Annotated in this window: 68 protein-coding genes (2 of these 68 only partly in view); 2 read left to right on the top strand and 66 right to left on the bottom strand. The window is 30.9% G+C overall.

What is annotated here, in order from left to right:
* From HMPREF1630_RS08915 to HMPREF1630_RS08830, 18 genes are all read right to left on the bottom strand, one after another.
* Window positions 1-758, bottom strand: the start of a protein-coding gene (locus HMPREF1630_RS08915) for a ribonuclease J (protein WP_004827489.1). 919 nt of this gene lie to the left of the window's left edge; the window shows 758 of its 1,677 coding nt (coding positions 1-758); the start codon lies at window positions 756-758; its stop codon lies off the left edge, out of view.
* Complete coding sequence (locus tag HMPREF1630_RS08910; protein WP_004827488.1) at window positions 758-1,198, bottom strand: Fur family transcriptional regulator; 441 nt, start codon at window positions 1,196-1,198, stop codon at window positions 758-760. Before HMPREF1630_RS08910 ends, HMPREF1630_RS08915 begins: the two co-directional genes overlap by 1 nt.
* Window positions 1,188-1,430 carry a DUF1292 domain-containing protein gene (locus HMPREF1630_RS08905; protein WP_004827487.1) on the bottom strand — a complete coding sequence of 81 codons (243 nt, stop codon included), beginning with the start codon at window positions 1,428-1,430 and terminating at the stop codon, window positions 1,188-1,190. The genes HMPREF1630_RS08910 and HMPREF1630_RS08905 overlap by 11 nt, the downstream gene beginning before the upstream one ends.
* A complete protein-coding gene (ruvX, locus tag HMPREF1630_RS08900; RefSeq protein ID WP_004827486.1) occupies window positions 1,423-1,842 on the bottom strand; it encodes a Holliday junction resolvase RuvX in 420 nt (139 codons plus the stop codon). The genes HMPREF1630_RS08905 and ruvX overlap by 8 nt, the downstream gene beginning before the upstream one ends.
* Window positions 1,835-2,095 (bottom strand): IreB family regulatory phosphoprotein, encoded by a 261-nt coding sequence (locus tag HMPREF1630_RS08895; protein ID WP_004827485.1) that lies wholly within the window; start codon window positions 2,093-2,095, stop codon window positions 1,835-1,837. Before HMPREF1630_RS08895 ends, ruvX begins: the two co-directional genes overlap by 8 nt.
* A gap of 3 nt (window positions 2,096-2,098) precedes the next feature.
* On the bottom strand, window positions 2,099-4,717 hold the full coding sequence (gene alaS / locus HMPREF1630_RS08890) for an alanine--tRNA ligase (RefSeq protein WP_037328828.1): 2,619 nt from the start codon (window positions 4,715-4,717) through the stop codon (window positions 2,099-2,101).
* 9 nt (window positions 4,718-4,726) lie between these two features.
* Window positions 4,727-5,128: an RrF2 family transcriptional regulator gene (locus tag HMPREF1630_RS08885; RefSeq protein WP_004827483.1), complete on the bottom strand. Its 402-nt coding sequence runs from the start codon at window positions 5,126-5,128 to the stop codon at window positions 4,727-4,729.
* 8 nt (window positions 5,129-5,136) lie between these two features.
* Window positions 5,137-5,781 carry a DUF655 domain-containing protein gene (locus HMPREF1630_RS08880; protein ID WP_004827482.1) on the bottom strand — a complete coding sequence of 215 codons (645 nt, stop codon included), beginning with the start codon at window positions 5,779-5,781 and terminating at the stop codon, window positions 5,137-5,139.
* A gap of 27 nt (window positions 5,782-5,808) precedes the next feature.
* The gene (rsfS, locus tag HMPREF1630_RS08875) at window positions 5,809-6,117 is read right to left on the bottom strand and encodes a ribosome silencing factor (protein WP_004827481.1); all 309 of its coding nucleotides are present in this window, start codon (window positions 6,115-6,117) and stop codon (window positions 5,809-5,811) included.
* Window positions 6,092-6,676, bottom strand: a complete 585-nt coding sequence (gene yqeK / locus HMPREF1630_RS08870) for a bis(5'-nucleosyl)-tetraphosphatase (symmetrical) YqeK (RefSeq protein ID WP_037328826.1) — start codon at window positions 6,674-6,676, stop codon at window positions 6,092-6,094. Before yqeK ends, rsfS begins: the two co-directional genes overlap by 26 nt.
* Entirely contained in the window at window positions 6,669-7,265 is a 597-nt protein-coding gene (gene nadD, locus HMPREF1630_RS08865; RefSeq protein ID WP_037328825.1) for a nicotinate (nicotinamide) nucleotide adenylyltransferase, read from the bottom strand. Before nadD ends, yqeK begins: the two co-directional genes overlap by 8 nt.
* Window positions 7,265-7,549 carry a YhbY family RNA-binding protein gene (locus HMPREF1630_RS08860; RefSeq protein WP_037328823.1) on the bottom strand — a complete coding sequence of 95 codons (285 nt, stop codon included), beginning with the start codon at window positions 7,547-7,549 and terminating at the stop codon, window positions 7,265-7,267. The genes nadD and HMPREF1630_RS08860 overlap by 1 nt, the downstream gene beginning before the upstream one ends.
* A gap of 8 nt (window positions 7,550-7,557) precedes the next feature.
* Complete coding sequence (gene obgE, locus HMPREF1630_RS08855; protein WP_037328821.1) at window positions 7,558-8,838, bottom strand: GTPase ObgE; 1,281 nt, start codon at window positions 8,836-8,838, stop codon at window positions 7,558-7,560.
* Between the two features lie 54 nt (window positions 8,839-8,892).
* Window positions 8,893-9,174 (bottom strand): 50S ribosomal protein L27, encoded by a 282-nt coding sequence (gene rpmA, locus HMPREF1630_RS08850; RefSeq protein WP_004827476.1) that lies wholly within the window; start codon window positions 9,172-9,174, stop codon window positions 8,893-8,895.
* A complete protein-coding gene (locus HMPREF1630_RS08845) occupies window positions 9,171-9,488 on the bottom strand; it encodes a ribosomal-processing cysteine protease Prp (RefSeq protein WP_004827475.1) in 318 nt (105 codons plus the stop codon). Before HMPREF1630_RS08845 ends, rpmA begins: the two co-directional genes overlap by 4 nt.
* Window positions 9,488-9,799, bottom strand: a complete 312-nt coding sequence (gene rplU / locus HMPREF1630_RS08840; RefSeq protein ID WP_037328818.1) for a 50S ribosomal protein L21 — start codon at window positions 9,797-9,799, stop codon at window positions 9,488-9,490. Before rplU ends, HMPREF1630_RS08845 begins: the two co-directional genes overlap by 1 nt.
* A 98-nt stretch (window positions 9,800-9,897) precedes the next feature.
* Window positions 9,898-11,061 (bottom strand): tRNA uracil 4-sulfurtransferase ThiI, encoded by a 1,164-nt coding sequence (gene thiI, locus HMPREF1630_RS08835; protein ID WP_037328865.1) that lies wholly within the window; start codon window positions 11,059-11,061, stop codon window positions 9,898-9,900.
* On the bottom strand, window positions 11,061-12,170 hold the full coding sequence (locus HMPREF1630_RS08830) for a cysteine desulfurase family protein (RefSeq protein ID WP_037328816.1): 1,110 nt from the start codon (window positions 12,168-12,170) through the stop codon (window positions 11,061-11,063). The genes thiI and HMPREF1630_RS08830 overlap by 1 nt, the downstream gene beginning before the upstream one ends.
* A 100-nt stretch (window positions 12,171-12,270) precedes the next feature.
* Between HMPREF1630_RS08830 and HMPREF1630_RS08825 the strand changes: the two genes are divergently transcribed.
* A complete protein-coding gene (locus HMPREF1630_RS08825) occupies window positions 12,271-13,179 on the top strand; it encodes a ribonuclease H-like domain-containing protein (protein ID WP_037328814.1) in 909 nt (302 codons plus the stop codon).
* On the opposite strand, the gene HMPREF1630_RS08820 is transcribed toward HMPREF1630_RS08825, so the two are convergent.
* The 44 genes from HMPREF1630_RS08820 to HMPREF1630_RS08605 form a co-directional block, all read right to left on the bottom strand.
* The gene (locus HMPREF1630_RS08820) at window positions 13,176-13,844 is read right to left on the bottom strand and encodes a uracil-DNA glycosylase (protein ID WP_004827470.1); all 669 of its coding nucleotides are present in this window, start codon (window positions 13,842-13,844) and stop codon (window positions 13,176-13,178) included. The two genes, HMPREF1630_RS08825 and HMPREF1630_RS08820, sit on opposite strands and share 4 nt — an antisense overlap.
* Window positions 13,831-14,271 carry a signal peptidase II gene (gene lspA / locus HMPREF1630_RS08815; protein WP_004827469.1) on the bottom strand — a complete coding sequence of 147 codons (441 nt, stop codon included), beginning with the start codon at window positions 14,269-14,271 and terminating at the stop codon, window positions 13,831-13,833. The genes HMPREF1630_RS08820 and lspA overlap by 14 nt, the downstream gene beginning before the upstream one ends.
* Window positions 14,268-15,035, bottom strand: a complete 768-nt coding sequence (locus HMPREF1630_RS08810) for a YlmH/Sll1252 family protein (protein ID WP_037328813.1) — start codon at window positions 15,033-15,035, stop codon at window positions 14,268-14,270. Before HMPREF1630_RS08810 ends, lspA begins: the two co-directional genes overlap by 4 nt.
* A 27-nt stretch (window positions 15,036-15,062) precedes the next feature.
* Window positions 15,063-15,626 carry a cell division protein SepF gene (locus HMPREF1630_RS08805; protein WP_037328812.1) on the bottom strand — a complete coding sequence of 188 codons (564 nt, stop codon included), beginning with the start codon at window positions 15,624-15,626 and terminating at the stop codon, window positions 15,063-15,065.
* A 63-nt stretch (window positions 15,627-15,689) separates the two neighbouring features.
* Window positions 15,690-16,673 (bottom strand): NAD(P)H-dependent glycerol-3-phosphate dehydrogenase, encoded by a 984-nt coding sequence (locus HMPREF1630_RS08800; protein WP_037328811.1) that lies wholly within the window; start codon window positions 16,671-16,673, stop codon window positions 15,690-15,692.
* Window positions 16,674-16,681: 8 nt separating this feature from the next.
* On the bottom strand, window positions 16,682-17,260 hold the full coding sequence (plsY, locus tag HMPREF1630_RS08795; protein ID WP_037328810.1) for a glycerol-3-phosphate 1-O-acyltransferase PlsY: 579 nt from the start codon (window positions 17,258-17,260) through the stop codon (window positions 16,682-16,684).
* Window positions 17,257-18,576: a ribosome biogenesis GTPase Der gene (der, locus tag HMPREF1630_RS08790; RefSeq protein ID WP_037328809.1), complete on the bottom strand. Its 1,320-nt coding sequence runs from the start codon at window positions 18,574-18,576 to the stop codon at window positions 17,257-17,259. Before der ends, plsY begins: the two co-directional genes overlap by 4 nt.
* 33 nt (window positions 18,577-18,609) lie before the next feature.
* Window positions 18,610-19,026, bottom strand: coding sequence for a SoxR reducing system RseC family protein (locus tag HMPREF1630_RS08785; RefSeq protein ID WP_037328808.1), 417 nt, complete (start codon window positions 19,024-19,026; stop codon window positions 18,610-18,612).
* A gap of 8 nt (window positions 19,027-19,034) precedes the next feature.
* Window positions 19,035-20,783 carry an aspartate--tRNA ligase gene (gene aspS, locus HMPREF1630_RS08780; RefSeq protein WP_037328805.1) on the bottom strand — a complete coding sequence of 583 codons (1,749 nt, stop codon included), beginning with the start codon at window positions 20,781-20,783 and terminating at the stop codon, window positions 19,035-19,037.
* A gap of 11 nt (window positions 20,784-20,794) precedes the next feature.
* Window positions 20,795-21,397 carry an MBL fold metallo-hydrolase gene (locus tag HMPREF1630_RS08775; RefSeq protein WP_037328804.1) on the bottom strand — a complete coding sequence of 201 codons (603 nt, stop codon included), beginning with the start codon at window positions 21,395-21,397 and terminating at the stop codon, window positions 20,795-20,797.
* Window positions 21,397-21,846, bottom strand: a complete 450-nt coding sequence (gene dtd, locus HMPREF1630_RS08770) for a D-aminoacyl-tRNA deacylase (protein WP_037328802.1) — start codon at window positions 21,844-21,846, stop codon at window positions 21,397-21,399. The genes HMPREF1630_RS08775 and dtd overlap by 1 nt, the downstream gene beginning before the upstream one ends.
* Complete coding sequence (locus HMPREF1630_RS08765; RefSeq protein ID WP_037328800.1) at window positions 21,846-24,026, bottom strand: RelA/SpoT family protein; 2,181 nt, start codon at window positions 24,024-24,026, stop codon at window positions 21,846-21,848. Before HMPREF1630_RS08765 ends, dtd begins: the two co-directional genes overlap by 1 nt.
* 4 nt (window positions 24,027-24,030) lie before the next feature.
* Window positions 24,031-25,761: a single-stranded-DNA-specific exonuclease RecJ gene (gene recJ / locus HMPREF1630_RS08760; RefSeq protein ID WP_037328798.1), complete on the bottom strand. Its 1,731-nt coding sequence runs from the start codon at window positions 25,759-25,761 to the stop codon at window positions 24,031-24,033.
* Window positions 25,762-25,826: 65 nt separating this feature from the next.
* A complete protein-coding gene (yajC, locus tag HMPREF1630_RS08755; RefSeq protein WP_052039422.1) occupies window positions 25,827-26,087 on the bottom strand; it encodes a preprotein translocase subunit YajC in 261 nt (86 codons plus the stop codon).
* Window positions 26,087-27,205, bottom strand: a complete 1,119-nt coding sequence (gene tgt / locus HMPREF1630_RS08750) for a tRNA guanosine(34) transglycosylase Tgt (RefSeq protein WP_004827456.1) — start codon at window positions 27,203-27,205, stop codon at window positions 26,087-26,089. Before tgt ends, yajC begins: the two co-directional genes overlap by 1 nt.
* 8 nt (window positions 27,206-27,213) lie before the next feature.
* A complete protein-coding gene (queA, locus tag HMPREF1630_RS08745; protein WP_004827455.1) occupies window positions 27,214-28,236 on the bottom strand; it encodes a tRNA preQ1(34) S-adenosylmethionine ribosyltransferase-isomerase QueA in 1,023 nt (340 codons plus the stop codon).
* Window positions 28,237-29,244 (bottom strand): Holliday junction branch migration DNA helicase RuvB, encoded by a 1,008-nt coding sequence (ruvB, locus tag HMPREF1630_RS08740; protein WP_004827454.1) that lies wholly within the window; start codon window positions 29,242-29,244, stop codon window positions 28,237-28,239.
* Window positions 29,245-29,252: 8 nt separating this feature from the next.
* Entirely contained in the window at window positions 29,253-29,843 is a 591-nt protein-coding gene (gene ruvA / locus HMPREF1630_RS08735; RefSeq protein ID WP_004827453.1) for a Holliday junction branch migration protein RuvA, read from the bottom strand.
* Window positions 29,843-30,337 (bottom strand): crossover junction endodeoxyribonuclease RuvC, encoded by a 495-nt coding sequence (gene ruvC / locus HMPREF1630_RS08730; protein WP_004827452.1) that lies wholly within the window; start codon window positions 30,335-30,337, stop codon window positions 29,843-29,845. Before ruvC ends, ruvA begins: the two co-directional genes overlap by 1 nt.
* 28 nt (window positions 30,338-30,365) lie before the next feature.
* On the bottom strand, window positions 30,366-31,079 hold the full coding sequence (locus tag HMPREF1630_RS08725; RefSeq protein WP_004827451.1) for a hypothetical protein: 714 nt from the start codon (window positions 31,077-31,079) through the stop codon (window positions 30,366-30,368).
* A gap of 184 nt (window positions 31,080-31,263) precedes the next feature.
* Window positions 31,264-32,001 (bottom strand): HAD family hydrolase, encoded by a 738-nt coding sequence (locus HMPREF1630_RS08720; RefSeq protein WP_037328795.1) that lies wholly within the window; start codon window positions 31,999-32,001, stop codon window positions 31,264-31,266.
* Window positions 31,994-32,404 (bottom strand): hypothetical protein, encoded by a 411-nt coding sequence (locus HMPREF1630_RS08715; protein WP_004827449.1) that lies wholly within the window; start codon window positions 32,402-32,404, stop codon window positions 31,994-31,996. Before HMPREF1630_RS08715 ends, HMPREF1630_RS08720 begins: the two co-directional genes overlap by 8 nt.
* A 9-nt stretch (window positions 32,405-32,413) precedes the next feature.
* A complete protein-coding gene (locus HMPREF1630_RS08710) occupies window positions 32,414-32,884 on the bottom strand; it encodes a YfcE family phosphodiesterase (protein WP_037328793.1) in 471 nt (156 codons plus the stop codon).
* Window positions 32,865-33,461: an RdgB/HAM1 family non-canonical purine NTP pyrophosphatase gene (gene rdgB, locus HMPREF1630_RS08705; RefSeq protein WP_037328792.1), complete on the bottom strand. Its 597-nt coding sequence runs from the start codon at window positions 33,459-33,461 to the stop codon at window positions 32,865-32,867. The genes HMPREF1630_RS08710 and rdgB overlap by 20 nt, the downstream gene beginning before the upstream one ends.
* A 48-nt stretch (window positions 33,462-33,509) precedes the next feature.
* Window positions 33,510-34,994 carry a hypothetical protein gene (locus HMPREF1630_RS08700; protein ID WP_004827446.1) on the bottom strand — a complete coding sequence of 495 codons (1,485 nt, stop codon included), beginning with the start codon at window positions 34,992-34,994 and terminating at the stop codon, window positions 33,510-33,512.
* Window positions 34,978-36,444, bottom strand: a complete 1,467-nt coding sequence (locus HMPREF1630_RS08695) for a HAMP domain-containing sensor histidine kinase (protein ID WP_037328790.1) — start codon at window positions 36,442-36,444, stop codon at window positions 34,978-34,980. Before HMPREF1630_RS08695 ends, HMPREF1630_RS08700 begins: the two co-directional genes overlap by 17 nt.
* A complete protein-coding gene (locus HMPREF1630_RS08690) occupies window positions 36,435-37,130 on the bottom strand; it encodes a response regulator transcription factor (protein ID WP_037328789.1) in 696 nt (231 codons plus the stop codon). The genes HMPREF1630_RS08695 and HMPREF1630_RS08690 overlap by 10 nt, the downstream gene beginning before the upstream one ends.
* The gene (locus HMPREF1630_RS08685) at window positions 37,123-38,022 is read right to left on the bottom strand and encodes an ROK family protein (RefSeq protein ID WP_004827443.1); all 900 of its coding nucleotides are present in this window, start codon (window positions 38,020-38,022) and stop codon (window positions 37,123-37,125) included. The genes HMPREF1630_RS08690 and HMPREF1630_RS08685 overlap by 8 nt, the downstream gene beginning before the upstream one ends.
* Window positions 38,000-38,986, bottom strand: coding sequence for an RluA family pseudouridine synthase (locus HMPREF1630_RS08680; RefSeq protein WP_037328787.1), 987 nt, complete (start codon window positions 38,984-38,986; stop codon window positions 38,000-38,002). Before HMPREF1630_RS08680 ends, HMPREF1630_RS08685 begins: the two co-directional genes overlap by 23 nt.
* A 1-nt stretch (window position 38,987) precedes the next feature.
* Window positions 38,988-39,533, bottom strand: a complete 546-nt coding sequence (locus HMPREF1630_RS08675) for a DUF6648 family protein (RefSeq protein ID WP_004827441.1) — start codon at window positions 39,531-39,533, stop codon at window positions 38,988-38,990.
* A 32-nt stretch (window positions 39,534-39,565) separates the two neighbouring features.
* Window positions 39,566-39,994, bottom strand: coding sequence for a hypothetical protein (locus HMPREF1630_RS08670; RefSeq protein ID WP_004827440.1), 429 nt, complete (start codon window positions 39,992-39,994; stop codon window positions 39,566-39,568).
* Window positions 39,991-40,941 (bottom strand): TIGR01212 family radical SAM protein, encoded by a 951-nt coding sequence (locus HMPREF1630_RS08665; protein ID WP_037328785.1) that lies wholly within the window; start codon window positions 40,939-40,941, stop codon window positions 39,991-39,993. Before HMPREF1630_RS08665 ends, HMPREF1630_RS08670 begins: the two co-directional genes overlap by 4 nt.
* A gap of 3 nt (window positions 40,942-40,944) precedes the next feature.
* Window positions 40,945-41,289 carry a DUF1292 domain-containing protein gene (locus HMPREF1630_RS08660; RefSeq protein ID WP_004827438.1) on the bottom strand — a complete coding sequence of 115 codons (345 nt, stop codon included), beginning with the start codon at window positions 41,287-41,289 and terminating at the stop codon, window positions 40,945-40,947.
* Window positions 41,286-42,674 (bottom strand): zinc-binding metallopeptidase family protein, encoded by a 1,389-nt coding sequence (locus HMPREF1630_RS08655; RefSeq protein WP_037328784.1) that lies wholly within the window; start codon window positions 42,672-42,674, stop codon window positions 41,286-41,288. Before HMPREF1630_RS08655 ends, HMPREF1630_RS08660 begins: the two co-directional genes overlap by 4 nt.
* Before the next feature lie 9 nt (window positions 42,675-42,683).
* Window positions 42,684-43,430, bottom strand: coding sequence for a peptidylprolyl isomerase (locus HMPREF1630_RS08650; RefSeq protein WP_037328783.1), 747 nt, complete (start codon window positions 43,428-43,430; stop codon window positions 42,684-42,686).
* Window positions 43,431-43,432: 2 nt separating this feature from the next.
* Window positions 43,433-43,933, bottom strand: a complete 501-nt coding sequence (locus tag HMPREF1630_RS08645; RefSeq protein WP_052039421.1) for a S1 RNA-binding domain-containing protein — start codon at window positions 43,931-43,933, stop codon at window positions 43,433-43,435.
* A 310-nt stretch (window positions 43,934-44,243) separates the two neighbouring features.
* Window positions 44,244-45,083, bottom strand: coding sequence for a YitT family protein (locus HMPREF1630_RS08640; RefSeq protein ID WP_004827434.1), 840 nt, complete (start codon window positions 45,081-45,083; stop codon window positions 44,244-44,246).
* Window positions 45,084-45,250: 167 nt separating this feature from the next.
* Window positions 45,251-46,144, bottom strand: a complete 894-nt coding sequence (locus HMPREF1630_RS08635; protein ID WP_004827433.1) for a hypothetical protein — start codon at window positions 46,142-46,144, stop codon at window positions 45,251-45,253.
* A 10-nt stretch (window positions 46,145-46,154) separates the two neighbouring features.
* Window positions 46,155-47,861, bottom strand: a complete 1,707-nt coding sequence (gene ptsP / locus HMPREF1630_RS08630) for a phosphoenolpyruvate--protein phosphotransferase (RefSeq protein ID WP_037328781.1) — start codon at window positions 47,859-47,861, stop codon at window positions 46,155-46,157.
* Window positions 47,862-47,936: 75 nt separating this feature from the next.
* The gene (locus tag HMPREF1630_RS08625; protein ID WP_004827431.1) at window positions 47,937-48,197 is read right to left on the bottom strand and encodes an HPr family phosphocarrier protein; all 261 of its coding nucleotides are present in this window, start codon (window positions 48,195-48,197) and stop codon (window positions 47,937-47,939) included.
* Window positions 48,198-48,261: 64 nt separating this feature from the next.
* Window positions 48,262-49,266, bottom strand: a complete 1,005-nt coding sequence (locus HMPREF1630_RS08620) for a LacI family DNA-binding transcriptional regulator (RefSeq protein ID WP_037328780.1) — start codon at window positions 49,264-49,266, stop codon at window positions 48,262-48,264.
* A 44-nt stretch (window positions 49,267-49,310) separates the two neighbouring features.
* Window positions 49,311-49,754, bottom strand: a complete 444-nt coding sequence (locus tag HMPREF1630_RS08615) for a hypothetical protein (RefSeq protein WP_004827429.1) — start codon at window positions 49,752-49,754, stop codon at window positions 49,311-49,313.
* A gap of 14 nt (window positions 49,755-49,768) precedes the next feature.
* The gene (locus HMPREF1630_RS08610) at window positions 49,769-50,377 is read right to left on the bottom strand and encodes a YtxH domain-containing protein (protein WP_004827428.1); all 609 of its coding nucleotides are present in this window, start codon (window positions 50,375-50,377) and stop codon (window positions 49,769-49,771) included.
* 273 nt (window positions 50,378-50,650) lie between these two features.
* Entirely contained in the window at window positions 50,651-51,493 is an 843-nt protein-coding gene (locus tag HMPREF1630_RS08605) for an RluA family pseudouridine synthase (protein ID WP_037328779.1), read from the bottom strand.
* Between the two features lie 39 nt (window positions 51,494-51,532).
* Here HMPREF1630_RS08605 and HMPREF1630_RS08600 point away from each other — a divergent pair, with 39 nt between their 5' ends.
* Window positions 51,533-52,318 (top strand): NAD(+)/NADH kinase, encoded by a 786-nt coding sequence (locus HMPREF1630_RS08600; protein WP_037328777.1) that lies wholly within the window; start codon window positions 51,533-51,535, stop codon window positions 52,316-52,318.
* Here the strand turns inward: HMPREF1630_RS08600 and HMPREF1630_RS08595 are convergent, their stop codons facing one another.
* The 4 genes from HMPREF1630_RS08595 to HMPREF1630_RS08580 all read right to left on the bottom strand — a co-directional run.
* A complete protein-coding gene (locus HMPREF1630_RS08595) occupies window positions 52,319-53,839 on the bottom strand; it encodes a peptidoglycan D,D-transpeptidase FtsI family protein (RefSeq protein WP_004827425.1) in 1,521 nt (506 codons plus the stop codon).
* Window positions 53,829-55,097: an FtsW/RodA/SpoVE family cell cycle protein gene (locus HMPREF1630_RS08590; protein WP_081931897.1), complete on the bottom strand. Its 1,269-nt coding sequence runs from the start codon at window positions 55,095-55,097 to the stop codon at window positions 53,829-53,831. Before HMPREF1630_RS08590 ends, HMPREF1630_RS08595 begins: the two co-directional genes overlap by 11 nt.
* Complete coding sequence (locus HMPREF1630_RS08585; protein ID WP_037328773.1) at window positions 55,087-55,590, bottom strand: FHA domain-containing protein; 504 nt, start codon at window positions 55,588-55,590, stop codon at window positions 55,087-55,089. Before HMPREF1630_RS08585 ends, HMPREF1630_RS08590 begins: the two co-directional genes overlap by 11 nt.
* A gap of 100 nt (window positions 55,591-55,690) precedes the next feature.
* A protein-coding gene (locus HMPREF1630_RS08580; protein ID WP_037328771.1) for a phospho-sugar mutase crosses the window boundary here: on the bottom strand, window positions 55,691-56,601 show its 3' portion. 784 nt of this gene lie beyond the right edge of the window; 911 of the gene's 1,695 nt are visible here — the last part of the coding sequence; its start codon lies off the right edge, out of view; it ends in the stop codon at window positions 55,691-55,693.

The following is a 56,601-nucleotide window of genomic DNA, read 5'->3' as shown; positions in this document are numbered from 1 at the left end:
GAAAGCGCTACTTTTCTATTATATTTTTCAGCCGCTGTAATAATTTGTTGAACCCTATGGAGATTGGATGCAAAAGTTGCAACTATTATCCTAGACTTAGCTTGTCCAAATATCTCAACAAATGTTTCGCCAACGACTTTTTCGCTTAGAGAAAATCCTTCTCTTTCTACGTTAGTAGAATCTGCAAATAATGCTAAGACACCTTTCTTGCCTAATTCTGCAAGTCTTTGAATGTCTGTTGGATCATTATCAATTGGTGTAAAGTCCATTTTGAAATCTCCAGTGAAAATTATTGTTCCAACAGGAGACTTAACAGCTATAGCACATGAATCTGGAATTGAGTGGCTTACTCTGATAAATTCAGCGCTTAAGCTACCAGCTTTTACTGTATTATTAACATTGACCATCTTAATCTTATTTGGATTTAGGCCATGTTCTTTAAATTTGTTTTCAATAAGACCCTTGGTTAATTTTGAGCAATAAACATTTGTATCCACATTCTTTAAAAAATATGGTATGGCACCAACGTGGTCCTCGTGACCATGGGTTACAAATATGCCCTTTAGTTTTTGTTTATTCTCTTCTACATAGGTAAAATCAGGTATAACAATATCAACCCCTAGCATTTCTTCATTTGGAAATGTTAGACCGCAGTCTATCATTATCATGTCATTTCCATATTCCACTAGTGCACAGTTTTTACCTACTTCATGTAATCCACCTATTGGGATTATTCTTAATTTTTTTTCATTTGTCATTATTTCTCCTCATTATTCTGACAATCGGAACAGATTCCATAAATTCTTAAAGAATAATAGGATAAATCAAAATTATAATTTTCCTTTAGGGATTTTTTTACATCATCATACGACAAAAATTCATCTTCCAGAATTTTCCCACAAGAAGTACATATAATGTGATCGTGGTGATCACTTTCAGGATCAATAATTTCATAAGTATAAGCTTGATCTGTAAACTCTTGCTTATTAACTATCCCTAACTCATCAAAAATATTTAAAGTTCTATAGATAGTAGCAATACCAACTTGTTTATGGTCCTGGTGGACTATAGAAAAAAGTTGTTCTGGTGTCAGATGTTTTTTTGAAGAGCTTTTTAAAACATTAAAAATCAATTCTCTTTGTTTGGTGAATTTTTGGTTATTTTTTTCAAAAATTTTTCTTACTTCATCAATGTTCATCTTTTTCCCTTTTCATCTCTTCATAAAATTCAATAATTTCATTTAGTTCGTTTGAATCTTCAATAGTTTTGAAGTTTATAAGGTCATTTGTATTATAAACTTCTAAAATCATTATCATATCGTCGCCAATTTTCTTAAGCGCGGCATAATTTTTATCATCTATTCCGAATGTATCCACTATATTAAATTCGACTTCATTATTATTTTCATCCAGTAAAAAGATACTATTCATTATTTCTCCTGTCTAAATAAGTTTGCAATATAAAACTTGCAGCAATTTTGTCAATATGAGCTTTTCGATTTTCTCGTCTAACACTCATATCGATTAGTACTGATTCAGATTGGATTGTGGTAAGTCTTTCATCTTGATAGACAATTTCTGTATCAATTCTTTTTTTAATCAGGTCAACAAAACTAATAATCCTCATAGATTGTGGACCCATAGTATTGTTCATATTTTTAGGTAGCCCTACAACTATTAATGAAATATCATTTTCAACAAATATTTTTTCAATCCTATCTATATCAAATTTTGCTTTAGTTCTTTTTATTGTTTCATAGGGTTGGGCAGTTATAAACAAAGGGTCGCTAAGAGCGACACCTATTGTTTTATCCCCTACATCAAGCCCCATTATCCTACTCATTGATATAATTATTTAATAATTCTTCTAATATCTTATCTCTGTCTACTGCTCTAATAAGCTTTCTGGCATTATTATGAGCGGTTATATAGGTTGGATCTCCAGATAGTAGATAACCTACTATTTGAGAATTTGGCTTATAACCCTTATCCTCTAAAGCCTTGTAAACTGTTGTAAGGATTTCTCTAATATTGTTCTTCTCAATGTCTTCTCTCTTGAAAAGCATAGTTTCATTAAGCTTATTAATATCAGTCATTTATTACTCCTTTATTATTTCGTAGGCCCTCTTAAGTGCCTTATCTAAGGCTGAAATATCACTTCCACCAGCTTGGGCGAAGTTCTTTTTACCGCCTCCATTACCTCCAGTGATTTGAGCAATTTCTCTTACGATTTTGCCTGCATTATATTTATCAGTTAGGTTATCATCAACTGACACAGTAAATATAATCTTATCGCTTACTGTAGCAAAAATAATAACTAAATTATCGTATTCATTCTTAAATTTATTTTCTAATTCTCTTAATTCATCGACACTTGCGTTATCAAATTTTGCTATTAGTAGATTTACACCGTTTACTTTTTCGATTTTGGATTTAAGTTCACTGTATACATCTTTATTTGATTGAGATTTCAATCTTTTGATTTCACTATCTTTGGATGCTATTTCTGATTTTAATGAATTAATTTTTGATTTAATGTTATTTATATTAGCATCTAAGTCATTAGCTATTTCTTTAATGGTGTTTTCCTTAGAAATTAATTCTTCGAAAACAGCCCTACCTGTTATAGCTTCGATTCTTCTAACACCTGCAGCTGCAGATGATTCTGATTTTATCCTAAACATCAATACTTCGGCTGTATTATTTACATGGCAACCACCACATAATTCTATAGAATAATCACCCATAGAAACAACCCTAACAATATCTTTATATTTATCTTCGAATAGGGCAACTGCACCCAATTCTTCTGATTTTTTATAATCCATGTATTCCTTTTTTACAGGAAGCTGTTCTCTGATTTTAGCATTGATTTCTTCTTCGATTTTTCTAAGCTCTTCATTACTTAGAGCCTTGTTATAAGTAAAATCAAATCTTAATTTATCTTCGTCTACTAAAGAACCAGCCTGGTTTATATTTTGACCAAGTACATTCTTTAGGGCCTTATCTAATAAGTGAGTCGCAGAGTGATTTCTTTGTATGTCTAATCTTCTTTCTAGATCAATTACAAAACGAGCAACACTACCCTTGACAAATTCACCCTCTGTCACTTCCACATAGTGGAATATAATATCATTCTTCTTTTGAACATCAACTACTTTTGCACAAGCATTTGAAGTTTTAATAAAGCCTGTATCAGCGACTTCTCCACCACCTTCTGGATAAAATGAAGTCTTATCACTAACTATTATACCTTTATTTGGTGCTTTTATCGAAGAATTTTCTTCTCCATCAACAAAAATAGCAAGTAATTTTCCTTCAAGATCAAAGTTTTCATAACCTTGGAAGTCAGTTTTTTCTAGATGATCAGCTAAAAGATTGTCGTGTTTATGCTTGTTGTCAGTTTTTCTTGCGTTTCTTGCAAGATTTCTCTGATTTTCCATTTCTTCTTCAAATTTTTCATCATCAACATCTAAATTCTTTTCTTCTAAAATTTCTTTTGTTAAATCAAGTGGGAATCCATAGGTATCATATAATTTAAAGGCTTCACTACCGTCTAGAATTTTAATATTATTTTTTTCCATATCAGCAATTAGGCTGTCTAATTTTTCTAAACCTTGGTTGATTGTTTTTTGGAACCTATCTTCTTCATCACTGATAACTTTATGGATGTTATCCATGTTATCAACAAGTTCATCATATTCAACCTTATAAGTTTCTATTACCTTATCTACAATTTTATTTAAGAATGGGCCTTCAATACCTAATAATTTACCATGTCTATAAGCTCTTCTTATAAGTCTTCTTAAAACGTAACCACGTTTTTCATTTGATGGAATAACGCCGTCAGACACTAAAAATGTCATGGCTTTTGCATGGTCAGCGATTACCCTTATAGATACATCATCCACCTTGTTAGCCTTATATGTTTTTCCAGATAATTTTTCAATTTCAGATATAATTTCTTTCATTACATCTATTTCAAAAATATTATCTTTACCTTGAAGAATCATGGCGATTCTTTCAAGACCCATACCTGTATCTATATTTGGATGGCTTAAATTAGTATAGTTACCTTGATTATCCTTGTTAAATTGAGTAAATACCAAGTTCCATACTTCCATAAACCTATCAGAATTATCATTACCTGGTTGGTTGTCATTTTCATCAACAGCTCTTTCAGGACCCCTATCAACATAAATTTCTGAACATGGACCACAAGGACCTACTTCTAGTTCCCATAAGTTATCTTCTTTGCCTTGTCTTAAAATTCTTTCTGCTGGCATACCAATTTCATCATGCCAAATATTATATGCTTCATCATCATCGTAATAAACTGTTACCCATAAATCGTCTTTATTAATTTCAAGTTTTTTTGTTAGGAATTCAAAAGCCCAGTTAATAGCTTCTCTTTTAAAGTAATCTCCAAATGAAAAGTTTCCAAGCATTTCAAAAAATGTACCGTGGCGTTCAGTTTTACCAACCCTTTCAATATCGCCTGTTCTTACACATCTTTGTGAAGAGGTGGCCCTATTATTTTTCATCTTTAATTCACCGGTGAAATATTTTTTAAGAGGCGCCATACCTGCGTTAATTAATAATAGTGTGTCATCATCAATTGGTGTTAGAGGAAATGATTTTAAAAGTGTGTGATTTTTCTCATTTCCAAAAAATTCTAGATAGCTTTTTCTAAGCTCGTTCATTCCTAAGTTTTTCATTAATTCTCCTTAAATTTCGTGTTTAACAATATTTTCTAAAGTAATAGAGTCAATGGCTGCGTTTATTAAGTAATCAAGCTTACTGAAGAGATCATAGGCATCGCATTTTTCACTACAATCAAACTTTCCGCTTACGCATTCGCTTGTTGTCATATCACCTTCTAAACTCCTTAGAATTTGACCAATGGTTATGCTAGATAAATCGCTTTTTATCTTATAACCTCCCTTTGGGCCTCTGCTTGATTTAATAAGACCATCTTTTTTTAAGACTCTAACTAACTGTTCTAAATAATTTTCTGATAAATTTAATTTTTCGCTTATTTCAGAGACAGGTATAAAACCCTTATCTTGGTTTTCTGCTATATAGCATATCGCTCTTAATCCATACCTACCTCTCGTAGATAATTTCATATATACCCCTATACTGTAATCAAATCTTTCATAGCTTCAAAAAACTTCTCACCTATGCCCTTGACATTTTTAATATCTTCGATTTTTTCAAATCTTTTTTCTTTTCTATAGTCTAGGATAGCCTGAGCTCTTTTCTCACCGACATTTGGTAATGTCATTAGCTCTTCCTTGCTTGCCAAGTTAAGATTAATCTTTTGACTTGAAGATGTAGCAGCATTAGATGTGGTATCACCAGTTGTCAGATTTGTATTATTAGTATTTATGTTTTGATTTTCATCAACATTAGGTATGTATATTTTCATTTGATCTTCTAACCTTAAGGCAAGGTTAATAGAGTTTTTGTCGGCTTTATCAGTAAAACCACCCGCTCTTTTTACAAGATCATCTAACCTATCTCCATCCTTTATATCATATACTCCAGAGTTTTTAACTTCTCCTGAAATATAAACTTTCTTATCTTGACTAGATAAATCATCTCTAACTTCTTCTTTATCTTTCTCGGTGTTTTCATCAACCGAACTTGTCATTTCGATTTCATCTTCATTTTTATTAAGAAGATTTTTGAAACCACCGTTAGCAAATAAATTTGCTAGAAGAAAAGCAAGAAATATAATTCCTGCAAAAATGATTTTATCTTTCCTATCCTTAGGCATATCATCTCCTATAAAAGGTATGAGAAATTAATTTTCCCACAGATTATCTAAATCATAAAATTCTCTTTGTTTTTGAGTAAAGATATGGACAATGATGTCTCCTGCATCAATTAAAATCCATTCTCCCTCTCTAAAGCCTTCTTTAGATTTAATATCATAACCTTCTTTGTGCAAATCATCTTCTATATAGTCAGCTAAGGCTCGTGTTTGATTAATAGAATTACCTGTGGCAACAATGAAATAATCTGCTACAGATGAATCTTCAAGTTTAATGACATTTATATCATCCGCTAATTTATCTTCTAATGTTTTAACTATTACATCTAATTTTTCCATTTTTCTCCTCAATCAAGTAGTTTCTAGCTTCAAAGCTAAGAGGATTTATCAAAGCTTTTTTATTTATTAAAAAAACAATATTGCTATCTAATAATAAAAGTAAAGCATCGTCAAGGTTGTTATAAGCAACCTCTCTAATATTTTCAATACCTTCAAATTCACGTCCCGGTTCTATTGCATCAGCTATAAAAATAATCTTTTCTAAATCACTCATAGCTTTCCTACCAGTTGTGTGGTATTTAATAGCATTTAATATATCCTCATCATATATATTATACACTTTTTTTGCTACTTCTGCTCCTAAAAATGCATGGAGGACAGAATCTTTTATTGAACTTACTGGATAAGCAGCCCGGTCGATATTGAATTTTTTTATATAAGATTCTTCATTGTATTTAGCGCAGTCATGGACAAGACCAGACATAAATGCTTTTTTAGGGTCTACATCGAACTTAACTGCCATTTTTTCTGCAGTTTTAGCTACTCTTAAACTGTGTTCAAATCTTTTTTCTCCAATATCGTGTTTTAATTTTTCATATATTTTTGTTAAATCATTCATATAAATGCCTATTTTTAACTATATAATCAACTTCATCTCTTACTAAATATTTTATACTTTTATCTTCTTTTACTAAGGTCCTAATTAAGGTTGAAGAAATATTAACATTTAGAATATTTATTAGGTATATGTTTGGATTAGCTTTACGAATTTTATTTACTTTTTTTACTAGCTTACCATCCTCTTCTATTCCTTCCCTTGCGAATACAATAATGTTATAGCCTAATATTTTTTCATAATTTCTCCAAGAATCTATAGTCATGAAGGAATCTTCACCCATGATATAAAAAATTTCATGATTACTTAAATGACTCGTAAAGTAGTCTAGTGTTTCATGGGTGTATCTAACTTCATCGTTTGATGACTCATAAGTGGATAGGATTATTTTTGGATTATCCTTGATAGCCTCATAGACCATTTCTACCCTCAAGTCAGCTTTTGTCTTGTTTATATTTTTTTTATGAGGTGGGTTCGAGCTTGGTAAAATTATTACCCTGTCTAAATCCATCTGATTAATCGCATTTTCTATCACAATTAAATGACCAAGATGAATTGGATCAAAAGTCCCACCATAAAGACCTATTCTCATTATAAATTATAAATATTTGTGTCGTTTTTTCTATATATAGTGAAAATTGAACCGATGTGCGAAATAAATTCACAGTTTAATTTTTCAACTATAGTATCAATGATATAATCAGCATCATCAAGGTTGTTGTTTAAAATTTTAATCTTAATCAATTCTCTCGCTTCAAGAGCTTCATCAATTGCTTCTAGTAATTGATCAGATATTGAAAATTTTCCAATATTTATTATTGGCTTAAAATCATGAGCTTCTTGTTTTAACATAGCTCGTTGTTTACCTGTTAACATAATTCCTCCTATTCATAATATTCAAAGACAATATCGCCCACAGCAACACTATCTCCGTCTTGTATTCCCATTTCTTTTAATTTATCAAATACGTCCATTTCTCTAAGAGTTGATTCAAAGTAAATCATTGAGTCGTAATCGTCAATATTTACTTTCTTTAAGAGGTTGTCTACCCTCTTACCGTAAACTAAGTATATATCATTTTCTTTCTTGATATTTAAGTCAAAATCAATTTCTTTATTGTAGAAATCTTCTAAGAATTTTTCATCAACTTCTTCATATAGAGCGAATTCTTCTTCACTTGATTTTTCAAGTTCTTCTGTGACATAATCAATCATTTCCTTTATACCAGCTGTAGTCGCTGCAGAAATTTTAAATATCTTATAAGCATCATCATATTGTTCAATAAATTTTGCTGCATTATCATTATAATCAAGCTCACACTTATTTAAAGCAACAATCATTGGCTTCTCAGAAAGTTTTTTATTGTAAAGTTTTAATTCCTTATTGATAAGCTTGAAGTCTTCAATTGGGTCTCTGCCCTCAAGACCAGAGATATCAACAAGATGAATCAAAATCCTACATCTTTCTATGTGCCTTAAAAAGTCATGGCCTAGTCCTGAACCTTCACTAGCACCCTCAATCAAACCAGCTATATCTGCAACAATAAAGCTTCTTTCATTATCTACCTTAACAACACCTAAATTTGGATCGATAGTTGTAAAATGATAATTTGCAATCTTTGGTCTAGCTTTTGTAATTACAGATAATAGTGTTGATTTTCCTACATTAGGAAGGCCTACAAGTCCTACATCTGCAAGGACTTTTAATTCAAAAATTAGATCTATTTCCTGACCTTTTTTACCAGATTCGGCAAATCTAGGAGCCTGCCTTATAGAATTTTTGAAGTGGACATTTCCACGACCACCCCTACCACCTTTTGCTATCAAAAATTCTTCACCATCATTTTTCATATCTTTGATAATGGTATTAGATTCTGCTTCTCTAATTAATGTACCAACAGGAACAGGAATATAAAGGTCTTCGCCTTTTTTACCAAACTTCTTGCTCTTTCCACCCTGTTCACCATTTTCTGCTTCAAAATTCTTCTTATATCTAAACTCATCAAGTGTGGATAGGTTTCTAGTTGCTTTGATAATTATTGAACCACCGTCACCACCATCACCACCAGCGGGACCACCTGTTGGCTCATACTTTTCTCTTCTCCAAGCAACAGCACCATTGCCTCCATCTCCTGCTTTTATGCTAATTTTTGCAATATCAATCATAACTTTCCTTTCATAAAAAAAGGCTTGCCAAAGGCAAGCTTAATTTTTTATCAATTATTGTGCATAAACAGAGACTTGTTTTCTGCTTTTGCCTTTTCTTTCAAATTTTACAACGCCTTCGCAAGAAGCATAAAGAGTATCATCAGAACCTCTTTTTACATTGTTACCTGGGTGAATTTTTGTTCCTCTTTGTCTAACAATGATTGTTCCAGCATTTACAAATTGACCATCAGCTCTTTTTACACCAAGTCTTTTAGCTCTTGAGTCTCTACCGTTCTTAGATGAAGAAACTCCCTTTTTACTTGAAAATCTTTGTAAATTAATATTTAATATCATATTTTCTCCTTATAATTTAATTTAACGTAGCTGCCATAATTACCCAAAAGTGTTTCAATACCTGTCTTAAAATAATCAAAAATGACATCTGTATCCCTATTAGGACTACTAATAGAAACAGTCATTATTATTTCATTATCTGAAAAATTAACGTCATCAGCATATTTGTCAAGACTATTAACACAGCTATAGGCAAGTATAGTGACAGCTGAACATACAAGGTCTTTACCATACTCATCGTAATTGGCGTGACCTTCAATTTCAAAACCTACTATTTCGTCTTTTTTATTGATTAATAAATTAATATTAATCATTAAAGACTTATGCTATTAATTTTTACTAAAGTATAAGGTTGTCTGTGGCCGTGTTTTTTTCTATATTGTTTTTTAGGTTTATATTTATAAACCACAATCTTCTTATCTTTATTTTGATCTTCTACTGTTGCTGTTACCTTTGCACCTTCAACTAATGGAGCACCAACTTTAAGGTCTCCGTCATTAGATACTAATAGTACTTGATCAAAATCTACAGTCTCACCAACTTCGTAAGCAAGTTTTTCAACTCTTACTAAGTCACCTTCTGATACTTTGTATTGTTTTCCACCTGTCTTAATAATTGCGTACATGGAAAGCCTCCTATTTATAATATTCTCGCCAGCATTCGGGGATCAGAACCCTAACTGAGCGGTCTACTGATATATATTACTTCTGTATTATTATTTTGTCAAGCAATATCAATAATTTCCATATTCTTTATTGCTTCATCTTCTAAGGCATCAATATCTAGATTTTCTTCACTCATTTTTATAAAATTTAATTTTGGTTTTGTCACTGGACTATCAGGTGCAAAAATTGAACAACAGTCATCATAAGGTTCTATAGATTTATCATATGAACCTATCTTCAATGAAATATCGATGATATCTTTTTTATCCATCGCTATAAGTGGTCTTAAGATTGGTAAATCTGACGAATCATTTATAACTGCAACTGATTCTATAGTTTGACTTGCAACTTGACCTAGTGATTCTCCTGTTATTAATGCTTGATAGGCATTAGCTTCTGAAATTTTATTAGCTATTCTCATCATAAATCGACGAGATAAAATTGTTGTTTCTCTTCTTTCACAATTTTGATTTATTGCTTTATATATATTAGCAAGATTGACTGAGTAAACTCTCATTTTTCCTGTATAGGCAGACATAATTTCAGCAAGGTCTATCGCTTTTTGTAAGGCTCTTTTGGATGTAAAAGGGTATGAATGAAAGTGTAGGCAATCTATTTTCATTCCTCTTTTTGCAACCATAAATCCCGCTACAGGTGAATCAATACCACCAGATAAAAGTAGAAGTCCCTTTCCAGATGATCCGATTGGAAGGCCTCCTAATCCTTTAAATCTCTTAGAATAGACATAAACATTATCTTTAACATCAATAAACACTCTAAAATCTGGATTATGAACATCTACCTTAAGGTTAGGGAAATCTCTAAGAATAAATCCACCAATCTTGGCAGAAAGCTCAGGTGACTTAAATTCGAATGCCTTGTCAGTCCTCTTACAATCAACTTTAAACGTATAGTTCTTTCCAGTAAAATATTCCTCGAGATCAAGTTTACATGCCTTGTAAATATCATCGAGGTTTTTGCTTGTTTTTATTACATAAGAAACATATGAGATTCCAAAGACTTTAAGAATATTGTTTTTTAATTTGTCAAAATCTTTTTTATCAGCCTTAATATAAAGCTTTGAAGATTCTGAATACATATCCTCGTAAGGGATATCTCTTATGTTTCTTTTTATATTATCAATGGCAGTTTTATAAAAAATATGCCTATTTTTACCCTTTAGAAAAATCTCTCCAAAGCTAACCGATAACATCCATTCCATTACATAACCATCCTTATCATATCTATACTTGATTTCAAAACTTTTAAAGTACAATCTAAATCTTCCTTAGTTATTTCACTAGAAAAAGAAAACCTAATTGCACCATCCATATATTTCTTTTCAATACCTAAGGCACTTAAAATCCTGCTATAATCACCCTTGGAACAAGCGGAGCCACTTGATACATAAATTTCTTCTTCTTCGAGCATATGTAGAAGAACTTCTGACTTAATATTAGCAAATGCCACATCTAAGATATAAGGTGATGAATTATTTAAAGGTGATATTATATAGGTATCATAAATATTATCCTCGATTAATGTTCTTAGATAATGGTTAAGCTCTTTAATATATTCATACTCATTAGATTCGACCTGTTTTTTTAAGGCGATGCCGCAAGCATATATAGCTGGTGGATTATTGGTCCCTGAAGAAATTATCTCTTGATAACCCCCATCTAAGAGTGGTCTTATTTTCCCTTGGGCATTTTTTCTTATATAAAGTCCACCAAGCTGTTTAGGTCCATGAAATTTGTGAGCAGAAAAACTCATTATATCTATACCTAACTCTTTAACATCACAAGGAATTTTCCCCATAGCCTGAGTCGCGTCAATATGAATCACTATATCTTTATTATAATCTTTAATGATTTTTGAAATATTTTTTATATCTTGGATTGTACCAATTTCATTATTTACATATATAAAAGAAACAAAAGTGACTTTATCATCTAATTTATTTTTCAAATCCTCTTCGTTTAAAAACCCATACTTATCATTATTTACATACCTTATCTCATCGAAATTTGCATGTTTAAAAGCATTAAAAACCGAAGAATGCTCAATTTTACTTGTGAGAGCAACTCCTTCAAAGGATTTTATAGCTATATTATTCGACTCAGTCGCTGATTTTGTGAAAAATATTTCAGATTCGTTAGAAGATATCAATTTACCAATGTATTTTTTTGTATCCTTTATCAAATTTTCTGCTTCCATCCCAAAGCTATGAAGAGCACTAGGGTTTGCAAAATAATTTTTACAAACATCCACATAGGCTTTAAGTGCTTCATCATACATTTTTGTTGTCGCAGCATTATCTAAATATATCATATGTACACCTCAATTATATCATTATATTAGAGCTTAAAGATATTACAAGAAAGCTCAACCAATAATGATTATTTAAAGTTAATAACAGTATAATGAGTATATGATTAGTAAAAAAATAAGAATTAATGGCAAAAAATTAAATAAAGATGAACTTGTCTTAGATATAGAAACTACAGGACTTGATTTTAGAAATGACAAGTTAGTTCTTTTAGGACTTGTAAAAATAGAAAATGATAGCGCTTATATTTTTCAACACTTTGCGCAAGATGATTCTGAAGAAATTAAGTTGTTAAATATATATCTTAGGGAGATAAAAAATAAAAAAATAATCACTTTTAATGGTGATACCTTTGACATACCATTCTTAAATTCTAGGCTCATCTCACATAAACTCTTTCCGGTATTTCCAGAATCCAGCCAAGATATTTATAAAATTATAAAATGGCATTCAAAATTTTTTTCATATGACTCTATGAAGCTTGTAGCTATAGAAAAATTTATTGGAATTGAGCGAAATGATCCTAGTAGATATAAAGCAATTAGCAAGCTGTCAGAAGATATACTCACAAGAGATAAGCCTTATCCTATTCTTAAACACAATGAAAATGACTTAATAGCAACAGAAGCGCTTTCTGATATCGAAAATTTCTATATAAATAAATTAAGTATCGATAGCAAAATCGGTAAGTTTTGGATATGCAAGGCTAACATTAATAAGGATATAGGAAACTTTGAATTTGAGTCAGAAAAAAAATTAGAGGACTTATTTGTTGCAGAAAATAATTATCAAATAAGCATCAAAGATACCACCATCAAGCTTAATATACACGTTTTATATGGTAGTTTTAATAGAGATATAAATGGATTTGTAACTATAAATCATTTTGATTTAAAAAATGAATCTAACATCGAGGTTAACGATAAATTATTAATAATTAGAGAAGATAGAATTTATAACTATAAGAACTTATTAAATCTATGCAAAAAAATAATAGAGAATCATTACTAATCCTCTATTTCCCAATCTATTACTTTTAAATTGTTTTTCTTTAAAAATTCATTCGTTTTAGAAAAAGGTTTAGAACCCAAAAATCCATTTCGTGCTGAAAGTGGAGATGGATGTGCAGATTCTAGAATCAAATGCCTTGAATTTGTAATCAAGGCTTTTTTTGACCTTGCAAAATTACCCCACAGTATAAAAACTAAGGGTCTCTCTCTTTCATTCAATAGAGATATTATCTTATCAGTAAAAATCTGCCAACCTATCGATTTATGAGAGTTTGGTTTCTTCTCCTCAACAGTAAGACTTGCATTTAATAAAAGTACGCCTTGGCGTGCCCAAGAAATTAGCGTACCATTTTTCGCTGGTTCTAACCCAAGGTCATTGTTCATTTCCTTATAAATATTTCTTAAAGAAGGTGGGAGTTTGACTCCCTTCTTTACAGAGAATGAAAGACCTTCTGCCTGACCAGGATTATAGTATGGATCTTGCCCAAGTATAACAACATTTGTATCTTCAAATGATGAAAGTTCTAAAGATTTAAAAATTTCATCCCTTGGAGGATATATATTTTTTTCTTCATATGCCTTATCTAAAAAACTTTCGATTTTTTTAAAATATTCTTTCTCGAATTCCTCTTTTAGAATAAGATCCCAGTCATTATTTATCTTCATGAATAAAAACAATATACAATATCATTAAGCCACACCCCAAAGTCACAAAAATGTCTGCGATATTAAAAACAGGGAAAGTGAAAAATGAAAATTCAATAAAATCTACTACAAAACCATTAAAAAATCTATCATAAAAATTACCTAAAGCGCCTGAAATAATCATAGCTATACTTACATTTAATATTACAGGATTGCTCTTATATGACTTATAAAAATAATATATCAAATAAAGAACTATAGCTAGTGTTATTATCAAAAAGAAAATTCTTTTATCTTGTAAAATTCCAAATGCCGCTCCCCTATTTTCTAAATAAGTAAGATTTATAAAGGGTGTATTAATTGGCTTTTCTATAAAATTATTAATAGCATATAACTTACTCAGTCTGTCTAAAACAATCCCTAAAACAATTATTAAAATATATATCATTTTACTTTCCTATAACTTATGTGATAATTTCCCTTTTTGCTCAAACCATCAATTTTATCAAAAATAAACCTGCCAAACCTTCTTACAGATATAAGACTATTTTCATCAACTTGAATAGAAGGATCTTCAATAATTTGATAATCTACCTTAACCAATCTCGCCTTTACAATATCCTTAGCCTTGGTTCTTGAAGTTGAAAGAATTAAACCAAGTAAATTATCAAGTCTTAAACTCGATACAAAACCATCATGTAATTCATAGCTCGGTTTAATTAAATCGAGTTTGGCATCTTCTTTTTTAATCAAAGTTATTCTTTCGTTTTTAATTTTACTTAAGTTAAATTCAACAAAATCAGCTTGGTCCAAACTAATAGCAAATACGACTTTTCCATCTAAAATTGAAATATCCCCTATATCATTCCTATCAATACCAAGACTTAAAAGCGCGCCTAAGACGTCTGGATGACTTATATCTTGTGATTCAAATTCCATTACACTTATGTAGTTAGGCTCATATAGAGGCTCATAGAAATAATTTGCAACAAATATTTTTCTTTCAGCGTCTATATTCCCTCCCAAAAAACATATCTTTATAGAATTCTTATTTGCAATTTCAGCAATTGTTTTTTGCTCAAAAGGATCTAAGAAAAAGCTCTTAGTTTCAATTCTCTTATAAAAAGCCTTTTCTAAAATAGATAAGGCCTTTCTTATATTTGTTTTTTTCTGTTTGTCACTTATATGATCTAAATTATATTCTAACGCCATAAAAACAAAAGATCGAATTTAATCGATCTATAGTTGGTTATAATTTCCTTCTGAAATTTGGTCTGCCACAAAAGAATCAATCTCGACCCCATTTGGAGTTATAACAAAAATTCCTTTAGTAACTTTTTTCATGTTACCCTTAAGGGCATATACTGCTCCACTAACAAAGTCAAATATTCTCATTCTTAGATCATTGTCAACCATTTCTAAATTTAAAACTACCACTCTGTTCTTAAGGATTTCTTCTATAACCACTGGACCATCATTATCATAGTCTAAAGGCTCTTGTATTGATATTCTCATATTACTACTCCTAGAAAAACTGCTACTATTAATACTTACAACCTTATCTTCGGTATCATCTGATTTATAGGAATTATTAAAAGAATAATCATCAGAAAAACTTGTTTTGCTTGATTTAAATGAGTCTGTAGCATAAGTGCTATCCTTACTATCATCCAATAAATCACTATAAGTTGTTCTTGGTCTTTTTTCTTCCTTAGCTTCTACATCATCATAATACATCTGATCATCGTCATAATCATCGTAATTATCATCGATACCAATGAATTCTTTAAATCTGTCAAACATTTTTATCATCCTTTGCTTTTTTATCTACTATCATTATATACTAAATAATTATAAAGTAAAAATTTAAAATTCACTTTTTATATCTCTCATCATTAAATCTTTTACAGATTCATCGCAGTCTTTGTTATTAAATAGCACTTCGTAAATTTCACTAGTAATTGGAATCTCTATATTTTTATCTTTAGCTAGTTCATAAACTGATTTTGTTGAAGGTATGCCCTCAACAACCATATTTATCTCATTTTGAATCTGTTCAAGGCTATAGCCTTTACCTAATAAAATTCCAGCTTTATTATTTCGAGAATGCTTGCTAGTTGCAGTTACAATCAAATCTCCAACGCCTGCAAGTCCATTAATAGTTTTAAATTCAGCACCAAAAGCGCATGAAAACCTGCTCATTTCATGGATTCCTCTTGTAACAAGGGCAGCTTTTGCATTATCACCATAGCCAAGACCATGTGCAACACCAATACCAAAGGCAAGAATATTTTTTATGGCTCCACCCAGTTCTACACCAACTAAGTCAGTTGATGAATATACCCTAAAATATTCTCTCACAAAAAGTTCTTGTATTTCTTTAGATAATGCACCATCTTCACAAGCAGATACTACCGCAGTAGGCATCTTTAAAATTACTTCTTCTGCGTGTGACGGTCCACTTAAGGCTACAAATGAAATATTTTTATTAAAATCTTTAAAAATTTCTGAAATTCTTTTATGGCTACCAAGCTCCAAGCCTTTAGACAAATTAATTATTATATGGTCGTCTTTTAGTAAACCTCGCGCTTGATTTAAAACATTTCTAATCTGTTGAGTAGGAATACCATTAATAAGGTATTTATTAGCAAATACCTCAGAAAGATTACTTGTTGCTCTAATATTTTCTTTTAATCTGATTTCTGGAAAATATTTTATATTTTGATGTTTATCATTTATTGCAGAAACTACATTTTCATCTCTCGCATAAATAAGAACATCTTCTTTTTCAGCAAGCAAATCTGCTATTGCTGTTGACCAAGATCCTGCTCCTAAAATTGAAATTGTCATCATATCCCCTAAAATAATTTATTCTCTTCGCCCTTAATTAGTCTTTTTATATTATCCCTGTGTTTAGTTATTATAATTATAGCAATGATTGATAAACTTAAGCTAAAGCTATTGAGTCTATACAAAATAAGACTTGAAATAATTGCAACTAAGCAAACACAAATAGATCCAAGAGATACCATTCTTGATAATAAAACTATTATAAAAAATACTCCGAACATTCCAAGGGCAAAAATTGGATTTATATAAATTAAAGCTCCAAATACTGTTGCAATACCTTTCCCTGCTTTGAAATTTAGCAAGAAACTATACATATGTCCGATAACAACGAAGAACATAGCCAAACTCATGCCATCATTTCCTGCAATAAGATTACCAAGAAATGCTGCAAGTCCGCCCTTGAAAACATCAAGAACAAAGGTGAGTAAGCCGGCTTTTTTACCGAAATTTCTAAGAGCGTTTGTTGTTCCAATATTACCTGAACCCATGGATCTAATATCTTTTTTATAGATGTATTTTCCAATATAATATCCAAAAGGCAGGCTACCTAATAAGTAAGATAAAATCGCTATGGCTAAATACTTCATTTTTTACCACTTCGTTCTTTAAATACAAAGCTAAAAGGAACACCCACTAATGAATAATTCTGTCTTATTTGATTTTCTAGATACCTAGTATATGAAAAATGTAATAATTCTCTATCATTAATTGATAAAAGGAATTTTGGAGGACAAGTTCCTACTTGACTCATGTAATAAATCTTAAGCCTCTTACCCTTATCTTGTGGTGGTTGATTTATGAGCATTGCATCTTGTAATATAGTATTTAATACACCCGTTTTAATTCTCATCCTATAGTTATTATCAACTACTTCTATCATATCTAGAAGAGTATCAATCCTAGCATTGTCTTTAACTGATATGAAAACTATTGGTGCATAAAGAGCAAAAGAAAGAGTCTTTCTAATTTCCTTTTCCATTTCGGCCATAGTATTAGTATCTTTCTCAACAAGATCCCACTTATTTACCGCAATTATTATAGCCTTTTTATTATTATGGGCATAACCAGCAATCTTAGCGTCTTGTTCTGTAACACCTACAGTAGCATCTATTAAAAATAAACATATCTCTGCACTATCTACAGCATCAAAGGTTCTTTGGTTAGCATAATACTCTATATTTTCTTTTACTTTTGATTTTCTTCTAAGACCAGCTGTGTCTATTAAGACATAGTTGTGGTCATTATAGGTCCAATAACTATCAACGGCATCTCGAGTAGTGCCTGCTATATCTGTTACTATCATTCTATCTTCATTAAGTAGAAGATTTACTAAAGAAGACTTACCTGCATTAGGTTTGCCGATTATAGCAATCCTTGTTTCATCGTCATTTCCTTCAAACTGTGAAAAGTCTATATATGAAATAATAGCATCTAATAAATCACCAAGCCCTTTTGCCTGCTCAGCTGATATCATTACAAGATTATCAAAACCAAAGGAATAAAAATCATACAAATCATCAGGAACTTGCATATTGTCAACTTTGTTCGCCACAATAATTACAGGTTTATTATATTTTCTTATCTCGTTGGCTATATCAACATCATGAGGGTTTACCCCTTCTTTGCCGTCAACGACAAATAAAATTAAGTTTGTTTCAAGAAGTGCCTTTTCTACTTGACCCCTTATCTCAACGTTCATCATGTCTTTGCTTGATATATCGATACCACCAGTATCTACAAGCAAAAATTCATTATTTTGCCATTCAGCCTTATCAACTATCCTGTCTCTTGTGACTCCAGAGACGTCTTCTGTTATTGATTTTCTTTTTCCAACTAGGCGATTGAACAATGTAGATTTACCTACATTAGTCCTACCTACAAGAGTTACTATTGGTAAAGCCATATATTTCTCCAATTCTGTTATTAAATATCATGATTAATAAACTTTTCTGACCTTAATAAACTTTTCTTTTTTCGAACCCTTATCAAGTCTTTTTATATATAAAATTGACAAAGCAAGCATTAGGATAACAGAACCTAAACTAATTAGATTAGTATCATATCCTGTATTTTTTAATAACATTGAAGGAAGTATTGCTCCAAGCATTACTAAAATAGCAGGAATTATATACACTAGAGCTGAAATTCTACTAATTTCATCAGCGTCACTTTCTAAAATAACTTTGTCTCCTTTGTTTATATTGTCAGCAGAAAAAACTTCGATAATTGTGGTTTTTCTTTCTACACAAGAAGCACTAGCAGCGCATGAACCACAAGCGCTGTTTCGATCTACTTTTATTTTTAAATTTCCATTATTATTTTCAAGGACTAGACCTTCTTTAGTCATTGCCATCTATGCTATCACCTCAATTTTATATTAAGGTCCTCAAGCGCCTTATCATCTACCATAGTTGGTGCTTCTGTAAGAGGACATGTTGCAGATTGAGTTTTAGGAAATGCAATTATATCCTTGATATTATCAGTTTTTGCAAATAACATTAATAATCTGTCAAGGCCATAAGCTAAACCTGCATGTGGTGGTGTACCATATTGAAGAGCTTCAATGAAGAAACCAAATTTAATTTTAATATCCTCATCACTTAGCTTAAGTGCTTCAAATACTTTCTTTTGAAGATCAGAATTATTTATTCTAACTGATCCTCCACCCATTTCATCACCATTTATAACAATATCATATGCTTGAGTTCTTACCTTTTCTGGTTGGGTTAAAAGCAAGTCAATATCTTCCTCGTTTGGCATTGTGAATGGATGGTGTTGTGCTACATACCTATCTTCTTCTTCGCTGTATTCAAACATTGGGAAGTTCACAACCCAAGTTAAAGCGTATTCTTTTTCATAAAGGCTATTATCTTTAGCTATCTTAACTCTTAAAGCTCCTAGACCTTCGAGAACAGTCTTATCTTTATCTGCAGCAAGGAAAATTAAATCTCCATCTTTGGTGTCTAATTTTTCTTTCAAACCATTAATAACATCATCTGTTAGGAATTTTTTGATTGAAGATTGCATTTCATTATTAAATTTAATATAAGATAAACCTTTTAAACCATAATCTTTTACAAAATCTGTTAATTTATCTAGTTGTTTTCTAGAATACTTATCCTCAAGACCTGTAAAGTTAATAGCTCTTACAGACTTACCATCGCCAGTATTATCAGCGAATACTTTAAATTCACTTCCAACGAAAATTTCAGATACATCTTTAATTTTATATCCATATCTTAAATCTGGCTTATCAGACCCATAAGATTCCATAGCTTCACTATAGTCCATTCTATTTATAGGTAATTTTAAATCATAGTCAGTATAAGTATCAAATAAAACCTTTAAAAGTCCTTCATTCATCGCAATTACATCATCTTGATTAGAAAAACTCATTTCTAAGTCAAGTTGTGTAAATTCTGGTTGTCTATTTGCTCTTAAATCTTCATCTCTAAAGCATTTTACAACTTGGAAGTACCTATCTAATGATCCTATCATTAAAATTTGTTTTAATAATTGTGGTGATTGTGGTAAGGCATAAAATTTACCAGCATTTATCCTTGATGGAACTAAATAGTCTCTCGCTCCTTCTGGAGTAGGTTTTGTTAAAAATGGAGTTTCTACTTCGGTGAAGTCATTTTCGTAAAAATATTCTCTCATTGTTCTAACAATATCAGACCTAAGCTTTAGATTTCTTTGAACTGAAGGTTTTCTCATATCGAGATACCTATATTTTAGCCTTAAATTTTCGCTTACATCATCGTCATCTTTGATATAAATTGGTGGAGTTTTAGCCTTATCAAGTATATTTATCTTATCTGCAATAATTTCAATATCACCAGTAGGAATATCAGGATTTTTGCTTTCTCTTTCGTAAACCTTGCCCTTAACTTCAAGAACATACTCTTGAGAGATTTCGCGAGCCTTTTCATAATTATCCTTATCATCATCTCTAATTACAATTTGACTTATACCAGTTTTATCCCTTAAATCTATAAATACTAGGGAGCCTAGATTACGTTTTTTAGCAACCCATCCCATTAATACAACTTCCTTGCCTAAGTCTGAACTTCTTAAGCTACCACACATATGTGTTCTTTTAAATTCCATATTGCCTCCAATTAATGTAAAAAAGGATTATTATCTAATTCAAATCCCAAAATGCTTTCTTCGTTATGTCCAGGATAAATCTTAGAGTTTCTGTCTAGTTTACCCAATTTATTTATTATAGAATCTTTAATTTCATCAAAAGACCCTCCAGGAAAATCTGTTCTTCCTACAGAAAGTCTAAACAAAGTATCCCCTGTAAATATTACATCGCCTAGGACATAAGACATAGAATCTATTGTATGTCCTGGTGTTTTTATAGCCTTGATATTATACTTACTAAATACTTCTCCGTCCTTTAAATAATGATCTATTGGGACTTCTAAATTACTTATATGATAAGCTAAATTAAAATTAGGATTTTCTGCAATTTCCTTAGCGTCCTTAGATGCATAAACATCTACATTAAACTTATCCTTATAATATTTAAGCCCTGTAACATGATCAAAATGTGTATGAGTGAGTATTATAAATTCTATTTTTATTTTATTGTCTTCTATAAACTTATCAAGAGCACTTGATGGGTAGGGACAATCAACAATAAATCCCTTACCATTCTCGTGAACCAGGTAAGAATTTGTCAAAACTGGTCCTAGGGTAAATCTATTTATAATCATTAAAAAATCCTTTCACTGTCTAGAATAATTGTGACAGGTCCATCATTGATAAGACTCACTTCCATATGCGCCTGAAATTTCCCAGTTTTTACTGTAAACCCTTCACTAATCAATTCATCACGAAGTCTTTCGTAGTAATTATTAGCCTTTTCCAACCCTGCTGACATGGTAAATGATGGCCTATTGCCTTTTCTTGCATCACCATAAAGGGTAAATTGACTAACCAAGAGAATTTCTCCTCCCGTGTCCTTAATGCTTAAGTTTAATTTTCCATCTTCATCTTCAAATATTCTTAAATTTGATATTTTCTTTTTTATATAAAGAAAGTCATCATCAGTATCTGTTTGTTTAACAGCAAGTAGAATCATGTAACCATTTCCTATTTCAGATATCAATTCATTTTCTACTTTAACGCTTGCTCTTGTAACTTTTTGTATAATTGCTCTCATTAACTTTTCACCCTAAATACATCTGAAACTGTTTTAATAGTTTTTAACTTCTTAATAACATTATCTAATTGTTCAGTGCTGCTAACTTCAATAACCAAATCCATTATGCCAGCATCACTATCTGTTCTTGCATTGATGCTTAAGATATTTACGTCAAATGTTGACATCATTTTTGATACTTCAAATAGAATTGAAGGACCATTTGCTGATATTATTTGAATTTTAACTGGGAACTTATCAGTAGATAAATTTTGCCAATAAACATCAATTAATCTCTCTGGTGATTTTGAATTTATAATGTTTGGACAAGTCTTGACATGGACTGAAATACCATTACCCTTAGTAATAAACCCAATAATTGGATCACCAGGAACAGGTGTACAACATTTAGCAAATTTAACTTCTACATCCTCATCAAGATCTGATACCCTTATTTCATTAGTTACTTGGGTATTTATTTCTTTTTTACTAATATCCAAAGGACTGCTTAATTCTTTTTTCTTAAGCTCTTCCTTATCTTTCCTTATTAACTTCTGACTAACTTGCTCAGCAGTAGTTTTTCCATAACCAACTGAAGCATACATTTCATCTTCAGATGGAAAACCTAAATCGCTAGCAATCTCTGCTAGCCACTCATCTTTGAGCAAGTACCTATAATTTTGTTTATATTTCTTAAGATCACGCGCCACAGAAGATTTCCCAATTTCAATATTGTCTTCTTTGTCATAACGCTTAAAATATTGTTTTATCTTTGACTTGGCTTGGTTGCTTTTTACAATATTTAACCAATCCCTACTAGGACCTTGGGAATTTTTACTAGTAATTATCTCAACTAAATCCCCCGTCTTAAGTGGTTGAGTTATTGGCACCATCCTACCATTTACTTTGGCACCCACACAAGAATTGCCAACTTCTGTATGAATTTTATAGGCAAAATCTATTGAACAGGAGTTAATAGGAAGCGAATAAACTTCACCCGTTGGAGAATACACATAAATTTCTCTTGAGAAAAAGTCTGTCTTAAGAGTCTCCATAAACTCTTCATTATTTACATCCTTACCACCTTCTTGTTGCCATTCAACAATTTGCCTTAAAAAGCTCATAGCATCATCGAAATCCGAAGTAGTTTTCTTATTTTCCTTATAACGCCAATGGGCTGCAACACCAAATTCACACTCCCTATGCATTTTTCGTGTACGAATTTGAACCTCAAAAGGCTTAGAGTCATCACCAAAAACAGTAGTGTGAAGCGACCTATATCCGTTTGGTTTAGGTTGACCTATATAATCTTTTATCCTATTAGGAATTGGTCTCCACAAAGAGTGAACCTTGCCCAAAACAGCATAACATTCAGCTATAGTATCTACCAAAACCCTAATAGCTGTAAGATCATATATTTCTTCAAAAGCAATCTTATTTCTCTCCATTTTTTTATTAATAGAGTACAAAGACTTAGGTCTACCAGATATTTCAAAATTTATATTTGTTGAATCAAGCGATTTGGTTAAAGTATCAATTATTTCATTGATATAATTTTCTCTCTCACGTCTTTTTACGTTTACCATCTCGGCAAGTTCGTAATATTTCTCAGGTTCTTGATACCTAAAACATAGGTCTTCTAATTCCCATTTTAGGGAGTAAATACCAAGCCTATGCGCAAGTGGAACATATATTTCTATAGTCTCATTTGCTTTTTGTAATTGCTTTTCTCTAGTCATATACTCAAGAGTACGCATATTGTGAAGTCTATCAGCAAGTTTAATAAGGACCACCCTTACATCATTTGCCATGGCCATAACCATTTTTCTTATATTTTCAGCTTGTTTTTCTTCTTTTGAAGTATAATTTATATTTTTTAGTTTAGTTACTCCATCAACTAGAAAAGTAATTTCTTCACCAAACTCAGCCTTCATTTCATCTCTTGTAACGTCTGTATCTTCAAGAACATCATGCATAAGACCTGCACATATAGTTTCATCATCAAGCTTCATATCAGATAAATTAGATGCCACTGCAATCGGATGGATAAAATAATCTTCGCCTGAATTTCTCTTTTGTCCATTATGGTGGAGAACGCCAAAGTCATAAGCTTTTTTTATAAGGTCTATATTAGCGTGGGGATTATTTTTTAAAATAAGTTCTTTAAATTTTATAAATTCTTTATTAAAATCAGTTGCCATAAAATCACCTAATATCTAATAATTTTAACTGTAAAGTCCTATTACCCCTAAACTCATTAACATCAGGGTAGTAAACTATATCAATTTTTTTGCCTAAGATATCACCGTCAAACTTTTCCTTCAAATAGTTGTAGTCATCTTCTGCTTGAAATTTAATTGCATTATAGTAATTTCCATTTTGAAAAAGGGATAATCTTAATGTGTTTTTATCTTTGCCTATCATAGATATGGCAGCTATATCAACGCCTTTATTGGCAAAAATAGGTCTCGAATTATCTTTGCCATAAGGTTTAAACCTATCTAAGCTTTCTGCAAATTCTAATGATAATTTTGATATTGGAATTTGAGTATCTATGTTAATTGATTGCTCTTTATCAGTACTTGTAAGCTTCGAATTTCTGTTTAAAAATATTCTAAACTTATCTATCTCATCTATCTTTATAGAAAGACCACAGGCCATAGGATGACCACCAAAAGATTCAAGCTTATCATCGTATGGTGAAATTTGTTCAAACATATTATAAGCTGGTATAGATCTTCCTGAACCTTTCGCAATACCTTCTTCCTTAGCATTTGTAAGGATAATAGTTGGCCTATAATATTTTTCCTTAATTCTACCAGCTACAATTCCACATATAGATTCATTTATGTCTGGCGCATACACAACGATAACATCATCTTTGTCGTATGAATTTTCTTTTATAAGTTCTATGATTTTATTAAATGCAGTTTCAGTTAAAGATTTCCTTTCGTTGTTTAATTTAACTAAATCACTCGCCATATCATAAATTTTATCAATATCTTCTTCTATCAGTAAATCTATAGCAAGCTTAGCGCTCTTAAGCCTGCCTGTTGAATTCATCAATGGGCCCAAAATAAAACCAAGAGTGTATTCATCGACGTCCTTATCCCACCCAGCTTCATCTAACAATGCTTTAAGGCCAATCTTTTCTGTTTCATTTAATCTCTTAAGTCCTTCAATAACAAAAATCCTATTTTCATCCGTCAATGAAACGATATCACAAACTGTGCCCATAGCGACATATTCTAATAGGGAATATAAATAATAATCATCTCCATCTAATTTTTGATAGAGCCCTTGTATTAATTTAAAGCTAACTCCTGCCCCACATAAATCATCAAATGGATATGTAGAATCTAGTCTTTTGGGGTTTATAACAGCGTCAGCATTCGGTAGGATTTGATTGAGCCACTCATCATTTTCTTCTTTGTGAATTTGATGGTGGTCTGTTACTATAACATTTATCCCAGCATTTTTCAAATTATCTATTTGTTCAAAGCCAGTTATACCATTATCACAAGTGATAACCAATGAAACCTTATCCTCAATAGCCTTATCACTCATTTTTGAGGAAATTCCATAACCTTCATCAACCCTATGGGGAATATCATAAGAAATATTGTCATAATAAAATAAAAGACCATCCATAAGGGTCATAACTGATGCTATCCCATCCTGGTCATAATCTCCAAATATTCTTATCTCTCCACCATTCTTCATAGTATCAATAATAAGATCTACAGCCTTATCCATATCATTTAATAAAAAAGGATCGTGTAGTTTGCTTAAACTAGGATTTAAATACATATCAACTTTGCTTGGGCTAATAATATCTCGATTTCCTAAAATAAGAGCATCGAGTTTAGTAATGTTTCCTAATTTAAGATTATTTATATAATTTTGTTTTTTGTTATAAAGAAACCAATTTGCCATATCTACCTTTCTAATAAATTATACTCTTTAATTGAGCATTATTAAAGAAAAAGAGGCTCTCGCCCCTATTCTAAAATATTATCTATATATGACTTTTCAATAGTGATAGTAGATGTATTATCAACATCTCCTGTAATCAATATCACTTCATTTTTATTTATTTTTGCAACATACCCAATAATTCCTGATTTAGTAATAACTTTAGAGGATACTTTAAGGTTATCATTAACAAAAATTTCTCTATTTTTATCTTTTCTGTAATCATTCACATTTGTAAAATAAAAACATACAGCTAGGATAATTAATATAATATATTCAAGTCGCATTAGTAACCATATTTCTCATAAAATTCTTTTTTGTAATCAAGAAAAGAGTCATTCATGATAGCTTCTCTTATATTTTCACACATTTTTAGTAAAAAATATAGGTTATGGTAGCTTAATAATCTTGCGCCTAAAATCTCTTTAGCATTTACCAAGTGTCTTAAATATGCTCTTGAGTGATTTTTACATGTATAGCAATCACATTCTGGATCAAGCGGCGAAAAATCTTCTTTATAAGTTGCATTTTTTATGACAACTCTTCCATGAGAAGTTATTGCAGTACCGTTCCTAGCTATCCTTGTTGGTAAAACACAATCTGCCATATCTATACCAGCCTGAAAAGATTCAAAAAGATAATCAGGGGTACCAACTCCCATATTATATCTTGGCTTATCTTCAGGTAGTAGTGGAGTAGTAAAGTTAAGAATATCAATCATTTCTTCCTTTGTCTCGCCGACAGAAAGACCTCCGATAGAATATCCATCAAAGTTCATGGCAACTGTCTCTCTAGCGGAAATTTCTCTTAGATCTTTAAACATTCCACCTTGGACTATCCCAAAAAGTGATTGGTCTGGGTGAGAATTTGCCTTATGGTAATCAAGACCTCTCTGTGCCCATCTTAGTGTTCTTTCCATTGAGTTTTTAACATAATCATAACTAGCATTTGCATCAACACACTCATCAAAACTCATCATTATATCTGAATGAATATCATTTTGAATCTCTATTGACTTTTCAGGAGTAAAAAAATGTTTCGAGCCATCAATATGAGATCTAAACATAACTCCTTCCTCGCTAATTTTTCTATTGTCAGCAAGAGAAAAAACTTGAAACCCACCAGAATCTGTAAGTATTGGTCTATCCCAATTCATAAATTTATGGAGACCGCCAGCTTTTTTCATTATATCCATACCCGGTTTTAAGTATAGGTGGTAGGTGTTTCCTAAGATAATCTTAGCATCCATTTCTTTTAGGTCATCTACTGTCATTGTTTTAACAGTTCCAACTGTACCTACCGGCATAAATATAGGTGTTGGTATATCTCCACTAGCAGTATGAATTACACCCACTCTCGCATTAGTATATTTATCTTTTTTTATTAGTTCGTATTTTAAAGGCATTTATCCTCCTATTTTATGAACATACAATCCCCGAAGGAGAAAAATCTATATTTCTTATTAACAGCATCTTTATAGGCATCTAAAATTATATCCTTGCTTGTAAAGGCAGCTATTAACATTATTAATGTTGATTTAGGTAGGTGGAAATTAGTGATAATTGCATCGACTACCTTAAATTCAAAACCAGGGTAAATAAAAATATCTGTCCAACCTGAATCGGCACAAATTTTATTATTTTTTTTGTATACAGACTCCAAGGTTCTAATAGAAGTAGTACCTACAGCGATTATTCTTCTACCTTCGCTTTTAGCTTCATTTAGTATCTTTGAAGTCTCTTCGCTAAGGGTGTAAAACTCAGAATGCATTTTGTGATTAGTGATTTCATCCTCATTTACAGGTCTAAAGGTACCAAGTCCAACATTTAGGGTTAGGTAGGCAAGTTTCACTCCCTTTTCTTCAATTTTTTCTAATAATTCCTTTGTAAAGTGCAGACCAGCAGTAGGTGCAGCAACAGAACCAGGATTTTTAGAATAAACTGTTTGATAGTCTTCATTATCCTTTAGTTTTTCTTTTATATATGGGGGAAGCGGCATATTTCCTAATCGGTCTAAAATTTCATTAAAAATACCTTCATAATAAAATTCTACAATCCTATTTCCATCATCTTTAACATCCACTACCTTACAAGATAAGTCATCAGAAAATATTACTTCTGTGCCTATTTTCATTTTTTTACCAGGTCTAACAAGGACTTCCCACTTAGCTCCTTCAGTATTGTTTAGTAAGAAAACCTCAATTTTTTCTTCTTTTTCAGGCCTGTGTCCAAAAAGTCTAGCTGGGATTACCCTTGTATCATTCATAACCAGTACGTCTCCAGCTTTTAAATAATCTATTATTTCAAAAAAATATTTATCTTCTCTTTCACCACTTTTTCTATCTAATACCATCATCCTAGCTTCATCTCTTTTGCTTGTAGGATGTTGAGCTATTAATTCTTCTGGTAAATAATAATCAAATTCACTTGTTCTCATCTATTCCTCGTATTTTAATCCATAGTGCTCGTAGGCTTTTCTAGTTAGAACCCTGCCCCTTGGTGTTCTTGATATAAATCCAATTTGTAGCAAATAAGGTTCGTAAACATCTTCTATTGTGACATTTTCTATACCTGTTGATGCTGCAATTGTATCCACACCTACTGGACCACCCGCAAAGTTTTCATACATAGTAAGTATTATTTTTTTATCCATCGTATCTAGGCCCATTGGATCTATTTCCAGTAATTCTAGACCTTTTCTACTTGTTTCATAGTCAATCTTATCATCAGCTTTTACAATAGCATAGTCTCTGACTCTTTTCAATAACCTATTTGCAATTCTTGGTGTGCCTCTTGACCTTTTCGCAATCTCAATTGCACCCTTATCATCAATAGGTATATCTAAAATATTTGCAGATCTTTTTACTATTGTGGTCAAGTCGTTGCTATTATATAAATTTAAGGATAAAAGTACCCCAAACCTATCTCTTAAAGGAGCGGATAGCATACCGGCTCGAGTTGTAGCTCCAATAAGGGTAAACTTTTCAAGATCAATCCTTATTGACTGTGCATTTGGTCCCTTGCCTACAATAATATCTAGGACAAAGTCCTCCATAGCCGAATATAAAATTTCTTCTACAGACCTATTTATCCTGTGGATTTCGTCGATAAATAATACATCGCCCTCAGCAAGGTTTGTCAGAATCGAAGCAAGGTCAGAAGGTTTTTCTATAGCTGGTCCACTTGTTACGCGCAAATTAACTCCAAGTTCATTGGCAATTATTGTAGATAATGTGGTCTTGCCTAAACCAGGAGGTCCTTGGAGAAGTACGTGGTCTAGTGGCTCTTCCCTAGAAAGTGAGGACTTAATAAAGATATCAAGCTTCTCCTTAACCTTATCTTGACCAATATAGTCCCTTAACCATTTTGGTCTTATGGAATTTTCTTGTCTAAGATCTTCGATTTGCTCATTAGATCCTACTATCCTTGTGTTCTCATCAAACATTTAACCACCTAAATTAGTCTTTTTAGACTTTCTTTAATCAGCCCTTCAAGGCTTAAATCAGTATCCTTTAATTCATTTAAAACTCTGGCTACATCATTTTCCATATAACCCAAATTTTTAAGAGCTTCTCTAGCTACTTCTATATCATTATTTTTAACCGGATTTACTTTTTCAACCTTATCTAAATCTGGTATTGCCATCTTCTTAACTTTATCAACTAGCTCAAGTATTATCCTTGAAGCAGTTTTTTTGCCAATACCCTTAGCATCGGTTAATTTATCAATATCATTATTGACTATTGCAAGTTTAATTTCATCTGCACTTATAGATGATAGCATGCCTATGGCAATTTTTGGTCCAATAGACGAAACTGAGATTAATAATAAAAACATCTCAAGTTCATCTTTCGAATAAAAACCATAAAGAGAAATGTCATCTTCCCTAACTTGCATTGATGTGTAAATCTTATATTCGTTATTTATTTGAATGTTCGAAAGACTTGTTAGAGTAGAATTTATATAATAACCAATATTGTTAGTTTCAATTATAAATCCTTCTTCATTTATAGCCTTTACATCACCTTTTATGTAAGAAATCATTAATTCATCCTATATTGTTCTTTAAATCTTTGACTAAGCACATGACAAAGTGCTACCGATAAGGCATCTGCGGCGTCATCAGGTTTTGGAATCTCCTTTAAATTTAGTAAAGTTGTGATTGTAAGCTGCATTTGCTGTTTGTCAGCTCTTCCATAACCTGTAATAGCCTGTTTGATTTGTAGTGGTGTGTACTCATATATATCTAAGCCATTATCTTGAGCACATAAAACTTGAACACCTCTTGCATGACCGACAGTTATGGCAGTCTTTACATTTTGATTAAAAAATAATTCTTCTATGGCAAATTCGTCTGGCTTAAATTCCTTGATAATTTTATCTAAGTTATCATACAAAATTTTAAGTCTTTCAGGTGTTCTTGTTTTAGATGAAGTTGTAACCACTCCATTTTCTAATACTTTAACCTTATTTGATTTAAATTCAACCACTCCGTAGCCCATGATGGCTATGCCTGGATCTATTCCTAATACTATCATAAACAAAATAAAAAGGGCTTATTTAGCCCTATTGATACCTTTCAAATACTTCTCTTATTAAACCCCTGTAGTAATACTCGGCATATGTATCAACTATGGACCTATATAGGTAGTTGATTGTTTTCTCGTATATTTTTTGAGTTTGTTTGCTTGTAATATCTTCTGTAAAAATACTCTGTGTATTAAATGTAAGCTGCTTGTGAGTTAAAATGTCTATATCGTAGATTTTTCTCTTAAGTACAAGGTCAGAAAAATTATATAAATCGCGTCTGAGGCAAGCAATTAATTCTCTATCAGATATAATTGCTTCTTTCATTATGTTGCCAATTTTTAAAATTTCCTTATCGTCTCTATTATAAAAAAGATTTGTACTGTCAAGCAAAAAATCAACTCCAAAGGCTTCTATCATTAAAAATTCTAACCTATCAATTGCTTTTTTTGATTTAAATGCTCTAAACTGTGCTTTAATTGAAATAAGGTATTCGTACCTATCTATGTCACTTCCAATATTTCTACTCAAACTATTGATTATTTCATCAATATCTACAAGGTTCCAGAAATATTTCTTTAAATTCTTAAAGCAATAATCCTTTGTATAGTAAGAATGCTTAGAGAAATTAATAAAATTTCTATCGTATAACAAAGACATAAGTGTGTTTAAAGAGTATATATCTTTATCTACTAAATAATTATATTCAAGTTTTTCAATTACTGGAATAGTCTTCCTTAATTCTGCCTTCATTATTCTACCTCGACTACTATTTTAACATAAAAACAAAGTCTTTTATTTAGATATATTTTTTTAGAAAAGAAAAAAAGCTAAAGCAAAGGTAAAAATATTCATCAATAACTTATTAATGAATATTTTGCTGTTAATTTTAGCTTCTATTCAAGAACCAAATTTAAAAAAATTCATTAAAAAAATTTTAAAATTTAAAAAATTCGACCGATAAATCTTTGAGAGCAAAATTATAATTTACATCCTTCCTCTCAATATTTATTACAGCCTTACTTCTTAATTCATCATCCTTATATAAATTCTCTATTAGCTCGAATGACGGATTTATTGCATGTGGATTACCAACAAGTTGAAACATTGTAATATCACCATTAGTATCACCATAGGCAAATGATTGTTCTAAATCAATATCATATTTTTCTTTAAGTTTACTAACAGCAGAAAGTTTACTTTCACCATCCCACATAGGTATTACTTTACCAGTAAATTTATTATTTTCATCAAAAACATAGGTAGTAGATATAGAGTCAGTTGCCTTATAAAGTTTAGAAAAATCATTAACTAAAAAGTCTGGAGATCCTGAAATAAAGAATATTAGGTAACCCTCTTCTATATGCTTATTTACTGCATTTCTTGTAATGTTATAAACCTTATCTTTATTTTCGGCAAGAACTATTTGAGCGTACTTATCTACAATTTCCTTATCAAGACCAATCATAGCTTTTTGATAGGCCAGTGCAGACTTATTTAAATAATCTTCATAAGCACCGAACCTATTTTCATATTTGCTAAATAAAGGGCCTATTTCATCAGTCCATATTTTTCTTTCAAGAATTCCATCATCTACTAGTTTTAAGAAGTGCTCTATAAGCAAAGAATTTCTAAAAAGTGTTCCATCTATATCAAAAAAAGCTGCTTTAGTCATTTTTTTTCCTTTTTGTTTTTCTTCGAGCTCTAAAATAATTTTTCCCGTTTGAAGAATTCTCTAATATGTCATCCTTATTATTGCCGTTAAATTTCATATTTAACTTAATGGATGTCATAAGGTCAATAATAAAACCAACACAGATGCCTACTAGGGATGTTGCTCCTAAAAAAATAGCTATCCAAGATGTATTAAGTCCCATTGGAGTATTAAAAATGCTTATCGAATAAAACCCAATAATGAGCGCAGCAACACCTATTATTAATGATGGTAGATACTTAAGTATTTTTTTACTATTAATGTAGTGAATTATTATAGTAATAATGACATTCATCAAAGCTAGTATAGGTAATATAGCAAGTCTTGAAGAATATTCACTTATTAAATTTATTAAACCTGACATCTTAACTCCTTAATCTAGTAAAACTTTTTCTATATTTATATCTTCATTTATTGTCATAATCATAGCTGACCCCACCCCATCTCTTGGTAGAAATGGAGAACCAGGATTTAATATCAACAATCCCGAACTTTTAATTTCCATATACCTATGAATATGCCCAAAAATAGCAATATCACAAGAATTAGTTTTAGCTTTTTCTATTAATTCATTGAGTGAGAAATCAACATGTTCTTTATGTCCATGAGTTAACAATATTTTATGATTACCTATTTCAATAATTTTATTATAGGGCTCATTTGATAAAAAATCATTGTTGCCTTTTACAACGTAATAGTCAATACCAGTCTCATATTTTATATATTTACAATCTTCTACCCCATCTCCAGCATGAAGCATAAGATCAAAATCACCATGGCTTAAAATTAAATCAGAAATTTGGCCATAGGACCCATGAGTATCACTAGTTATTAGAATTTTCATATTTTTTATCCAAAAATTCTTTAAATTTCTTCATAGCTAGGCCCCTATGACTGATTTGATTTTTAAATAGAACATCCATTTGTCCAAGGCTTTTACCTAATTTATCAACATAAAAAATCTTATCATAACCAAATCCACCATCACCAAGTTCATGCTCAGCTATGGTGCCATCTAGCCTGCCTTCAAAATAATAATCCTTACCATCATCGTCGATAAAGCATATTACTGTCAAAAAGTACGCGTCTCTATTGTCCTTATCTTTTAATTCAGATAGTAGTTTATTTCTGTTATCTTTATCAGTAGCGTCTTCTCCAGCATACCTATGGGCATAAATTCCTGGTCTATTATTAAGAGAACTTACAAATAATCCAGTATCATCAGAAAAAACTTTACTTTTTGTTAATTTATAGAGTGCGTACGCCTTTTTAAAAGCATTTTCTTTTAGAGTAGATCCATCTTCTATAACGTCAAAATTGTCTATTCCAACATCCTTTGGCATAAGAACCTTATCGTTGTCTAAAAGCAATTTAACTTGCTCCAATTTGTTTAAATTATTACTTGCAAAAACTAACTGCATATATTCTCCTAATAAAATGATATCAAATATTGACTAGATAATCAAAATTTATTTTTCTATAACTGTATTATATTTTTCAAAAGCCTTTTCTACATCAGTTGCATTAGAACCTAAGAATTGGTCTATGCTAATAATACTAGAAGGCACTCTTGTAGCAATGGCATAAACAGGTGATTTTTCAATAATACCATCTCTAATCCTATGAATTAAAATTTCATCAGGAGTTTGTATCAATATATATCTCTTGTTTGCCAACAATAAATAATCTTTAAATTGTGTATTTATATTATAAACCTGATCTCTACTAATTGAAGAATTGTTTGGATTTAAAATAGAATCACCTATTGCTATATCAACATTGAAAAAGTTTTGTACAAATTCATCTCCTTTTCCCTTAGAAATTGAAGATTGAAAAGCCCAAATACCTTGGTTCCTAACAATTCCAAAGTTGGTATTATCAAAACTAATATCTTTCATATCTGTTTTTGAAAAATTTTTATTTACTTCTTCTTTCACCTTTTCTTTAAAGATCAAATCGCTCTGATCCTCTCCTGTAAATTCTTCTAGAGAAATAAATTTATTTACCGCAATATTATTAGTTTCCATTAATGCATATTTTCTAATAGGGTTTGAGTTATCATTATTAGTGTAATCAATAGAAATAAAATCTTTTGATACAAAATTCAACCTCATATTTAAATCTATGTTCTTGAAGGTGTAATTTTTTAAAATCAAATCCTTATTTTCTTTTTCATTTGCTTTTACAGGATATGCTCTAATCTCATCATAAAGATCTGTAAAATTATTTAAATCAAGAGAAACTTTCCAATACTCGTCTTGATTTTTAATAAATATATCTTCAGCCTTTTGATATTTTATAGTATCATCAGGTTCAATCCTTATAAGGTAGGTGTAATATTTATATAAGGCATTATCGCTTTCTGGATCAACTCTCTCTCTCACTCCAAGGAGAAGAGATAAATCTTCTGCAATATCTTCACCTTCATCAGTTGTTGTTCTTTCCTTAGAGGCCAATTTTGCATAAGAGTCTAAAACTTTGGCATCTACCTTATCAGAAATTTTTTTAAGACTTATAATATTTTCATCCTTGATCAAGAAAAGATATTTATCGCCTGTGATTATAAGATCTCTAGAAAACAATTGACCTTGTGAAGCGTTTATTACTATTACATTTCTATCTTTGAAATCTTTGGAAATTTCTATGCCTCTATTCTTTAAATAATCAGATAATTTTACATATTTAGAATTAAAACTTGGTGGAAAAGCATAAGATTCATTAATCGCTACCAAATTTTTATTGACATAGAGTTTATCCCCTAGCTTTATATTATTAGTTTTTTCTTCTTGCTTATTTCCCTTAACTTCAACAACTTCCCAGGTTCCTTCTATAATTGGATTGTCCTGTTTTGGAGTTTGTATCAAATCACTTAGGTCATCCTTATTAGCATTAATACATGAAGAAAATATTATGGCAAAAGTAAAGATAATAATTAACTTAAATATTTTTTTCATCTTCTAACCTCGGTATAACTACACTTACAACAGTCCCCATGCCATATTTGGATTTAATGATGAGTTTACCATCGTGAGCCTTTACAATTTCTTCACATATGGAAAGGCCCAAGCCTGTTTGAGACTTAGACGACGAACCTTTGTAGAACTTGCTAGCTACAAAAGCTATCTCATCTTCTTTGATACCTTCCCCATCATCCTTAACACTAACTTCGATATCACCATCATTTAAGTCTATAGTAATATCAATATGACCACCCAAATCAGTAAATTTGATAGCGTTATCAATTATGTTAATAAATACTTCCTTCATTCTATTAATATCTGCATAGACAAATAAAGACTTATAAAAAGTAGTAAAGCTAAACTTTATGCCTTCTGATTGACATCTTGGATACAATTGAGTGTGGACTTGCTGTACAAGATCTACAATATCAATTTTATCTTTATTATATTTAAAAGTACTTGAAGATAGTCTAGAGAAGTCTAATAAATCTTCAACCATCATAGACAACCTATCGCCTTCAGATTCAATAATTTTAAGACCTTGGCTTACCATTTCTGGATCTTTTTGTATAGTGTCAGATTGGAGAGTTATTGCCCATCCTTTTATAGATGTAAGTGGTGTTCTTAGTTCATGGGAAACAGAAGATATAAATTCGTTTTTCATATCTTCTCTTTTAACAATATTTTCACTTAAGAGATTTATAGTTGAAGCAAGCTCAGAAATTTCGTCTCCTCTTGAATCATCTGCCTTAATCGAATAATCACCTTGGGCTAATACTTCAGATACACCTATTAGCTTCTTAATTGGTTTGATAAAACTCTTTGCAGCAACAAATGACACCAATAAAGCTAGCATGCTAATAATAATTCCAAATAAGATATATATAAAAGCATCCTTATTTATTTGTTTATTGACCCTATCCAAAGAACTTGTTAGCCTTAAAATTCCTACTTGTTGATCAGAAGATTTTAAGGGATAGGAGATAGATAAAATTTGTTCCTTAGAGTCTGAATTAGTGTCCTTACTAATACCTGTTGCCCCTTCTTTTGCGTCAAGAACATCTTTACTATCAATGTTTGAACCTATCTGAGATGATGCTATTGAGTCAAATAATACAACTCCCGAGTTATCAAGAATTTGGACCTGACTATCATTCTGCCTATAAAATAAGTTTTTATCGCCAATTATTACTTCCTGAAGGTCGTACCTGGACATATAGGAAGAATACTGTAGTTGACTTATCCTAGCTTGGTTTTTCATTGATGAAATGAGTGAAGATTCATAGTAATTTTTAATTGAATTATAAGCAAAAATTTCAAAACCAATTACAGTAGTGAGTACAAAAAGCATTATTATTTTTACAACCGTATATTTAATGCTTTTTGACTCAATTAAATTTTTAGTCTTTTCAGTAGTTTTTCTTAAACTTTTACCTATTTCCATCTATATCCAGTTCCCCAAACAGTTTCAATAAATTCTGGTTTTGCAGGATTCTCCTCAATCTTAGCTCTAATTCTTCTAATATTCACATCAACAATTTTTGTATCGTTACTATAATTATCGCCCCAGGTTTCTTTCATAATTTCATCCCTAGTCATGGCTTTGCCTTTATTTTTAATGAAATATTCAAGAATTGTAAATTCTGTTGGTGTCACATCAATTTCTTTATCACCTTTAAAGAAAGTCTTTGAATATATATCAAGAGTAAATGGGCCATCTTTAAGGCTTTTAACATCATCATTACTAGAACCTGTTGGATTTAAGTTTACTCTCCTCATAAGGGATTTAACTCTTAATATTAGCTCTTGAGGATTGAAAGGTTTTATTATATAATCATCTGCACCTTTCTCAAGGCCCAAAATTTTATCTATATCTTGACTTTTTGCAGACACCATTATTATTCCTGTCATTGGTGACTTAATTCTTATTTTTTCGCAAACTTCGAAACCACTTATACCAGGAAGCATAATGTCTAGTATAGCCACAGCAGGTTGCTCTTCGTCAAAAATTCTTAATGCTTCTTCACCGCTTGCAGCTTCAACTGTTTGATAACCTTGATAATCAAGGTTAATTTTCATAAATTGTCTTATTGGATCTTCATCATCTAAGATCAAGATTTTATTATTCATTATCCATCCTCTCAAAGGCAATCTTTGCAGCGCCAATTACGCCCGCGTCATTTAAAAATTCAGCTGGTCTGATATCAATGTTATATGGTTTATTACAATAATTCTTAAATTTTTCAATTGTTCCATCCCACCATATATCCTTAGAATTTATGATTCCTCCACCAATTACAATTGCTTCTGGATCGAAAATGTTTCTAAGAGATGTTAAGAAGTAAGCAAGATTTGATTGATAATTTTCAAGCACTTCTTTGGCTTTATCATCTTCATCGACTAACGAAAAAATTTCTTTACCAGTAAGTCTCTTGCCAGTAAGTCTGAAGTAATCTTCACTAATAGCAGGACCTGCGCAGTAAGCTTCTGCACATCCATATTGGCCACAAGTACAATAATTTCCACCTGGATGAAGCATCATATGACCTAACTCAGCGCCTTGGAAATGCGCTCCTGACAATAAACCACCATCCTTAGTAATTATAGCTCCACCTAGACCTGTGCCCAAGGTTATCATAACAACATTATCACAATCCTTGCAGGCACCAATCCACTTTTCTGCAACAAGAGCTATATTAGCATCATTTTCAACAAATACAGGAATATCCAAATATTCTCCAATAGCTTCTTTTAGGTTTAGACCTGTCCAACCATTAATATTTCCAGCAAAGGTAACTATGCCGTTTTTTGAATCTATAAAACCTGGTGTACCAATACCAATAGCACTTGCTTCTTTATATGAAAGAGTATATATTGATTTTTTGATATTTTCTAAAACAACATCTCTTCCCTTGCTTGCTTCAGTATCCATCATATGTCTTTCAAGAATGTTTCCTTTTTCATCTACTAGGCAGGCATTGATTTTTGTCCCACCTATATCAATTCCTATTACTTTTGCCATAATTTACCTCAGCTTTCCATATTTTTTCTTTTAATTTTATGATATCGTCGTATTTTTTTGATAGAAATTCCTTACCACTTAAGTATTCTAAGCCTGGAAGATTAGGAAAAACTAATTTATAAGATAAAAGCACCTGATTATTAATACCAAACTTATTTCTTATTTCTTCATTTATTGATTTAATACCGTATTTCCTATCACCTATTATAGGAGTTCCATTTTCTTTCAAAGAATACCTAATTTGATGGGTTCTACCTGTAATCAATTTACATTCTAATAGAGAAAATTTTCCATTTGTTTCTAAAGGTTTAAAATATGTAAGAATATTCTTCCCTTCTTCACATTTTTTTACCTTATTTTTATTTTCATTTTTAGAAATATAAGTATCAATTTTAAAATTATTTTTAACCTTACCGACTACAATAGTCAAGTAATACTTGTCAATACTATTTTCCCTAATTGCGTCGTTCAAAATTCTAAGAGTTTCACTATTCTTAGCACCGATTATTAAGCCTGCTGTATTACGATCAAGCCTATTAACAACTGCAGGTTTGAAGGTCCTATCAGACATATCAAATGAACCTGTCTTATACAAATAAGAATTCATTTTATCTACAAGGTTATTTCCGTAATCTTTATTGCTAGCTGCATGGGTTAACTCACCGCATTTCTTATCCATGATTAAAATATTATCATCTTCGTAAATGATATCTAAGTCGAAATCAACAGGTTTAAAATCAGTTTTAGTTAGCCATTTTTTATAATTTTCATCGGTAATATACATCTTAATAATATCACCTTCATTAACAAAATCATTATTTTTGGATCTTTTATCATTGATTTTAAAATTCTTTTTCCTTATATTTTTTGAAATAACAGATAAGGGTGCATTTTCAAAATATTTTCTTAAAAACCTATCAAATCTTTGATTGGCCTGATTTTTACTAATTTCAATTTCAATCATTTTAATAACTTCTATTTACATAAGAATCTATGAGAGATTCACGCACTTGTTCACAAAAAGCATTACCATCTCGTAACATACTTAATAATTTCTTATTTTTAGAATGGAGTATAAGTCGATCGCAGGATTTAACAGATATTTCAAAAATTTGACCAGTAAGTCTTTTTGAATTTAAATTTATAAAATATGACTCTATATTATCAAACCCAACTAGATTTATTATAAATTCAGTAGCTATATCTTTTAAGTAATAAAAATTTTCCCTATCGTTAATTAATTTTGAGTAAAGTTTTTTCTTTTTGGGAAAATTTTGATATTTAAAAGCCTTTGAATTTGCAAATTTAGCCATTATATTATAGTATTGATAGTTATAAATACCTTCCTCAAGTTGTCTAATATTTGAAAAAGGCTTAAGACCTAATTCTACTAGAAACTTATAATTCCTATCTAAAAACTCATCCTTGTTTATTTTTCCACTAGATAATAAGTCAATAGACTCCAATCTCCAATTTTCAAATAAATCCAATTTTTTCTTTTCAATAATCATAATAAAAAACCGTCTCAAAGAGACGGTTTAAATTAATCCTCTAATTTAAGTTCAATTATTTCTGCATGGCCTATTTGAGGAACGTCTTCTTTTCTCCAATCTAATCCTAGGTAAATATCTGATTTAGAATATTCTGATAAACTATCTAATCTTTCAATTAGATCTTTGATATTTTCCTCATTTATATTTACTTCATCATAGATACCATCAATATAAATCTTTCCTATATCATAATCACGAGCAAGAATGCCAGATACAAATCCGATTAATGCCTCTATATTAGAAATCTTATAAGATTTGGCATTAATTAACCTAATCTTGTGATCTAGAATCCTAACTTGACTGTCATCAGTATCTACAAATACAATATTTGAATTGCCAAGCTCTTTTTCATGATTAGCTTCTTCCACAAGATATTTTGTTTTTCCTGTTCCTTGTTCACCAACTACTAAATAAATCATAATTTATCCCCCTTTATTTTTTCGTAAATTATTTGTTTGTTTTTGTCGCCTTGCTTTATTGAGTTTTCTTCCATAAAAGAAACAATCTCATCTCTAATAAGCCACCAAGACCTATCCCAATTACAGAATATGGTATCTTCTTCTGGAGCTCTACCTACTAGTCTAGATATAGCACAGTGAGAATCAATATGTCTTAAAAATTCAACAACATTTTTCTGATATTCTTCCTTAGTTTTTAATACAATTTGCCCTGTATTATACATTTGAGCAAGTTTAGTATTTTTCGCTATAAATAGTGAATGAATCTTTACTTCTTTTACATTCAAGGCATTTAATATTCTTGCTGTCTCTATTGTATCATTAATATCATCCCAAGGTAAAGCTAAAATTACATGGGTTGAAATTCTAAAGTCATACTTATTAATAAGATTGCAAGCTAAAATAAAATCTGCTAGGCTTTCGCCCCTATTTAATATTTTAAGAGTTTTATAATTCGCAGTTTGTAGCCCTAGCTCTATCGTAATATCGATACCAGTTATATTTTTCCAATCATATAAAAACTTAAGCTTATCTTCAGTTATACAATCACTTCTAGTAGCAATAGAAACTCCAACGATATAGTTTTTATCGCAGGCTTTAATATATGACTTGAAATCATTTAAAGACATATAAGTGTTTGAAAAGTTTTGAAAATAAGCAATAAACTTTTTAGCCTTATACCTATTTGTGATATAGTCTCTATTTTTGCTTAGTTGTTCCTCAACAGAAAGACTCGAATCAAGGTTTTCATAAGAGCCCCCAGTTTCCGAACAGTATATGCAACCACCAAAACCACAAGCCCCATCTCTATTAGGACATGTTAGAGGCAATTTAATTGGTAATTTATATACTTTTTCCTTATAAGTATCCTTATAATAGTCGCTGACCTTATAATAAACTCCGGTCATTTTTTATTTTTCTGAGTTAACCTCTTCTTCATACTCACATATTAAATCATCTATCATATCATCAGTCCAATAATGGCTAAATATATGGAAAACTTCATCAACTTCATCTTCATCATCAATCATTGTTAAATCAATATTATCTTCACCATAGATATCAGTATATCTAAATAAGTAAATCTCAGATGATTCACCAGATAGTAAAGCAATATATTCTTTGTCATCAACACTAAAAATATCTATTAAGATACATTCTTCTTCTGTTTCGCCTAATTGAATTTCTATTACAGCCTTGCCTTGATTTTTATTAAATACTACCTCATGACCATGAATATTAAATGTTTCTGTCATTGTTTCTCCTTGTTTTCTTTAAGTATTTCTAAAACATGTTCAATTAGATTTATAACTCTTGAAATTTCATCTATCTGAGTATAAAAATATTGATCATCTTGCTTATATTTTACCCCTAATGATACTATCTTCACATTTAAATTTTTGAAAACCAGACTAGAATCAAGTGAATACTGTGTTCTTATAATCTCCAAATCATTATCGTTAAGGTCTTTATAAGCCTTGCTAAAAACATTTGTCAAAGATTTATCTTGATTCTTCCAACTAGGAATGAAAAATTTCTTTTCAAGCTTAGACTTAGCAATATCTGCAGCTATAGAACTTTTTTCTAACATTTGCCTCATGCCCTCTTCAGTTAGTGACCTAAAGACTAAAATCATATTAATAGTTCTCTTTAAGCTTCTGCTAGTAGCCAAATTTGAAGATGAAATAACCTGATCATCAATGCTGCTAACCGTAAATGGTCCAGATGGACATAATTCAACAAATGATGCAAGTTGATTAAATGATTCACCAGTAATTGGTGCTAACTCTTTATTTTCAACTTCTTCACATGTGAATATCATATCAGGCTCATAACGGAGATTTTTCTCTATAGCATCATTTTTTAATATCTCAAAAGCATTTAGCAAGTCGCTTTCATAGTCTGGATTAATTATAAATTCCAGCTCTGCAGACGAAGGCACATTATCGTATCTATCCCCTCCACAAAAAGATAACATCTCTATGTCAACTTTTGATTTGAGTTTTCTAAAAAATCCTATAATCATTTTAATAGAATTTTTCCTAACCTTGTTAATATTATCTCCAGCATGGCCACCCATTAAATTATTTAGTGAAAGTCTATAAGTCTTATAAGGATATTCTGGCTTAAATCTACTCACAGGGACTGTTATTAATGATAATAATAGGCTAGAAAATTCATCAGCTATTACATCTGCTTGTCTTAAGTTTAAGTTAATTATATTATTTGTTCTTAAGACAGCGCTTACTTCGCTATAGTCTTCTATATTTGATTGAATATTGCTATGCGATATTAAGACATCAAAAGATTTATCTGAATTTAACAAGAGAGTATTAATCACAATAGCAGATGAAATCAAATTAAAATTAGCTTTACTCGCAATAGAATTTTCATCCTCAAAGTCAGTTATACTAAAAGGCACATCTGATGCATTATCAATATTTAAGTGAAAAAGGGCCAAAGGGTTGTCACCTTTCTTAATATATAAGGTTTGTCCTAATTTACTAATCTTGCATGAAGATTCCTCAGCCGCTTTTATAATTGTGCCTACTATAGTTGGTTTTTTATTAGATGTACTAAGACTCGACTTGATTTGATCTATATAATTTTTCAAATTTGAATTTCCATAATCATGCGCCATATGGCCTACCTAGTAATATTTTTTAACCTCTGCATTTTTTGAGATTTCTTTTAATTTTTCTAAATATTTTTCTTGTCTTTTTACCATTAAATATGTTTGGTAAACTTGTTCTTTTACTTCATCAAAAGCTTTTGGTTCTTCGTTTTGTATATCTTCAAGTTTTATTATATGATATCCAAATTGGGACTTCACAGGTTTTGATATTTCACCAATTTCCAAACTATCAAGTCCATCTTGAAATTCTTTTACCATTACACCCTTAGGAAAGGTTCCAAGGGAACCACCACTAGCGGCAGATGGATCTTTAGAATATTTTTTTGCTGCCTCTTTAAAATCTAATCCTAATTTAATTTCTTCATAAATTTTATTTGCCTTGTCTATATCATCAACTAAGATATGACTTGCTGTATATGTTTTATTAGGACTAATTAATTCCTTATTATCTTCATAATACATTTTTAAATCATCGTCAGTAGGATTTACAGCTTCAAAAATCTTATGCATTGCATAATTTTTAAGCATATTGTCTTTAACAAGTTTAAGTTCATTTTTAAACTCATCTTCATCGTCTAATTTATTTTTATAAGCATCGGCAAGAATTATCTCTTGGTTTACCATCTCATCAGCTAAAACCTTTATACCTTCTTCATTTTGAAACCTTGCTCCACCTTCAATATTGTGCATGAAGGAAATCACATCATTTCTGTAAATTTTCTTGCCGTTTACTTCAGCTAATAGTTTATTGTTATTATCCATATTTACCTTTCATTTAATTCGATTCTATTTTTATAAATTTTTATATCCTTATTCTTATACAAACGACCAATTGCTCTTTTAAAAGCAGACTTACTCATCGCAAAATAAGAATAAATTTTCTCAGGTGATGAATTATCAGACACATCAGCAAAGCCGCCATTTTGATATAAATAATCAAGTATCTTGTCGCTATCATTATCTATTTCTAGATAAGCTCTTTGCCTTAGAGTAAGTTCGATTTTGCCATCATTTTTTACTTCTTTGACCCTAGCAGTTATCTCTTCACCTTCAATATATACACCCTTAAATTCTTTAATTCTTATTAATGAATCATATTTATCATCTAAAACTACAAAGGCACCTATAGATTTATTTATAGAATAAATCCTCCCTTTAACCTCATCATTTTCTTTATAATCATGATCATTGGTTAAGAGTTCTCTTATTTTTGTTGTAAGGTAGAGATAACCATCATCTTCTTTGAAAGATAGTGGATAAACCATATCTTTGATAATCTTATAAGTCCTTTCTTCAAAAGGTAAAAAAGCATGTCCTCCTTTTATTTCAAAGTATACACCCTTCTTAGTGATTTCTACTGCTTTTAAAGAATAAACCTTCCCTGGTTTATATGGCAGATCTCTGCTCGCTCTTAAAACTTCATTTAAGTCGCGATATAAGTAGGCTTCGACTTTATCGTCTTGTCTAAGGTCTTTTACTTGCTCCTTATCAATAACAGCATCCCCAAATTTAGTTTTTAAATATGCTTTATTTTTTGTAAATCTCTTTATTGTAAACTCTTTTATAATAATTCTCCTAATTTAATTGATTAAAGGTAAAGCCTTCGCCCAATACTTCAGAAATAGTTGAAGTAAATATAAAGGCCCTATCATCTATTTGTAATATATCATCCTTGATAGCTGGAAATGTTCTGATACTGGTGATTGTCATAATTACTTTTTTGTCCTTATGAGAATAACCACCTTCTGCTTCAAGTAAGGTTACGCCCTTAGCGTGTTTATTAACCAGCATTTCATTAATATCTATGTATTTATCGGATATAACCATAATTGAGATTTTTCTACCAAAGCCTTGCATGAAATAATCAAAACCTATGGATTGTATCATTATTGCGAGGGTAGCGTACATGGCTAATTCTGTACCGAATATAAATGCTGATAGCAATACCACTATAAAATCTGCACAAAACAAACAGACATGTAGGGGCACATTAAAATATTTATTGAAAATTGCTGCAATTAAGTCAGTTCCACCGGAGGATGCTTCATGATTAAAAACTATAGCAAGTCCTAACGAAACAACTATTGATCCGAATATTATGTTTATTATCTTATCATTTCCTAGATTTACGTTAGGAAGCATTTTTTCGAAAACTAGTATATATGCTGATACTGCCATTGAAGATATTAGTGATTTCTTTGCAAATTCAAATCCAATAAAAATCATTCCTGCAATTAGTACAACTACGTTAAGTACTAAGTTTACCATACCTAAATTTAATACTGGCAAGGCTTCTGAAACCACCAGAGCAAATCCAGATATTCCACCAGCTGCAATATCATGGCTTAGTAAGAAAAAATATAATCCACCAGCTATAAGCAAGGATCCAATTAAAATCCATAGGTATTTTTTCATACAACCTCCTTATATTATAATAAAATGTTATCATAAAATAGAGATTTATTCAATAAACTCCAATTAAAAGGTGGCTTATAGAAATAAAATCCTTCATTAAGTTAACATTTTATATTTATCTTTGTTAATTCTTTGTGTTAGGAAGGATTTCTAAAGCCACCTTAAATTTAATCAACCCATTTTGGTGTTATTCTATTAAAATTATCATACATTTCTAATAAACCATCCACCTCTTCAGGTGTAAGCGTAGAATCTGATTTATTTCTCAAATTTATTATGCTTTCTAAAATGGTTGTTGCTTGATAAAGACTTAATAATCGATAAAACTTTCTTGCAGGTTTTTCCCCATTATGATAAGCTTTCAAGGCTGCTTTTGCAAATAATGGATAAGTAATAGCTATTCTATTTATCTCAACAAAATCAATTATACCATCCCCGTATTCAAGTTTTTTGATACCTCTTAAGTCCAAGGAATTCTCGTTGTATATCCTAATGTTTTTATCACTAATATTTTTATATAGTAAGTTAATGGCAGTATTTTCGGTAAGATGTTTGTTGGCATTGATATAATCAATCAATATATAGTCATCGTCACCAATCTCATTTAACCCATGCATGTAAAAAATTTTATTTGAGACTATCAAAAATTCTTTCTGCCAGTCTACTGGGTCTTGAGCTTTTATACCATGAAGTTTTCTCAAGGCAAGACCAAACTCAGTTCCTACCTTCTCTTGATCTTGGTCACTTGCCTTTTCAAGATAATCTTTTAAAGCTATTTCATTTCTATATTCATAAACCTTATAAGATTTTTCTATATCAGGCATTATGCCTTTTTCATAAATAGTAAGTGGATTTAGTCCTGCATGAGCTAGCACTTCATTAACAAGATCTTCATTTTCAAAGTCATCAAATTGGTTTAAGTCATAGAATGAGAATACATAATACTTATCATCCTTCTCTACTTTGTATTTACTAGAGCCAATTTTTTCGATACTATTGACTTTATCTTGATTATTAAAAATATTAGTATGACCTAGGATATTTCTAATATCACTAGTCATTTTAAAATCCTTATTTGTTATGTTCTTTTACTAAAGCTTCAACTTCTGAAGCAAGTTCCAAATCAATCGCTTTTTCAGCAAATAATTTCTCTTCTTTTTGACTTGACTTAATTATTGTATCCTTAATCTCAGCAATTTTTGCAGATGAACCTGAAAATTCATCAAGGCCTAAACCAAGAAGAAGTTTTGTAGCTTCTGTATCTGCCGCAAAAGCTCCACACATTCCTGTCCATTTTCCTGCTTCGTGAGATACATCAATAACATGTTTGATAGCTCTAAGAACGGCAGGATTATAGTTTGAATACATATGTGCTATATTTTCATTTCCTCTATCTACTGCCAAGGTATATTGAGTTAAGTCATTTGTACCTATTGAGAAGAAATCTGCATATTTTATAAACTTATCAGCCATTATTATTGATGCAGAAGTTTCAACCATGATTCCTACATCAAGGTCTTTGTTATAAGCAATTCCTTCCTTATCAAGGTCCTTCTTAATTTCTTCAATTAATTCAATTGACTTTTTAAGCTCGTCTATATTAACTACAAATGGAATCATTATTTTTAGATTGCCAAAGGCAGAAGCCCTTACTAAGGCTCTTAATTGTGTTCTAAATATATCTTCCTTGTCAAGACATAGACGAATTGCCCTGTAGCCTAAGAATGGATTTTCTTCAACAGGGAATTTAAAATAATCTAATCCCTTATCGCCACCAATATCAAGTGTTCTAATAATTAGTGGTTTTTTACCAAGCATTTCAGTTGCTTCTTTATAAACTGCAAATTGGACTTCTTCACTTGGGAATTCGGAACTTTCCATATATAAAAACTCGGTTCTAAATAGACCGACACCGTCACATCCATTTTCTATAGCAAGTTTTAAATCTTCTATATTGCCAATGTTCGCAGAAACTTCTATGTGTTTACCATCTGTTGTGACAGCTTGTAAGTCTTTGATATTTTTAAGTCTTTCCTTCTTTTCTTTTAGTTCTGCGATTAATTTTTCATATTTAGCTACTTCATCGTCACTTGGGTTTATAATTAATACTCCCTCATAACCATCAATAATCGCTTTTTCCCCACCTTTTAGTTTTGTAGATACATCCGCCATACCAACAAGAGCAGGCATATCAAGAGTTTGAGCAATTATAGAAGTATGACTTGTCTTACCACCTAAGTCTGTGGCAAATCCTACTACAGCTTCCTTATCCATATTTGCTGTATCAGAAGGTGTAAGCTCTTTAGATATAATAATGCTTCCTTTTTCTAATTTTGAAAGATCTTTAGGCTTGATACCCTTCAATTTATACATAACTTGGAAACCAATGTCTTGGTAATCACTTGCACGTTCTTTTAGATATTCATCATCCAACGCGCTCATGATTTCTACCATTTCTCTTATAGTTTCATCAAGTGCAAGTTCACTGTTTTTATTTTCGTTTTTGATTTTACTCTCTATGGTGTCTGAGAAGTATGGATCTTGGAGCAATTCTTTATGGGCATTTGCAATATTTTGTTGGGCTTCAGTAGGGTTGTCGAGGTTGCTTAAATCTTCAAAATATGCATTTATTGCATCTTTCACTTTTTGATATTCACTATCAGCTGAATCAGGACTTATTGATGCTTGATTGACCTCAATTTTTTCCCTAGTAAATAAATAGATCTTGCCAATAGCATATCCAGTACTAGCCTTTATTCCTTCATATCTTTCAGTCATATAACTTATTCTCCTTTGAATTAATAATAATTTTAAAAAAAGGATACTTTAAAAGTATCCTTTATAGACTTGATTTTATTCAGCTAAATTCTCAACAAATTCAACTAATTCATCAGCGAATTTTTCTTCATCATCGCCTTCAACGATTAGTTTTATTTCTGTTCCTTTAGCAATACCAAGGCTCATAACATTGAAGATGCTCTTTGCATTAGCTTCTTTATCTTCTTTAATGATTGTAACTTCACCTGGATAATTCTTTACAAATTGTACTAATGATGCTGCTGGTCTAGCGTGTAAACCTGTTTCGTTTGTAACAACAACTGTTCTTTCTGCCATAAAATTCCTCCTAAATTTTCATTTACGTTTATATTTTACTATATTTTATAAAAATTAACAACAATTACCTAATGACCTTTGTTGATTCTCTTTTACTTATTTGAGCATCAATAATCCAGTCATCTTCTAAAATTTCAGCCTCGTGCTTAATTCTCTTAATCAAGGCTCTTATTGAAATTGCACCGATATCATAATATGGGATAGAAACTGTAGTTAGTTTTGGTCTGTAAATACTTGCAATCTTGTTATCGCCAAAACCCACCACTGATAAATCATCTGGAACTTTGATACCATGGTCTACACAATAATTCATAAATCCTATAGCTATCTCATCATTGACACAGGCAACTGCACTAATGTTTGCTTTCTTAATAAGATCAATTGCTTCATCAGCATTTGCATATCCGTCATCGCTTGACATGCCATCTATCCTAAGGATATATGACTTATCCTTACCAACTGCATTTTCATAGCCCTTAATCATAGACTCATTAATAACATTTTGATCCTTGCCAGCAATTAATAATATATTTTCATGTCCAGCTTCAGTCAAACTATTTATAAGTTTATATTCTTCAGATTCATAGTCTACCTTAACTGTTTTTATATTTTTATAATTGTGATACTTATCTAGGATTACAAAAGGTATCCTTGTCTCTCTAAGTTTAACCAATATTTCTGTTGAAATATCTTCGGTAATAATAACAAGACCTTCTACCTGTTTAGTTGCAAGAAAATCTATTGAGTTTTCAACTTGTTGGTCTTCACCATAGGAACTTGTAAGTAAGATATCATATTTATAAACCCTACCTATTTCTTCAATTCCTCTTATTAGTTGAGCCATATATTCAATACCAATATCTTTTACTATTACACCAACTAGATTTGATTTTCTCATTACTAGTGATCTTGCAAGTTCATTTGGTTTGAAATCTAGCTTATTAATTGCATCTAAAACTTTTCTTCTAGCTTCTGGACTTACAGGTTTTGAATTATTCATTACCCTTGAAACAGTAGATATAGATACGCCTGCAAGCTTAGCTACGTCTTTGATTGTTGGTTGTCCCATATTTCCTCCATTATATAAAAGACCATCAAGAAGACGGTCTTAAATTAGCCTGCAATTACGTTTTTTACAATGTCTATTACATCCATAATTAATGATGAATAGTCAGTAATTGATGCAACTCCAGCTCCAAAAGTATCTACACTATCAACCGCTGTTATTCCTACATAATTTACTGTATCTTTTATATCATCAGCTATAGAATTAACACTTGTCATAGTATCATTGACTTTTGCTATCGCCATCTTCAAATTTGGATCTGTAACTACGCTGTTTAAGTTAGTTACAAGATCACTTGCCTCATTGGTTAGATGTGGCAGTTTTGTTATAATACTATCTATATTGCTCGAATTTTTGTTAAGCACCTCTTGCAAACAATTTAATAATTTATTAAATTTAACTAGGACTAGCACCAAAAATATCAATGCAAGGATAGCCAAAACGCTAATAATAATATTGCCTAGAAGATTAAAATCTATAGTTATACTCATTTATATCTCCTTGACTAATTATTCTTATGTCTTACTTTTAAATCGTTCTCTTTTACCTTTTCTTTTGTTTCTTTAGCTTCTTCTTTTAAATCTTCAGCATTATCTTTAACTGCTTCTTTAGTTTCTTTAGCTTCTTTAGAAATTTCTTCTTTTTTTTCATCTGCTACTTTTGAAATTTCTCCGGCACTTTCCTTAACTATTTCTTTAACATCTTTAGCGCCTTCAGCAAGTGATTCTTTCACTTCTCTTGAAGCATCTTTGATTTGTCTACCTGTATCTTTGGCTACTTCAGCTCCATATTCTAGGCCATCCTTAATTGGTTGAAGATCGGTGTATGCCCTATATTTCAAGTCTTCATAACCGTCTTTGGCCTGATCTATCACATCGTATGTTGTATCTCTGACTGTTTCAACAGTATCATTAAATGCTTCTTTTATGTCTTCTCTTGTTTGCTTACCAGATTTAGGAGCAAATAATATACCTGCTGCAGCACCAACTAAGGCACCAACGAGTAGTCCTTGTCCTCTCATTCTCGAATCATGGTTTTTAGCTTTCCAAATCTCGTACTTAATTTCCCTTTGTTTAGCTTTTGCTTTACTTTCAATATAATCTGCTAGTGACATATATCATTCTCCTTTATTTTTAGTCTTATTAATTATTACCCAAAAATAATATTTTAAAACTTTAAATTTATCCTAAGGGGGTCCTTAACTTAAGACCTTCCCGTATGTGAAGGTGGGCAAGCTGTCTAAAATCTCTGACTTCCACTCATTGGAGGCTTGCCATCAAAGTTAGAACTCCGCAATCCCTTATAAAGTTTGTAGGTTTAAATTGGACCTATACCTTAGGATAATTTAATTATAGTATATTTAAAAATTTTTTGCAAGATAATCTTTTCATAATTTAAGTAAAAAAGGCTTGAATTCAGGCAAATTCTCAAGGATAATACTTTCCTGACCAACAAATTCTTTAAATGATAAATAAAAAGAATGTAGTAAGAAACGATCAAAATTATAAGCTGATCCATAAAGTTTATCACCGATTATAGGATGCCCCATACTCCTAAGACTAGCCCTGATTTGATGAGTCTTTCCAGTTTTTATATCACACTCTATAAGTGAATAGTCATCATCACAAGACAAGGTTTTAAAATATGTTATAGCAAGTCTTCCTTTCTCGCTATTCCTATAAGTCTTACTAATTTCATCGTATTCAAGATTTATTTTAAATAATTCATTTATATTAAGTGCTCCAGCCACATAGGCCAAATATTTTTTATGCGTCTTATTTTCCTCAATTTGTTTTTGATAATAAGCTTGAGCATATCTATTTTTAGCAACCATCATTAATCCTGATGTGTTCATATCCAACCTATTTATTAGTCTTATTTTAGATTTAATATCATTTTTCTGAAAATAATAGGCTAATAAATTAGCAAGACTTAACTGATTTTTTGAATTAACAGTTAGCCCACTAGGTTTATTTACGACTATGATATTTTCATCTTCATATACTATATTTAGTTCTCCCTTAATAGGTTCGTAATCAAGATTTTCGGGGTCAATTTTTATCTTTACGATATCTCCTTTACCCAAGTTAATATTATTATGAACACTACTGTCATTGACCAATATTCCTTCATTCAATAAATCTTGGTATGCTCTAATAGAGATTGATTTTTCTTTCAAAAATTTCTTTAAGGTTATTTTTCTAAAATTTTCAAATTTTATATAATTCATACTAGCTCCTATGATATAATATAATCGAAAGGATATGATATGACAAATATAATTAATATTTTTAAGAACAAATCTAGATATACAAATACTATTTTTCATAAGGTAAAAAACATATTACAAAGCAATGGGTATCAAGTTAGCACCCATTACAACAAAAACGCTTTTTTAAATCTTGTAATTGGTGGAGATGGAACATTTTTAAATGCCGTGCACCTTACTAATTTTTCACCTATTCCTTTTATTGGAATTAATACTGGCCATCTTGGTTTTTACCAGGAAATAGAAGTTGATATGCTTGATGAATTTGTAGCTGCTCTTTCAAAAAAAGAATACTCTATTGAAGAGCTAACAGTGCTTGAATCTAAAATAAATAACAAAAAAATTAATGCTATAAATGAAGTGGTTGTAAAATCAAGTAAAAACCAGATAATTAGGCTAAAAGTTTTTATTGATGGCAACTTCATTGAGTACTACTCAGGTGATGGCCTAATAATCTCTACCCCACATGGATCAACTGCTTATAATCTTTCAGCTAAAGGAGCAATCCTCCACCAGTCCCTCAACGGCTACCAGCTCACACCAGTAGCTCCAGTTTATTCAAACCTTAACAAGGCTTTAAAGTGCCCTGTTGTTCTACCCAATGATGCTAGTGTAGAAATTTCAGTTTCAAAAAGAGATAACTATCACACAGTTTTTATATTTGACGGAAAAGAATTTTTTACCCAAGACTATAAAATTAAGATTTGTGTTTCTCAAAACAAAATAAATAAGCTTATTCTCAATAAAAACCATTACTGGACTAATATTAAAAATAAGCTTATGTAATTAATTAAATGAAATTGTATTAAAAATGTCTCTAACGATTCTTCTTGCTAAAGGCGCAGCTACTTCACCACCTGTGCCTTGACTATCTTCAATAACGATAGCAAAAGCAATTTTGGGGTCATCTGCAGGAGCAAAGCCAACAAACCATGCATCTACTTTACCATCCGCCTTATCAGCAGTACCTGTTTTACCAGCAAGCTTTACCCAATCGATATAAGCCGCACTTCCTGTACCATTTCTTACTACTTCTACCATCAAATCTCTTATAGCATTTGCTGTAGTTTCACTAGTTGCCTTAGATAATATTTCATCTTCCGCTTCAAAGATAACGTCGTTTTCCTTATTGGTAATCTTATCCACAAGTCTTGGCTTCATCATAACTCCATTATTGGCAATAGCTGATGTAACCATAGCCATATGCAAAGGAGTAACCTGAGTTTTTCCATAACCAAAACCTGTCATAGCAAGGTCTGCTTGATTTAAATCCTTAAAAGGTATAACAGACTTATTTTTATCCAAATCAAATTCATAGTCTTTATTGAAAGCAAAATTCTCACTAGTTTTTGCTAATTTATCCCTACCTAATTTTACTGCTTTGTTGGCAAAATATGTGTTAGCAGAATTAATGAAAGCTGTCCTTAAATTCAAGCTACCAAATATTTGGTCTTCAAAGTTTTTTATTTCATAGCCTTGGACAATTTCACTTCCTTTATCATTGTAAGAAGTATTAATGTCATTATCTAAAATCGATGCAGAAGTAATAATTTTAAAAGTGGAACCCGGCCTATATAAACCTAAACAAGCCCTATTAATAAGCCTTCCATCGTCTGTTTGAATTAGATTATTCCAATCATCATCGAGACTATTTGGGTTAAAACTTGGTGTTGATACCATTGCTAAAACCTGTCCAGTTGTCGGATTCATGACTACACATGCCCCCTTGTGAGCACTAAGGTAGTTATAAACAATATTTTGAATATTTTGATCAACACTTAGATGAAGGTTATTTCCTGTATCCTTTTTTACAACCATCTTCCTGAATTGACTGAAGTTTTCTCCGCTAATCGCGAGTAGTTCTTTATTATAGGATTTTTCAATACCAGTTTTACCGTAAGTAGTTGAAGAATAACCTGTAATTGGAGCTGATGCTTCTGGATAATTATAAATTCTTACTTGCTTTCCAGATCCATCCTGTTTGCTAAATGCTAAAACATTTCCATTTTTATCGTATATACTTCCTCTTTTTACTAAATCTTCATTAAGCCAAAGTCTCCTATTATGAGAGTTTTCTGCTAAGGACTTTGCCTTAAATAGTTGAAAATAGACTAAATATAGGGTTAGGAACATAAACAAACAAACAAAAAATATCATAACAAATACCAATCTTTTGTTTAGGGTTGATTTGGATAAGACTTTTAATTGGTTATTTTCCTTATATCTTTGTTTTTCTTCAAGTTCCTTTATTTTGTCAATGAAACTTTTACCAGTAATTCTTTTTTTATTTTCTCTATTATCTGTCACTCTTGCCTCCTTCTTTTATTTCTTCCCCACAATATTGAAGGCATCCTAGGAGGATAAATCCAGATAACATTGATGAGCCTCCTTGACTAATAAATGGTAGGGTTACTCCTGTTAATGGAATAAGCTTAAGGACACCACCAAGAATGATGAAAGTCTGTAAGGCAAATAATATTCCTATACAAAAGGCTAGTACAGAATAAAATTTATTTTGTTGAGTTAAAGAAATCTTTAAAGCTCTATAGACGAGTATCATAAATAACAATACAACTCCTACACCCATAAAAACTCCCATTTCTTCGCAAATAGCTGAGAAAATAAAATCTGATTCTGCTACTGGAATATAGTCAGGCCTACCTAGACCAATACCAGTCCCAAATAAACCACCACTTGCGGTAGCAAATAAGGCTTGGGTAATTTGATAGCCTGTTGCATCTATGTCTGACCATGGGTCAAGCCAAGTTGAAACTCTAATCCTAACGTGTCCAAATAGAAAATAAGCAACGATAGAGCCTATTATCATAAAAAACATATTTATAAAAATAAGTTTCCTGTCTTTTTCATAAACAAATTGACTTAAAATTAAGACTCCAAAAAATATTAACGCAGTTCCCAAATCCTTTTGAAGAAATAAGAATCCTATGAATACATAAATCATAAAATTCATAAAATACCTTCCAAAGGGTTTTAGGCTAATTTGATTAAAATTAGTGTAAAAGCTTGCAATAAAAAAAGCAAGAGGGACCTTTATAAATTCTGAAGGCTGGATACTAAATTTATGTGCAACTATAATCCAGTTTTTTGCTCCATATAAATTGGTACCAAAAATCAATGTAAATATGAACAAAGCAATAGAAATGCCTGCGTAAAATAAAATAAATTTATCCCATTTCTTATAAGATTTTAAAATAAAATAAGTCATAAAAAATAGGATTACACCTACAATATAGATTTGCAATTGTCTTCTGCCAAGTTTTGGGTCAAGTCTATATATAATGGCTACCCCGATCGAAAATAACATATTTACAATCAAAAGCAAGATATTATCAGACTTTGTAAACCTATCTACCAAAAATGAAGTAAGCAAGGTTACAATAAGAATTGCTAGATAGGTATAAAAATCCATACTTGTTAAATTTTTAATATTAAATATCATAGCTAAAGACAAGGATAAAAACTCAAATAAAAATAAGTTTAAATTTGCTTTTGCTCTTGTAAGTATCATTGATTTTTCTAATTTATCAAAAGTTCTATTCATCATGATCACCTTGGACGAATAAGAATTTTAGAGAACCAAGTCTAATGATATCTCCAGATTTAAGCTCAATAGCATCTGTTATTTTTTCATCATTTAAGTAAGTTCCATTTGCAGATTTTAAATCTTCAAGAAAATACATACTTTCATCTTGTAAAATTCTAGCATGAAATTTTGACATATATTTATCATTTATGCTTATAGTATTTCTTGAATCACGGCCAATTGTATTATCCTCACCTATGAAATAATATTCCTGAACCATGAAACTAAAACCGTCATTAATATTTATTAATTTTAAATAAGTATCTGATTCTTGTTCCTTTTTTAAAGTAGTTCTAACATCGTAATATATTATTCTAATTATAGAGTAAATAAAATAGAAAACTACGAAAACAAAAATATACTTTAATATTGTCGATAATAATTGATATAAAGTTAAGCTTCCAAAAACATTAATTGAAAATACCTTATCAATAACGCTAAAAAATTTTTCCATATATTTATACTCCTTGGCTATATATTATGATATTTTAATGGAAATTCAAGTTTTCAAGAGAAAAATCTCAGGTTTCACCCTGAGATTTTAAATAAAAGTGTTATTTTATAGAGTCGATTAAACTTTCCATATACTTAACAATTGCATTTTTCTTCGCTAAAGCTTTATCCATAGAATCAGAAATTGCATTTACATAAATTTTTATTTTTGGTTCTGTGCCAGAAGGTCTTAAAGTCACCCATGAATCGTCGCTAAAGTAGCATTTTAATACATTAGATTTTGGAAGACCTGTCTCATCATTTTGATAATCTATGACTCTAGAAACCTCTTCCCCATTAATTTCTTTAATTGGATTTTCTCTAACTTCAGTCATTATTCTACCAATTCTTGCTTGACCATCAGCTCCTTCAAGCACAATAGAGACAACTTCATTAGAATAATAACCATGTTCCTTATAAATTTGTTCTATTACATCTAGGAGAGTTTTACCTTGTGATTTATAGTAAGCAGTCATTTCAGTTATCAACATAGCAGCTGTAACAGCATCCTTATCTCTTACGAAATCCTTATAATTGTAACCGATAGATTCTTCAAAACCAAAAACAAACTTTCCTGTATTATCTCTTTCAAGTTCATTTGCCTTGTCGTAAATATTTTTAAATCCTGTTAAAACATCGTATTTCTTAACACCATATTTTTTTACAATTGGCGCAATAAGGTCTGTAGTTACTATAGATTTAACCACAGCTGGATTTTTTGGGAAGTCTCCCTTAGCATCAAGTCCTGATAAAATATATTGGGTTAAGAGAGTTCCGATTAAATTGCCTGTCAAGAATTGATATTCACCGTTTTTATCTCTAACTTCTACCGCACATCTGTCAGCATCAGGATCTGTCGCAAGAAGTAAGTCAGCACCAACTTTTTTACCAAGTTCTTCTGAATACTTGAAGGCCTTTGGGTCCTCTGGATTTGGATAACCTACTGTAGTAAAATCAGGATCAGGATTTTCCT

The organism is Anaerococcus lactolyticus S7-1-13, assembly GCF_000758765.1.
Classification (GTDB): Bacteria; Bacillota; Clostridia; order Tissierellales; family Peptoniphilaceae; genus Anaerococcus; species Anaerococcus lactolyticus.
This window is presented reverse-complemented; position numbering and strand designations above follow the sequence as displayed.

Bases quoted from the DNA above. Each gene is read 5' to 3' on its own strand.
- HMPREF1630_RS08910 (WP_004827488.1), bottom strand. From the start codon at position 1,198: ATGAACATTGATGAAGTAAGAAAAATTTTTGAAAAAAATAACCAAAAA.
- HMPREF1630_RS08905 (WP_004827487.1), bottom strand. From the start codon at position 1,430: ATGAATAGTATCTTTTTACTGGATGAAAATAATAATGAAGTCGAATTT.
- ruvX (WP_004827486.1), bottom strand. From the start codon at position 1,842: ATGAGTAGGATAATGGGGCTTGATGTAGGGGATAAAACAATAGGTGTC.
- HMPREF1630_RS08895 (WP_004827485.1), bottom strand. From the start codon at position 2,095: ATGACTGATATTAATAAGCTTAATGAAACTATGCTTTTCAAGAGAGAA.
- alaS (WP_037328828.1), bottom strand. From the start codon at position 4,717: ATGAAAAACTTAGGAATGAACGAGCTTAGAAAAAGCTATCTAGAATTT.
- HMPREF1630_RS08885 (WP_004827483.1), bottom strand. From the start codon at position 5,128: ATGAAATTATCTACGAGAGGTAGGTATGGATTAAGAGCGATATGCTAT.
- HMPREF1630_RS08880 (WP_004827482.1), bottom strand. From the start codon at position 5,781: ATGCCTAAGGATAGGAAAGATAAAATCATTTTTGCAGGAATTATATTT.
- rsfS (WP_004827481.1), bottom strand. From the start codon at position 6,117: ATGGAAAAATTAGATGTAATAGTTAAAACATTAGAAGATAAATTAGCG.
- yqeK (WP_037328826.1), bottom strand. From the start codon at position 6,676: ATGAATGATTTAACAAAAATATATGAAAAATTAAAACACGATATTGGA.
- nadD (WP_037328825.1), bottom strand. From the start codon at position 7,265: ATGAGAATAGGTCTTTATGGTGGGACTTTTGATCCAATTCATCTTGGT.
- HMPREF1630_RS08860 (WP_037328823.1), bottom strand. From the start codon at position 7,549: ATGTTAACAGGTAAACAACGAGCTATGTTAAAACAAGAAGCTCATGAT.
- obgE (WP_037328821.1), bottom strand. From the start codon at position 8,838: ATGATTGATATTGCAAAAATTAGCATAAAAGCAGGAGATGGAGGCAAT.
- rpmA (WP_004827476.1), bottom strand. From the start codon at position 9,174: ATGATATTAAATATTAATTTACAAAGATTTTCAAGTAAAAAGGGAGTT.
- HMPREF1630_RS08845 (WP_004827475.1), bottom strand. From the start codon at position 9,488: ATGATTAATATTAATTTATTAATCAATAAAAAAGACGAAATAGTAGGT.
- rplU (WP_037328818.1), bottom strand. From the start codon at position 9,799: ATGTACGCAATTATTAAGACAGGTGGAAAACAATACAAAGTATCAGAA.
- thiI (WP_037328865.1), bottom strand. From the start codon at position 11,061: ATGGAATGGATGTTATCGGTTAGCTTTGGAGAGATTTTTCTAAAGGGT.
- HMPREF1630_RS08830 (WP_037328816.1), bottom strand. From the start codon at position 12,170: ATGATATATTTAGATAATGCTGCGACAACAAAAATGTATGATGAAGCA.
- HMPREF1630_RS08825 (WP_037328814.1), top strand. From the start codon at position 12,271: ATGATTAGTAAAAAAATAAGAATTAATGGCAAAAAATTAAATAAAGAT.
- HMPREF1630_RS08820 (WP_004827470.1), bottom strand. From the start codon at position 13,844: ATGAAGATAAATAATGACTGGGATCTTATTCTAAAAGAGGAATTCGAG.
- lspA (WP_004827469.1), bottom strand. From the start codon at position 14,271: ATGATATATATTTTAATAATTGTTTTAGGGATTGTTTTAGACAGACTG.
- HMPREF1630_RS08810 (WP_037328813.1), bottom strand. From the start codon at position 15,035: ATGGCGTTAGAATATAATTTAGATCATATAAGTGACAAACAGAAAAAA.
- HMPREF1630_RS08805 (WP_037328812.1), bottom strand. From the start codon at position 15,626: ATGTTTGACAGATTTAAAGAATTCATTGGTATCGATGATAATTACGAT.
- HMPREF1630_RS08800 (WP_037328811.1), bottom strand. From the start codon at position 16,673: ATGACAATTTCAATTTTAGGAGCAGGATCTTGGTCAACAGCAATAGCA.
- plsY (WP_037328810.1), bottom strand. From the start codon at position 17,260: ATGAAGTATTTAGCCATAGCGATTTTATCTTACTTATTAGGTAGCCTG.
- der (WP_037328809.1), bottom strand. From the start codon at position 18,576: ATGGCTTTACCAATAGTAACTCTTGTAGGTAGGACTAATGTAGGTAAA.
- HMPREF1630_RS08785 (WP_037328808.1), bottom strand. From the start codon at position 19,026: ATGGCAATGACTAAAGAAGGTCTAGTCCTTGAAAATAATAATGGAAAT.
- aspS (WP_037328805.1), bottom strand. From the start codon at position 20,783: ATGGAATTTAAAAGAACACATATGTGTGGTAGCTTAAGAAGTTCAGAC.
- HMPREF1630_RS08775 (WP_037328804.1), bottom strand. From the start codon at position 21,397: ATGATTATAAATAGATTTACCCTAGGACCAGTTTTGACAAATTCTTAC.
- dtd (WP_037328802.1), bottom strand. From the start codon at position 21,846: ATGAGAGCAATTATACAAAAAGTTACAAGAGCAAGCGTTAAAGTAGAA.
- HMPREF1630_RS08765 (WP_037328800.1), bottom strand. From the start codon at position 24,026: ATGGCAACTGATTTTAATAAAGAATTTATAAAATTTAAAGAACTTATT.
- recJ (WP_037328798.1), bottom strand. From the start codon at position 25,761: ATGGCAAATTGGTTTCTTTATAACAAAAAACAAAATTATATAAATAAT.
- yajC (WP_052039422.1), bottom strand. From the start codon at position 26,087: ATGCGACTTGAATATATTATATTAATTATCCTAGCTGTATGTTTTTAT.
- tgt (WP_004827456.1), bottom strand. From the start codon at position 27,205: ATGCCTTTAAAATACGAACTAATAAAAAAAGATAAATATACTAATGCG.
- queA (WP_004827455.1), bottom strand. From the start codon at position 28,236: ATGAGAACAAGTGAATTTGATTATTATTTACCAGAAGAATTAATAGCT.
- ruvB (WP_004827454.1), bottom strand. From the start codon at position 29,244: ATGTTTGATGAGAACACAAGGATAGTAGGATCTAATGAGCAAATCGAA.
- ruvA (WP_004827453.1), bottom strand. From the start codon at position 29,843: ATGATTTCTTACATAAAAGGTGATGTAAAGGCTATAAATGAAGAAGGA.
- ruvC (WP_004827452.1), bottom strand. From the start codon at position 30,337: ATGATAGTATTAGGAATAGATCCAGGCATAGCCATCATGGGCTACGGA.
- HMPREF1630_RS08725 (WP_004827451.1), bottom strand. From the start codon at position 31,079: ATGAAGGCAGAATTAAGGAAGACTATTCCAGTAATTGAAAAACTTGAA.
- HMPREF1630_RS08720 (WP_037328795.1), bottom strand. From the start codon at position 32,001: ATGACTAAAGCAGCTTTTTTTGATATAGATGGAACACTTTTTAGAAAT.
- HMPREF1630_RS08715 (WP_004827449.1), bottom strand. From the start codon at position 32,404: ATGTCAGGTTTAATAAATTTAATAAGTGAATATTCTTCAAGACTTGCT.
- HMPREF1630_RS08710 (WP_037328793.1), bottom strand. From the start codon at position 32,884: ATGAAAATTCTAATAACTAGTGATACTCATGGGTCCTATGGCCAAATT.
- rdgB (WP_037328792.1), bottom strand. From the start codon at position 33,461: ATGCAGTTAGTTTTTGCAAGTAATAATTTAAACAAATTGGAGCAAGTT.
- HMPREF1630_RS08700 (WP_004827446.1), bottom strand. From the start codon at position 34,994: ATGAAAAAAATATTTAAGTTAATTATTATCTTTACTTTTGCCATAATA.
- HMPREF1630_RS08695 (WP_037328790.1), bottom strand. From the start codon at position 36,444: ATGGAAATAGGTAAAAGTTTAAGAAAAACTACTGAAAAGACTAAAAAT.
- HMPREF1630_RS08690 (WP_037328789.1), bottom strand. From the start codon at position 37,130: ATGAATAATAAAATCTTGATCTTAGATGATGAAGATCCAATAAGACAA.
- HMPREF1630_RS08685 (WP_004827443.1), bottom strand. From the start codon at position 38,022: ATGGCAAAAGTAATAGGAATTGATATAGGTGGGACAAAAATCAATGCC.
- HMPREF1630_RS08680 (WP_037328787.1), bottom strand. From the start codon at position 38,986: ATGATTGAAATTGAAATTAGTAAAAATCAGGCCAATCAAAGATTTGAT.
- HMPREF1630_RS08675 (WP_004827441.1), bottom strand. From the start codon at position 39,533: ATGATTATTGAAAAGAAAAAATTGGATTTATTTGAAAATTGGAGATTG.
- HMPREF1630_RS08670 (WP_004827440.1), bottom strand. From the start codon at position 39,994: ATGATTTATTTAGTAGTTGGTGAACAAGGAACAGGAAAAACAAAATAT.
- HMPREF1630_RS08665 (WP_037328785.1), bottom strand. From the start codon at position 40,941: ATGACCGGAGTTTATTATAAGGTCAGCGACTATTATAAGGATACTTAT.
- HMPREF1630_RS08660 (WP_004827438.1), bottom strand. From the start codon at position 41,289: ATGACAGAAACATTTAATATTCATGGTCATGAGGTAGTATTTAATAAA.
- HMPREF1630_RS08655 (WP_037328784.1), bottom strand. From the start codon at position 42,674: ATGGCGCATGATTATGGAAATTCAAATTTGAAAAATTATATAGATCAA.
- HMPREF1630_RS08650 (WP_037328783.1), bottom strand. From the start codon at position 43,430: ATGGATAATAACAATAAACTATTAGCTGAAGTAAACGGCAAGAAAATT.
- HMPREF1630_RS08645 (WP_052039421.1), bottom strand. From the start codon at position 43,933: ATGGTTTATCCACTATCTTTCAAAGAAGATGATGGTTATCTCTACCTT.
- HMPREF1630_RS08640 (WP_004827434.1), bottom strand. From the start codon at position 45,083: ATGAAAAAATACCTATGGATTTTAATTGGATCCTTGCTTATAGCTGGT.
- HMPREF1630_RS08635 (WP_004827433.1), bottom strand. From the start codon at position 46,144: ATGACTAGTGATATTAGAAATATCCTAGGTCATACTAATATTTTTAAT.
- ptsP (WP_037328781.1), bottom strand. From the start codon at position 47,861: ATGACTGAAAGATATGAAGGAATAAAGGCTAGTACTGGATATGCTATT.
- HMPREF1630_RS08625 (WP_004827431.1), bottom strand. From the start codon at position 48,197: ATGGCAGAAAGAACAGTTGTTGTTACAAACGAAACAGGTTTACACGCT.
- HMPREF1630_RS08620 (WP_037328780.1), bottom strand. From the start codon at position 49,266: ATGGGACAACCAACAATCAAAGACGTAGCTAAGCTTGCAGGCGTATCT.
- HMPREF1630_RS08615 (WP_004827429.1), bottom strand. From the start codon at position 49,754: ATGAGTATAACTATAGATTTTAATCTTCTAGGCAATATTATTATTAGC.
- HMPREF1630_RS08610 (WP_004827428.1), bottom strand. From the start codon at position 50,377: ATGTCACTAGCAGATTATATTGAAAGTAAAGCAAAAGCTAAACAAAGG.
- HMPREF1630_RS08605 (WP_037328779.1), bottom strand. From the start codon at position 51,493: ATGAATTATATAAAATTTGAAAATTTTAGAAAAATAACCTTAAAGAAA.
- HMPREF1630_RS08600 (WP_037328777.1), top strand. From the start codon at position 51,533: ATGACAAATATAATTAATATTTTTAAGAACAAATCTAGATATACAAAT.
- HMPREF1630_RS08590 (WP_081931897.1), bottom strand. From the start codon at position 55,097: ATGATGAATAGAACTTTTGATAAATTAGAAAAATCAATGATACTTACA.
- HMPREF1630_RS08585 (WP_037328773.1), bottom strand. From the start codon at position 55,590: ATGGAAAAATTTTTTAGCGTTATTGATAAGGTATTTTCAATTAATGTT.